Genomic DNA, 40,680 nt, shown 5'->3' with positions numbered 1-40,680 from the left:
GGACCAAGGCTATCCTCATCTGCAACCCCAACAACCCCACCGGAAGCCTCTATACTCCAGAGGAGATGGACCAGATAAGAGACATGGTGAAGAAGCATGACCTGCTCCTCTTCTCCGACGAGGTGTACCGCGAGTTCGTGTATACCGAGAACCCGTATATCAGCGCAGGCAGTCTGAAGGGAATAGAGCAGAACGTGGTGATTCTCGACTCCGTGAGCAAGCGCTACAGTGAGTGTGGAGTGCGTATCGGAGCCCTTGTCACCAGAAACAAGGAAATCAGAGACACGGCGATTAAATTCTGCCAGGCCCGCGTGTCGCCTCCTCTCGTAGGCCAGATCGTCGCCGAAGCTTCGGTGGACACTCCCGACGAGTATTTCCGTGAGGTGTACGACGAATACGTGGAGCGCCGCAACTGTCTAATCAGCGGACTAAACGACATCCCCGGAGTATTCTCTCCCACACCGATGGGCGCCTTCTATACCGTGGCGAAGCTGCCGGTTGACGATGCCGACAAGTTCTGCAGCTGGTGTCTCTCATCGTTCAGCTATGAGGGCCAGACAGTCATGATGGCACCTGCCAGCGGCTTCTACATCACCCCCGGTGCCGGCCGCAACCAGGTAAGAATCGCCTACGTATTGAAGAAGGAAGACCTCGAAAAGGCCCTCGTGGTATTGCGCAAGGCCCTCGAGGCTTATCCCGGCAGAGTGGAGGAATAAAACCATATCTATCCTTTCGGAACTATACTATATTAATATCCCCATAATTTCCTCACAGTTGTGGATAGGAGGTTATGGGGTATTTATATGGTCGAAGAAATCTAAAGAGGTCTTCATGTTATTATTTTCTTGTTTATATTCTCTTTAACCACAGATCCATGAATCTGTCGTAGATGTGGTAGCCGTCATTGGTTCTATATACCAATTCCTTGTCTTCTAAAATCTTAAGAGCAGCCTTTACGCTGCTGGCTCCGCTCAATTTATGACCTTTGATGAACTTGCCTGCTGTCGGTTGTGCAACGATGCCGTCCTTGGCAATGGCTTTGAGAAGAGCAAACTGATTTTCTGTAAAGAACTGCGTCATGCTCTCATACTGCGGTTCTCTTCCCTCAAGGATGGAAAGGAGAGCGGCATTGACTTGCGACATGTTTTCGACTTGGCTTTCTGATTCGTAAAGGCGGTTCATAATGCATTGGATATACCAAGTATGCCCATCGAACTGCTGATAGACATGCTCGAAAATCTCTTTTGATAAGTCACCACCTTTCTGCTTAAAGAAGCTTTGGCAGAAGTTATAGTAAATGTCGCATTTCAGTGGCTTTAAGCCCATCATCTCTGTGCTTTGGTAGAATGGATGTTTTGGCGAGCCGAATATTTCAGCCATCAAATGTTGTTTGCTGCCAGAAAAGATAAAGTGGACATGTTGGGCGAACTGAATGTAGGAGCGAAGCAAAGCCTCCGTTCCCTTCTCCGGATATTCAGCTATCTGCTGAAATTCATCGATGGCGATATATACCTCTTTGCCACTCTCGTTGAGATAATTGAAGATGCTACGAATAGTAATATCTTCTTGTGTTGGTTCCACCGTGATGGAGACACTCGGTTCGCCTGTCAATGGATCCATGCTAAGCACTGGGCGTAAGGCACTGAAGAAAGCAATGGTCTTCTCGAAGAATGAGGCGTTCTTGCGCACAATGTCGTTGATGACCATAACGCCAAGTTGCTCCACAAAATCATTCAAGTTCTTGGTGGCGAAAATGTCAAGGTATAGGCATATGGCATCATTCTCTTCTTCCTTGAGATGGTAGAAGGTGTTCTTAATAAGTCCTGTCTTGCCAATCCTTCGAGGAGAGATGAGGGTAATATTTCTTCCGTTCTTCAAGTGGGAAAGTAAAGTCTTTGTTTCTGCCTCTCTATCGCAAAAATACTCAGGGCTTTCATAACCTTGATAGACGAAAGGATTCGCTAATTTCTTGTAACTTAGTGCCATACGCCATTACATGTTTTGTGTTACAACTTTTTTGTAATGACAAAGGTACGACTATTTCTTGAATATTTAAAAGAAAAAGGGCAGAAAGTTGGCTCATCCGACATTTGGAGTGATTTGAAGCGCGCATCACATCTAATAGCTCTGGCCTCAGACGGCTTTCACAACGAATAGTTAATTTAGCCGAGCGACCGCATCTGAGCGTAAATACTCACGTGTGTTATTTTTCACTCCAAATGTCGGATGATCCTCATTTTCTCACCCTAACGAGAACAATCATGCCCACCACAATGAAAGAGGAACCCTTCTCATTCAAACAGATTTCCTGTAGCTCTTGAGTAAGTCACCCTACATTGGTTACAAATGTCGGTCAATGTGGCGCCGCTTCCACTCAACGAGTAGAACACACTTTCGCCTACCAATACATACTCCCAGGTGCGATTCATCCTATCCTCAGGCTTCAGGGCATTGATTTTCTTAATCCATTCCACAGTAGCCGTCTGCTTCTGGCGCACATTCACATCATCCACCTTGTCATCGCCCTTGGTCTCAATCAGATAAATCTTATCAGCTGTAGCCACAATGAAATCAGGATGATACGTTGCCATCAAGCCGTCCTTTCTCACATAGAAGATGATGGCAAACGAATGGCCATTCTCATTGATTTTCAGGAATCTTTCCACCTCGGCATCCCTATCCAGAAACTCGATGAATGCCTTTTCCAGTCCTCCGCCGTGTGAAGGATAGCCCAATCGGGGATAGATGCACTTCCGCACCTCCATCGAGTAAGCCTCTCTCATCTTGATGGCTCTGAGCGAAGAGAATTCCGTATGGCTCACCTCTGCACCTATCGTGGTCAGCCGACTCTGCATCTTATATATGGCCACGGCAAACTGCTCCACGATGTGTTTGGTCACAATGCCATCCTTCGCCAACAATATCTTCCAGTCGCTTCCATGGAACGGGTCAAAAGGCATGGCGAACAGCTTCTCCCGGATGTACCAGTCCATAACCTGCACCGTTTGTGCCCCATTAATCTGAATGGTAGGGAAACCCTGGCGGCGACAATTCTCAAAGCGCAGGGTTACTACCCTCAGCAACTTCTGCAGATACTCATTATATCCGTTGGCATTGAAGAGATTGGCCGTCACCTTATACTTTCCAAAAGTAGTCTTGGTCAGAGATTCCTGCGATACGAAGGTCTCGCCCTCTTTTGCCAGGAACTTGCGGAGCAAAGGCAGCGGATACATCGTAAATGGGTGCAAATCATCCAAATCTATTTCTGCATCTTCAAATTCTTCGATGGAATCATGCAGAATAACCGGCCATTGGAAATCATATTTCTCGTAGTCCTCACGAAGACCCACGGTAAGAATATCGCCAGTGGCTCCTTCTGTACCAACATCTCCATCGTCTGTAGCCACCAATCCCTGTTCCTGCAAATCATCGTAGAACTTAATGAAAGCTGGATGCTCCACGATTGATAACGTGTCGATATAGGTGCGTGGCGGTTGATGGTTTTTCAGCACCCTCAGCCGATCTTCGCGCTTGATGTCGATGTAGTCGGGCTCTCGCCACATCAGTCGCAAGCCTCTGCCCACCAATTGCTCAAGGAGGATTGGTGCCTGCGAAGAACGCAGCGGAACGAGCACACAGATATTGTTGACGTCGAAGCCCTCACGTAGCATCAGCACCGAGATAACCACCTTCGGACTCTTATACCTATCTATATCGAAGAGCTTCTTCTTGATTTCCTGCCACTCCTCATCCTTCACCTCGCCCTGCTTGTTGCTGTCGATGGTAACGATGTCGTCTTCTCCCAAGCCTTCCGATTTCAGGAACTCCTCAACGAAAGGAGATACCGTGGTGTCTTGGCAGACAATGAGCATCTTGGGATTCTTCGACGGGTCCACTTTCAAGAATTCGTCTTCGAGTTTATTCAGTTTTGTCAGTCCTGCGCGAAGCATCATGCGCTGGCCTTCGCTCAACCCCACCACTTTACCTTGCTCATCACGCTCGGCGTTGTAATCCAGATTCTCCAGGTCGGTGAGTTCCTGGCGACGGTCGAGCAGCAGCAGCTTCACCAGTCCCTGCTTCATCGCCATCGGCAAGTCGAAATCTACGATGATATGTGGGAAGAAGAGTTTCACCTGCTTCTCTCCCGTTCCCTTCGTATCAAAAGGAGTGGCGGAGAAGTCCACCTGTATGAAGCGGGTGCCCTTGGTGGCGCTGATGGCATTCAAGCCTCTTTGCCATTCCACCTCCTCGGTTTCACCATTACGCTTGATTTCATGGATATGATGCGCCTCATCGTTGATTACCATCAAATCCTTTAACCCCGCCAGATATTCCAGTTCGGTGCCGCCCAAGGCACGGCGGTCGAGCATGCCGAGGTCGTTGCCCGCCGACTTGCCCGGTCGGACAGGCAACAGGTCGCTGACGATTTCGGCGGGCGTCACCGTGCTGGAATCGTCCACATCCTCATCCTGCTCCGTCTCTTCCATCTGATTTTCAAACAGATGCCAGTTGGTCAGGGCAATCAGTCCCTCGCCGGTGGTCTTCCTGCCGATGCCATCCTCCTTGGTCACCACATTGTTCTGGATGAACGAAAACACCTCGTCACGATAACGCTCGGGGATGAACACCTCCTGGTTCATGTAGTAGTCGTTGGTCTGAGGGTCGCGATATTCCTCGTCGCGCTTCTTTCTGCCACAGAAGGCGTCCAGCAGACGGTCGTAAACAATCAGGCCCGGAGCCACAATCAGGAACTTCTGCGTGAATCGTCCGCTCTCCACATCCTCATGCCGGGCATTCAGCATCTGCCAGATGATCAGGGCGTGCATCACCCACGTCTTTCCCGTGCCCGTAGCCATCTTCACCGCATACTTAGGCATCTGATATTTAGGCTTGGCAAGCTGAGCCAAATCGGCCCTATCCATCAGCTCCGGAATGATGCCCTGATAGGCATCCATTACGCAGTTTTCGCCCATCACTTCGTGCAGATAGATGATGTTGAGGATAGCCTGACGCTGACCCTCGTGGAAGTTTCTCTCACGCTCATTGCAAAAGCCCTCTCCAAACCAATAGTTTAAGAGCGAAGCGGTGGTTGGGGTCACCTTCTCCAGCATCTCCCCACTCTTCCAGGCGGCATTGACCACATCGGTGAGCCGATGCGCCAATTCCAAAGATATGTTAGTTGAATTGATTGTCATAGTTGTCATCTCCTATTCGTTCTTAGCACTTCACATCCAGGATAACCTGACTCTCGAATCCAAACACGTCAACGGCCTTGACACACACCTTGCGCTCAGCCTTATGGGGCATGTGCAATCGGGTGGAATATACGCAGTGCAGCGGGTCGCTGTCGTTATCCACGTTCTCACGATAATCCTGCCAGGTGCTGCGGAAAGTATCGCCGTCATAATCAGGGTCGATGCTCCAATATTCTATCAGCGAGAGAGGGTCCTGCTCCATCACCTGCTGCAACTTCTCCTTGTCCTTATCATCCAGCGGGATATTATCGGGCGAGAGCAGCACATAGTTGCTGAGACTGATGCTGAGTTCATCCTCGCCATTGCCGTTCACGGTTACCTCCACTGGGTTCACCACCAGATATTGCAAAGAAGAGAAGCGCACGGTTTTGTCGGCGATGAGCTTCTTGAAACCCTTCTTGGATAGCTTGTCGAGTAGATCGGGCGGAATCACCAGCACCTCTACATTGCTGTTCTTGTATTTCTCGATGGCTTGCGAGATGTCGAAGGCGAAGTTCCAGCCGAGCACGATCACTTTATCCCAGTCGCCGCCAAGCAGAGAAGCCTTGGCTTCCACGGCACGGCGAACGGTGGCGGCCGTGGTCAGGCGGTTTGGGCTATCCACCATCACCAGGTTTCGTGTGCCCTTGACGTAACCGAAGTTTCTGTCGCTCACCTGCTCTGGAGAGAATGGTAAGGCACCGAAGAGGCCTAAGACTACCTGAGAGAGATCGCCCACTCGGCGGAGTTTCTTGTTGTTATGGAAAGCCTCTTTCTGATAGTCGCCGATGCTCTGATAGAGGAACGGATTTACTTCCTGGTCGATGAAACGCTTGCGCATGACGAGGGATGCCGGCTTGCCAATGTCGCAGGTAATCCAGCGACGGCCCAGCTTTTCGGCAACCGCTGCTGTGGTGCCGCTGCCACCGAAGAAATCACAGACGAGGTCGCCTTCGTTGGAAGAAGCTGCGATAATACGAGTTAACAATTTACTTGGCTTTTGTGTTGCATAGCCAACACGCTCAGCATCCTCACGATTTAATTGTTCTATATCTATCCAATAATCTTCAGGTACCTTTCCTTCATCTACATAATAACGATAAATTTTACCACTTTTTTTATCAGTTTTCTCTTGGTATTCTCTTCCTTCATCATCAATTTTCGTACGCATATGCGTATTTAATTTACGCTGAACAATGACATCTTTATCCTTTCCGTTAAAAGTATAATTTGGCGATTTAGAATAAAGTAATATTGTATCATGTTTTCTTCCTCAAAAACTACTTCCCTTACCACCAATCGTATAACACCACATTATTTCGTTCAGAAATCTATTTTTCCCAAAGATATCATCAAGAATAATCTTCATATAAGCACCAATATGCCAATCAATGTGAACATAGATACTTCCTTTTTCTGAAAGCAATTCTTTCATAAGAACCAATCTTGGATAAATCATCTTCAAATACGAAATCGTACCTTCTTCCCATGTATCCGCATAAGCAAACTGTTCTATAACTGTTGGCTTTTGAGAAAAACTTGTATTTGGTAAAGTTATCGGAGTTCTATAATCCGCCTTCGAATCAAACGGCGGGTCGATGTAGATCAAATCCACTTTGCCTCTTAAAGAAGGCAAGCCCGTCTGAGGGTCTCCGGCAAGCAGCGCCTGCATGGTCAGGAGATTATCACCATACACCAGACGGTTCATCCAAGTTCCGCCATCAAGGGCATTATTAAAAGCATTAGGGATATTGGGAACTTGTCCACGGAAGAATCCGGAGACATCCTTGCGAGGCAACACCAGCTCATTGGTTTGCAACCCAATGCGTGTGCCACTGCTCAATCGCTCGATGATGCGCTGAGCCTCTTGCCTACCTTCGCTTGCAATGCGAGGTAGCTCCTCAATCAGAGATTTTGCCATAGCATTAAAGCATTATACGTTTTAATGCGAAAGCTTGTTATTCTTCTAAACGAAGATTCCGCCAAATACCCAAACGCAAAACGTGGACAGTTCAACTCATCCACGTTCAGAGGTACTTGGCGGAAACCCATGCATACAGACAAGCTGAACGCCCACGCATATCGCAGGCGTCCACTTGTTTATTCTGTACACATTCTTTCCACCGCCAAGTTTCCTGAACGTTTTCGAATAAACAGCAAACGCTATTATTTTAACCCACAAAAAATGGAATTCGCCTTGCACTCGGCTTGGCATCCTTCCGCAACAAAGTTAATACATATTTCTCGAATGGCAAAGCACAAGAATATTTTTTTGTGTTTTGCTGTGCAAAACATTATCGCTCGGTCTCTGGGTAGCGCAATGTGGTTAGTTGAAATCCATCATTCGTTTAGTCTGCACTTCCAAACAGGCGTGTTGTGATTTTTGGTCAGAAAAACACCATTTTCATGCTCAAAATCTCCCCCTGCCGTGGGGAATGAAACCCCACATTAGGGGGAATCGTTCCCCACGCCGTGGGGGATTTTTTGGCATGTGTCATATACCAGACATGTGAACACCTTCAGGACTTACTCTTCATGAGCATAATTCGCAATAGCTCGCTATTACTCATTAAAAGTCAAACAAAAATCCACTCTTCTAAAAGAGCAAAATCCAAGCAAGCCCTAACGACCGATTGGGGTTAAAGTCGCATCTGAAACCTCTATTTTGCAAAAGTCGGTATTTTGATGACATAAAGGAAGAATTTGTCTATAATAATTTGCAAGATGGAATAATTTTACTATTTTTGACACGGTTTTGAAAATGTCGCCTGCTTTGTGGCAGCATTGTGGCAGGCTGATGCTTAGACACCGATTAGAGATTAACGACATATTTATTTGCAGTGCTGCCTTAAATAAAACAATTTATCTATGAAGAATATCCACATGATTATTTCGGCGACGTTGTGTTCTCTCATGCTTCTGCCGTCAGTATCCTACGCCCAGAAAACACCGATGGGCAAGTTTGCCCGAGCGGCAATGAAGGCAATGCCGAGAACATCAGAATGCCACAGTCTGCCCAACCGTGCAGACGACGAGATTCCCACCAAGACAGTTGTAGACCAGCATTTCGACAAATGGACAGCAGGTACCAACGCCGAACCCGACACCAAGATGCTCGGAGGAGGCAGCGTGAACTATGTGCTGCCGGCAGACCTCATGGGAACTAAGGGCTGGACCGGCAATGAGGTATACCAGGCAGGACAGGCATGTGCGCTACGCATGTATGAGTCTGAATACGGTGGTCTTGCAGGAGGATTCATAAGCACACCGGAGATGGAACTCAGCGGAGACGTAGTGCTGAAGTTCCGCGCCAGATGTCTGAAAGCCGGCGACGAGGGCGTCATCCGTGTGGCACTGTGCGACAACAACGAAGGTCCCGTTGATGACCGTGATTTTGACATTTCCGACCAGTGGCAGGAATTCACCTTCGCCACTGACCAGGCCACATTCAATCCCAACAATATATTTCAGTTTTCTGCCGAGGAGGTAGACCTCCTGCTCGACGATATCGTGGTGACGCGCAAGGCCAACAAGATACCGGCGCCACAGGTGCTGCAACCAGTAAACAACTCTTCCACCTCGTTTACAGCCCGCTGGAGCCCCACTACGACGGCGAGTTCGTATCTCCTCAACGTATACCGCAAGGAGATGCCGGAACACTGTGTGGAGCCAGGCTCTCTGTCGGAGAATTTCGACGGTATCAACATCAACGCCGACGGCAAGACCATAAACCAGGACAACCCCGGCTATCCGGAGGGATGGACTATCAATCTGTCGGCACAAGGCTCACAGGATGTATACACATCCGAGGGCAACTACAGTTCGGCCCCATTGTCGCTCTGTCTTGATGCCGTGGGCGACGAAATCATTTCGCCCGAGACACCGGCCCCGATAACATCACTCTCGTTCTGGGTGAAACCGAGTAATATGGAGAATGAAACCGACTATACCTACTCATTGGTGCAGGTAGCCGTATACAACGAGAAAGACGGATGGATACCTATCGCCAATATGCCAAACTACTATATGCAGGCCGAAGGCGGACAATACTCGTTCACATCAGAACAGATAGGAGAAGGAATGACAAGGGTGAAGTTCTTCTTCATACAGAAAAACTCCGTCGACTTCGCCATCGACGATGTGAAGATAGACTATGCCACACAGCGAGTGCCGGTGACCCAGCTCGACAAGGAACTGACCGACACCTGCTACACCATGGACATCGACCCCAACTATGAATATTTCTACAATGTGAGAGCCAAGAACGGAAGCGTGGTGTCGAAGCCATCGCCCGACATGTGGGTAGACGGCATTCTCGGAGTGAAGGTGGAGGCAAAGGAGGCAACGAATGTCACCGAAACCTCGTTCACGGCAAACTGGACGGAGCTGAACAATGCCGACAGATACAAGCTCAACATCATGAAGGTGCTGCAGCCCAAAGAGGATATGCAGAATGTGGTGGTTCTGAGCGAGGACTTCAACAAGATTGACCAGGGCACCATAGACAATCCTTATAACCCATACACATATGTGTTCAATCTGGCTGAAAACGGATACACAACGACGGAATGGCTCCTGCAGTTGCCTTATCTGGCTGATGGAATGGCAGGAGCACAGCAGACCAACGTGTGGATGGGTCTGGCAGGACTCGTTACATCGCCGCACCTCGACCTCACCTGCGACGGCGGAGCGTTTGATGTAGACGTGAAGGCATACAACACGTTTGCCAGCGACACTCTCTTCGTGATGCTCCTGAAAGACTACACCGACAATGTAGCCACCGACCATCGCATCATGCCGCTCACGCTGAATGGCACGGGAATGACATCTGCCACAATCCACTTCGACGCTACCGACAACAAGAACCTGCGTGAGAACGTCATCCTGGCATTCATGAGCATGTATGGCCAACCTTTCTTCATCGATGAGGTAACCATCCGCCAGAATGTGCGCAAGGGCGAGACTCTCATAGCTCCGTATTCGGTGATGTATCCGAAAGGAAGCGGTTTCAACGTGACGGATCTCGACCCGCAGTATACTTATGCCTATGATGTTACGGCGATGAGGACCAAGGATTACACTAACTATGTATCTGAAACTTCAGAACGGGTGTATGTGAATGGCATAGAAACCGCAGTAGGCAGTGTCTCAACCGGCAGCAACGCCCTTGATATCAGAGTGGCCCACGGTAGCATCTCATTGTCTACAGACTATGACTCAGCTGATGTATACGACATGCAGGGCAAGACAGTGGCAACTGTTCCGGCTGGTCGTCATGCCGTCAGCCTTGCTCCCGGCGTGTATATCGTGAAGGCCGGAGAGAAGACAGTCAAGGTGGTAGTGCCATAACCTCTGCTCGGCTGATAAGAAAACAAGGCAGGTAGCTATATCCTTTTGTGTTTACATAACCTGATACCTGCCTATAATAAAATCCCCCGATTCTGTCCATTCTGGGACAGGTCGGGGGATTTCTATAGTATCCTTCCGTCAGAAACATCCTCATGGCGTTCTATACTTCTGGCAGAAACATCCTTATGGCATTCTATCCTTCCGGCAGGAACATCCTCATGGCGTTTGCTGTGGTGTGGCGGTCTATTTCCTCGGGGGAGATGCCGTAGGCAAGGGCGAGGCGGTCTCTTACGTATGCCACATAGGCACTCTCGTTGCGCTTACCGCGCATCGGCACGGGAGCCATGTATGGAGCGTCGGTCTCGAGCACGATGCGGTCGAGGGGGATGTGGGGCACCACTTCAGGCAGATGGCTCTTCTTGAATGTCAGCACACCGCCGATGCCGATGTTGAAATTGCCGAACGACAGCAGCTGTTCTGCCTCCCGCTCGTTGCCCGTGAAGCAGTGGAACACTCCTCCGCGGCGCAGTTCCCGTTCGTAGCGGCGCAGTATTCCCACCATCTCGTTCTGTGCCTTGCGGCAGTGTATCATCAGCGGCAGGTCGGCCTCTATCGACCATCTCACCTGCTCCTCGAAAGCCTCCAGCTGCTCTTTCTCGAATTCGCGGCTCCAATAGAAGTCCAGTCCCACCTCGCCGATGGCGATGAACGGAGGGTTGTCTGCCGACGGTGCTTTCTGCCTCTGCTCGTCGAGAATCCGGCGCATCTGGCCTACTGCGTCTTTCCAGTCCTCTTTCACCTCCTCCGGGTGGAGACCTATCATGGGGTAGGCGTAGCCCGGAAACTGCCGGCATGTGTCCACCACGCTGCCGATGCTCTTGAGGTCGATTGCCGGCACGAAGATTTTCTCCACTCCGGCATCCTGTGCCCGCTGTATGGCCAGCGCGCGGTCTTCGGCGAATTCCTCGCCGTCGATATGAGTATGCGTGTCAATCATTGTTCATTCTCCTGTTTGTTTTCCTTTTCCTTCTCCTGCATCTTGCGTTTCTCCTTGCGGCGCATGTAGTAACGTATGCCGAAGCGCTCACAGTCGGCCACTCGGTCTATCACGAGTTTTCCCTCCTCGCTGAAGTGCGCCTCTATCTGGTCCCAGATGCGCAGTATCAGTTCGTCGATTTCGGGTCGTATCTCCTTGAGCCGTTGCTCCATTTCGCTTGTGCGTTTCTGCAGCGCCTTCTGCTTGTCGTAAGCCTCCTTGAAGATGTCGAAGTGGGTCTCCACCATTCCTATCGTGGGGTTGTAAATCGGTCTGCCACCCTTCTTCACGCGGTTTTTCTCTCCGCTGATGATTTTCGGTCCCCATTCCGTTATCGACCCTATGCTGTTGTCCACGGGAATCATGGTGGCGGTCTCCTCCAGTCCGTAGAGTTTCAGGTTAGAGCGCTTTATCTCCCCTCTTGTCACAGCCATGAGCAACACCTGCATGAAGTGGCTCTCATACATGTAAGCCTTTTTCTGCAGCTGGTCTATTTTCGTTCCGCTCCGCCATTGCGCCTTTTTGTCCACCTCGTATTGCGTCACTGCCGTGAGCAGCTTGTCGTAGCAGGTGCGCGCCTGGTTTATGTCTTTCCATTCCAGAAACCTGTCGCGGGCCATGTATATGTCGTTGTTGTCGAGCAGCGTCTTCAGTGCACTGAGTCTCGACTTGTCGGTATTGGGGAGTCTTCTGTATGGCATTTCCTCTCTTTTTGTGGGTGTTTCGTTATTTCTTTCTGTTCATCATTCTCTCGGTGTATTCGCGCAACACCGCCTTGCGGTCGTCGCTCACCGAGAGTTCGTCGAGATGCTGTCTGCTCTGTTCGAAGTATTCCTTTATCCTCTGTTCGGCGAGCTTGTCGATTCCGAGCCTGTTGTAAATCTCCGTCACGGCAGCAATCTTCTCTGCCGGATCGAATTCCGTCGCCGTGGTCCATCTCTCCAGTTCGCCACGCGTCCCGGCGTCGGCTCTGTTGAAGGCGTTGATGAGCATGAAGGTCTTCTTGTTTGATGTGATGTCGCCGCCGATAGCCTTTCCGAACACCTTCGGGTCGCCATACACGTCGAGCAGGTCGTCCTGCAGCTGGAACGCCAGTCCCACCTTCTCTCCGAAGGCATACAGAGCGTTGGCGTCGGCATCCGAAGCCCCAGCCACCACGGCACCCATCTTGAGTGCGCAAGCCAGCAATACGCTTGTCTTCAATCGTATCATCTCGATGTATTCCTCCTCAGCCACATCGTTGCGCGTTTCGAATTCCATGTCGAACTGCTGTCCTTCGCTCACCTCCAGTGCCGTTTCGGTGAAGAGGTCGAGAGCGGGCTTGAGATATTTGGTGTCGCATTTCGCCAGGTGTTCGTATGCCAATACGAGCATTGTGTCGCCGGAGAGGATCGCCGTGTTGTCGTCCCATTTCTTGTGTACGGTGGGTCTGCCACGCCTCATGTCCGCCTTGTCCATGAGGTCGTCGTGTAGCAGTGTGTAGTTGTGGTAGGTCTCCAGTGCCGTAGCCACGGGCAGTATTCTGTCCACGTCGTCGTGGAAGAGGTTGTATGCCATGAGCACGAACGACGGGCGTATGCGTTTTCCGCCGGCGGCGAGCACATATTCTATCGGGTCGTAGAGCGACTTTGGTTTTCTCTCGTAGGGAAGTGATGCGATGTATGCGTTCACTTTCTCCTGTATTTCGGTTGCTGTCAGCATAATTATGTTTTTTTGTTAGGTTTATCGTATTTATATATATGTTACTTATTCAAGTTTTGCAAATCTCTCATTTGTTGAATGGGGGAGTGCCCCAAGCACTCGCAAATCCTCTGAAATCCATATAGAAATCCAAAGATTTCAGGTCAAAAAATAATCCGTGAAAGATTAATCCGTGTTCCTCGGTGTTATCTGTGTTTTGTTTTTTTTGACCTGTGGCCATCGCCGAAGGCTGATGGACACTATATGCTTTCACACTGGAATCCTTTCCCTCCTTTGACATCGTGTCCACAGCCTTCGGCGTGGACAAATCAAAGAAAAAACACGGATATCACGGACTTTGCACGGATTGGTCTTCACGGATTTTTTTCTTTGATATTATTTTGCCAATGAGTCTTGGATTCGGTTGGGATTTTTCCGGATTTGGAGCACTATGGTGCTCGCTGCTTCCAGACGACATCAGCCAATGGTTTTGCCAATGAACATCAGCCCCCTCTCGTTCTCAAACCCATCCTAACCTTCCCCAAGGGAAGGGTCAAGTTACTCTGCTTTGTCAAAGACTTCAGATAATCACATCAGCCAATCACATCAGTCAATCACTTCAGCCCCCTCTCGTTCTCCCCCGTAGGGGAGATGCAGATTACCTTGCGCTGTTATTTCCCTTGTGGAGATGCAGGTTACCTTGCATTGTTATTTCCACTTTGGGACGATACAGGTTAGTCTTGCTTTATGACAAACCGATGACAGTCAGTCTGCCAATGGTATCAGTCCCTCCCCTACGGGGGAGGCTAGGTGGGGGCTGATGACATTTAGTCGGAGTAACCAGTTCCTTCCCTTGGGGAAGGTTAGGATGGGTTGTCCCTTTGGGAAGGTTAGGATGGGTTGTCCCTTTGGGAAGGTTAGGATGGGTCTGCGGTTATGATGGGTCTGCGGTCAGGTGTGGCTGACACCAGACCTATGCATCGTTCTGCATCCTTATTCTCCATTCCTGCGGAAAGAGGTTGTTGGTGCGGTTGCCCAGGTTTTTCACGAATCCCAGGTTCAGCCCCTGATACCCCACAGCCACGAATCCGCGCGGTGTGTCAGGCGGCAACTGTATCGGCTCGCGTCTGAGATAGGCAATCGCAGTGTCGCGGTCGAGTTCCGCCGTGGCGAAGGCTTCCGGGTTGAATGCCGTTGAGAGGGCGAGACCTTCGGCAGGTATGATGTCCTTGCCCTTCGGCTCTCCCAGTTCGATGCCGGCATGCATCACGCGCAGCTTCTCCATTGCGGTGTCATACACGTTGCGCCACTGTTTCCTCACCGCCACGAAGCGCTGTCCGAGCGTGGTGATGCTGAAGTCCTCGTTTCCCTTTATCCATCCGCTCATCTCCTTAGCCCCCTTCACGGACTGTTCTGCCGACGCCTTTCCGCATCGTTTCTGCTTCTTGTCCTTTTTCGTTGCCGAGGAGTCGAGCATACTGATTGTGGTCTGCTGAGAGGCATCGCTTCCCGTCTGTCGCAGAGCCGCCATATACAGACCTTCTGATCGGGTCTCGCCCGGAATGAAATGCCTCTCGGAGAGCTTTTCCATCTGCCATTCAGAGCAGATGAAGTCCACGTTCTCCTCATCCTCCTGCCTGTTGTATGTGCAGGTGGAGTATACTAGCAGTCCGCCGTTTCTCAGACACGGCATGATGTCGGTGATAATCTCCCGTTGCAGTGCGGCACATTTTTTCACGTTAGCCACCGACCATTCCCTTATCGCCCCCTCGTCTTTGCGGAACATCCCTTCGCCGGAGCAGGGCACGTCGGCGAGTATCACGTCAAACTGCAGTCTGCTGCGCTGGTAGTCGATGGCATAGTTGTTTGTCACTATCACGTCGGGGTGTCCGAACTTCTGTATGTTCTCCATCAGGATGTTTGCCCTGGGGCGCATCGGCTCGTTGGTCATCAGTAGACTTCCCTCGGGCAGCACACTGCGCATGGCGGTGGACTTCCCTCCCGGTGCGGCACACAGGTCGAGCACCATCAGCGGACGGTCGGCGGGTGCGTGGTCGCGTATCACCTGGGTGATATACATCGAGGCAGCCTCCTGCACGTAGTATGCTCCGGCGTGTAGCAGGGGGTCGAGAGTGAACATCGGCCTCTCCTTGAGATAGCGTCCCTCCCGACACCATTCCACGGGCTCGTCTTCCTCTGCCGGCAGTGCCATGCTGTCGGAGCGGAATTTCATCGGGTTCAGTCTCACGCTCACCGGCGGTTCCTCACCCATGGCTTCAGCAAAACGCGTCCACCGCTGCTCTCCCATGATTTCCCGGGTGTATGTGGAGAACTCCTCTGGTAGTGTTGTCTTCGGCGTGGTGGTCATCGTGTGGTGTTATGTTTTTTTTGTTATGATTCCTATTTGTTTATCCCAAATCGGGCGTTAGGGCTTGCTCGGATTTTGGTATTTTAGAAGTGTGGATTTTGTTTGGCTTTTAATGAGTAATAGCGAGCTATTGCGAATTAAAAACGGACAAAAGACGCCTTATAAAAAGCAAAAGACTGCAAGCAGTTATCAAATACTACCATTGAACGGCCTAATGACCGTTTTGGGGTTATATCCGTGTCCTGCTGCCGCTGGAGTCATGGGGAGACTTTGTTGGCATATTGCTGATGCCGTTGGCAAGGTTCCTCCTCGGCAGTGCTCCGATTATTCGCTTGGCGTCGGTTGTTGAGGCTTCGCAAAATGACAGCAGGGATTTCTAAGAATTTACAAATATAGTGTTTTTCTCCTTCATATCGCCCGTTCGGCGGAAAGAAAATGATGTTTGAATCCGTTTTTAACAAATATTCAAGCCCTGATGACCGATTTATAAGTATGGTGGCTACAAAGAAAAGGAAGTACAGCCCTCAAGAATGTGACACTAAGAATAAGTCGTTTCCTGTTACTTGCTTATTTATCTTTCTATCATACATATTATTATATAGCCCATAAGGCGTGATGAAGGTTGGAATGAGAGTTTTGGTTGTCTTCGTCACCTTCTTAAACACCTTTAACCTAAATCGCTAATTAGACCGTTCAATGTAGTAATCAATTTTTCATCTTTGTGCACCTGATATCGGGCTTCACAGTGTTTGTCTGTAAAAGGAAATATCCATTTGATGAAGATTCAGGGTTGACACGATGCCGAAGTCAGGGTGTATTTCTGTCAATACTGATAAATCATAAAAAATAATGGTGGTGGGGGAAGATGGTTTCCTTCATTTTGTCGTTTTTTCTTGGCGTGTTTATGCTAAAAATGTATGAAAGACATAATCAGGACCTCATATTGGGCTACAAGTCTTTTAGTAAATGAAGGAAATTTATTATCTTTGCATTACTTGGAAGAATCTACCATTCGTCCGTGGCTCATATAAATTCAAGAGATATGGAAATTGATAATCTGATCAGCGAATGCACTGCATACGACTACAAGGTAATGCTTGAAGAGAAGAAACCTAAGAGTTAGCTGAAAGGCGTAAGCGCTTTTGCCAATGGCTTGGGTGGTTCCCTTTTCTTTGGCATTGATAATGATGGTATCGTCAAAGGGACTCACACGCATCTGCAATGAGACCAAAGCCTTGGAAGGTTATAAGGACGAGCTAAAACCCATGTTCAAATCAACTCCAACCCAATTCCAGACCATCATCTTCGCCTCTTCCGACACTCCGAATGTCGGAGACCATGACGGAGACGTGTCGGAGATGAAACTCACTGAACGTCAACGGAGAATTCTCAATCTCATCAAAGAGTCTCCGACAATCACCGGCAAGAAAATGTCGGAGACTTTGTCGGTGAGCCAACGCACCATCGAACGTGACCTTTCAGCTTTGCAAAAGAAAGGCATTATAAAGCATGAAGGCAAGGATAATGATGGCATGTGGTTTCTTGTAAAATAATAATATTATGAATATCAAAGATGTACATTTGTCAGGAGGTTCGCATGTCGTAATATTAGGTGCAGGTGCAAGCATTGCGTCTGCACTCAGAAATCCAGAAAAGCATGGTTTAAGTTTGCCATCTATGAATGATTTACCGAAAGTCTGTGGATTGGATGGAGTTTTGAATAAATTTCCAGAGAATCTTATGTGTGATAACTTCGAAGCGACGTATAGTAATTTGGTAGGGTGTCCAGTTCCATGTTCCTGTTTTTAGTATCAAAAACAATGTAACAACCATCTAAATCATTGATAATCATTCGCTAAGTAAAATATAATCGTGAGTTAATTCACAGCTGATATTTTGATAGTTATATTTGTATTATATTTTATATCTTATTTACTGATTCTTAAGGAGTTAAGTTACAAGAACGCACTCAAAAACGAGAACATAGAATTGGACACCCTATATAATAACTTGGTATGATTTGAGTGAGAAAAAATATGAGGCTCAAATCATGCCAAGTTTTTTTTCACCGTCACCAAGCCACGGAGCGGTCATCAGTTCTGTGGCTTTTGCTATACGTTCCTTTACAAGCGTTTCATATAATACTTTTGTACCATTTTGGGGCACGGTGCTTGCCCACTTGGGGCAAGCACGTTACCCAACATGGGCAAGCACGTTACCCAACATGGGCAAGCACGTTACCCAACATGGGCAAGCACGTTACCCCACTTGGGCACGTTTGCTGCACGGATGTTGCCCATTTGTCCCCAATATGGCAGACTCCGTTTGGGCTTTTTAAAAAAGACTGAATTTCACTTGTCCTCTTGTTGTTTTAGACGAACCAAGAGTATCTGTCCATCCCCCGAAGGGGAGGGACAGATACTCTGCTACTGAATTCAGTCAATCACTTCAGCCCCCACCTAGCCTCCCCCGAAGGGGAGGGACAGTTACTCTGCTACTGAATTCAGTCAATCTCTTCAGCCCCCACCTAGCCTCCCCCGAAGGGGAGGGACAGATACTCTGCTTTGTCAAAGACTGTTGGATGCAGGTTACTCTAGTTAATGATAAGTCACCGATAATCAGATTACTGTGGGTAATAATCAAATTGCCATGGGTAATAATCAGATAGCCAATGGTATCAGTCCCTCCCCTTCGGGGGAGGTTAGGTGGGGGCTGGATGGCAGTATGCGGAGTAATAATAATTGTTTCCCCACGGCTCAGAATTACGAATAGGAAACGGCTTCCTGTGCAGCCGGTTTATCTTGGTTTATCGCTTGTATTCTTTTGCGAGGTGGTGACAAGGTCGCCACCGATTCCTGTCATACAGGTAGACTGTCGAGAGCTTGCTCTCGTAAGGGCGACCTGTGTGGCAGGAATCAAGCCGTAAGGCTCGCAAAAGGATACAGGGTTTTATCCCGTTTTTTGTCTGATAATGAATACAAGTCCTCTTAATAAAACGACGGGCAGACAAGCCGACGAAGGAATATCCTTGTCAGCTTGACTGCCCGTCTGATTGTCTACTTGTCTACTCGTATCTCGTCTACTAGTAACTCGTTTACTTATTTACTCGTATCTCGTCTATTAGTCTACTTGTCCCCGGTTTAGTATCCGAAGATTTCCTCTGTAGAGAGTTTCTTCACCGGTCCGATCTTCTCGAGCGACTTCATGTCGATGTCGCTCTCGTCGCCGAGGATGATGTAGCGGAAAGGCTTGTTGGCGATGTTCTCGTTGACGAACTTCACGAGGTCTTGCAGCGTGATCTTCGGGAGCACGTTATACACCTTCTGCTGCAGACTGTATTCGTAGCCCAGTTTCTTGGCGTTGAGATAGCTGTAGATGATGTTGAGCTTAGTGGTGCGGCTTGCCTCGATGCGCTTCATTTCTGCCTGCTTGGCGATTTCGAATGCCTTCTCCGACTGCGGCACGTTGTTCATGATGCTGTTGAAGGTGGCGATACAGTCCGTCATCTTGTCGTTCTGAGAGATGATGCTGGTGAGGAAGAATTCCGAGTCGGCCGGGCGGTATGGTGTCAGATAACTTGCCCATGCGCTGTATGCCAGTCCGCGGCTCTCGCGCAGCTCCTGGAACACCACGGTGTTCATGCCGCCGCCGAAGTATCCGTTGAACATGTTTATCATCGCCTCGTGTTCAGGTGTCCACTTCTTGCCCTCGTTGTGATACTGATACATGTAGATGTTCTTTGCCTTGTATGGCGCAATCACAACCTCGTTGGCAGGAGTCAGCTCCATCTTGTATGGTCGGCTCTCAGGGTCGGCTCTGAATTTCTTGGGCAGTGCGTGGTATTTGTCCACCACCTTTGCCATGTCCTTCACCTCCATCGGTCCGTAGTAGAGCACGGTGTGCTTGTAGTTCTTCAGGTCTTTGAGCATATCGATGAGCTTCTGCGGGTCGAGGTTCTTCAGCTGTTCGTTGCTTGGGATGTTGCGCTGAGTGTTGTATGGGCCATACATGGCATATTTGGCGAGAGCCCTGAAGTTCTGCTCCTGGTTCATCTTGGCATCCTGGCGCGCCTTGAGGTCGCTCTCCACCCAGCGGCCGAAGGCTTCCTTGTCCACCTTGGCGTTCTGGAGGAAGTTCTCGAAGAGAGTCATCGCCTGCGGCATGTTCTCGCTCAGACCGTTGAGGGTGATGCTCATATTCTCGGTATTCACGTTGATGCTGTAGTCGCATGCCAGCTTGTAGAACTCCTGCTTGAGCTGCTCGGCGGTCATCTTGTCAGTGCCGAGATATCTGAGATAGTCGGCAGCATAGGCGAGCATGTTGTTTGCCTCCTCGCCGAAGTCGTAGCGATAGCTGAGCACGAAGAGGTCGTTGGTCTTGTTCTTCACGTAGAGCACGGGGAGCTTCTTCTTTGTCTGCGCCTTGGTGAGGTCTTTGTCGTAGTCAACGAAGCGTGGTTTGATAGGCTCCACCTTAGAGTTGATGATCTCTGTAACGAACTGGCTCTGCAGGTCGCGGTTAGACGGGATGGCGGTGATCTGCGGTTTGTTTATCTTCTTCTGCGTGTTGTCCACACCCTCCTTCTTGTACACTGCCACGTAGTTGTCGGCGAAGTGTTTTCTGGCAAATGCCATGATGTCCTGCTTGGTCATCCGGGAGATGCGGTCGAGATATGTCACGTGGTCATTCCAGTCTTTTCCGTTCACGAAAGCCTGCACGAACTCGTTTGCTCTCCACTGGTTGCTCTCGAGCTGGTTGTTGTAGTTGAGCTTCATGTTGTTTACCACCGATGGCAGCAGGTCGTCGCTGAAGTCGCCTGTCTTGAGCTTAGCGAGCTCACCGAGGAGCAGGTCGCGCACGCTGTCGAGAGTCTGTCCCGGCATCGGCTGGCCGAAGAGGATGAACTCAGAGTATTCGTTCATTCCGTTGCAGAATGCTGCGGAATACTGGCATTTCATCTTCTGGTTCACGTTGAGGTCGAGGATTCCCGCCATGCCGTTTGAGAGCATTTCAGAAATCACGTCGAGGGTGTCAGACTGCAGCGATGCAGCCTTGTCGAACTTCCATCCCAGCATCATGCACGATGCCTCCTGTCCCACGATTGTGGTGTCGCGTGGCGATGTGATGGTAGCCACGGGGGCGTAGGTGGGGAACGAGAGGTTGTCGCTCTTCTTCCATGATCCGAAATACTTGTCTATCTGTGCTATCACCACATCGGGGTCGAAGTCGCCAGCCAGACAGATTGCCATGTTGTTTGGCACGTAGTAGCTGCGGAAGTAGTTCTTGATGTTTGTTATCGAAGGGTTCTGCAGATGCTGCTGGGTGCCGATAGTGGTCTGTGTGCCGTATGGGTGTGTGGGATAGAGCAGCTTGTGGAGCGAGTTCCAGAGCTTGTTGTTGTCCTTTGCCAGTCCTATGTTATACTCCTCATACACAGCCTCGAGCTCTGTGTGGAAACCGCGTATCACCATGTTCTGGAAGCGGTCGCTCTCCACCTTGAGCCAGTTTTCCACCTCGTTTGAGGGGATGTTCTCCACATAGCATGTCACGTCGTTGCTGGTGTAGGCGTTGGTGCCTTCGGCTCCGATTGACGACATGAGCTTGTCGTATTCGTTGGGGATGAAATACTTTGCGGCAATCTGCGAAACGCTGTCGATTTCGTGGTATGCCTGCCGGCGCTGTGCCGGGTCGGTGAGCTTGCGGTAGTGCTCGTAGCGGCGCTCGATGTCGTCGAGGTATGGCTTCTCCTTGGCGGCGTCTACGGTACCGAACTTTGATGTTCCCTTAAACATGAGGTGCTCCAGATAGTGTGCGAGTCCGGTGGTTTCGGCAGGGTCGTTCCTGCTGCCGGTGCGCACTGCGATGTAGGTCTGGATGCGCGGTGTTTCGCTGTTCACCGAGAGATACACCTTCAGTCCGTTGTCGAGGGTGTAGATGCGGGCGTGCATAGGGTCGCCGGGCACCGCCACATACTTGTAATCTTTTGCCTGTGTGCCGATGGAAAACACGGCGAGACAGGCTACAAACATTGACTTTAATTTCATAATATTTATTTTAGGATAATAATTTGTTCTTTCTTGTTTTTTTTGTTGTTACTTTGCAACTGAACTTCAGCCCCCTCTCGTTCTCAAACCCATCCTAACCTTCCCCAAGGGAAGGGACAAGTTACTTTGCCAATGAACTTCAGCCCCCTCTCGTTCTCAAACCCATCCTAACCTTCCCCAAGGGAAGGGACAGGTTACCCTGCCAATGAACTTCAGCCCCCTCTCGTTCTCAAACCCATCCTAACCTTCCCCAAGGGAAGGGACAAGTTACTTTGCCAATGAACTTCAGCCCCCTCTCGTTCTCCCCCGTAGGGGAGATGCAGGCTACTCCGCTTCGGCAGAGATTGGGAGATGCAGGTTACTCCGAATTGTCAAAGACAGGTTGATGCAGGTTACTCTGTTACTGTCATAGACTGGTGGATGCAGGTTAGTCTTGCTTTATGACAAACCGATGACAGTCAGCCAATGGTATCTGTCCCTCCCCTACGGGGGAGGTTAGGTGGGGGCTGATGTCATTGGCAGAGTAACCAGTTCCTTCCCTTTGGGAAGGTTAGGATGGGTTAGCGGTTAGGAGGGGGCTGGTGGCAATTAGTCTTTTCATATATCATGATAGACTTACCAAGTCCACCCAATCTGTCCCCTCTGATTCACTAAGCCGGCTCCTCCTCTTCGAGTTTCGCCAGGAATCCGTTCAGAGTGGCATCGTCCACGTCGCCCAGTTCGTATTCGCGCTCGGCGTCGCGGCGTACCATATCATACCATTCGCGGCGCGCCTCATGACAGCTGCCTATCAGGCGGCGGCGGTCGTCGGCATCCATACTGTTCCATCCGTAGATGGCATCAGCGATACGCAGTGCCAGTTTCCTGTCGATGTCGGTGTCGAGACTTCCGCCGTCGTAGTAGCGGCATATCTCTGCCATGAGGTCTTCTGTGGTGTCTATGTTTCCGCTGGTGATGGCGTCCACGATGCGCATCACGCTGGCGTTGCTTATCTGCATTCCGCCGAGGTCGGCAAAGAGCGACGCTCCCCTGCTGAGCGGTCTGCCGAAGGTCTGGCTCGCCGGTGTGTCGTCAAACGAGGTGTTGTAGTCCGCCTCCTCGTCGGCCGACTTCAGATGGCGGTTGAGATATAGCTTTATGGCGAGCGTGTATAGCGATATTCCCTTTTCGAGCGCCGACCGCTTTATCAGCGACCCGTCGGCGGTCTGATACACTTCTCTGGCCCCCTTCTGGTCGCGCAGGGCTTCGAGCGTCACCTTCGCCTCCACCACCTTGGTCATCGTTGAGGGGTTGAGCCACTCGGTGTCCACCATGCTCCGGCGGCTGCCCTGCGGGCGCATGTCGCGGCGTGGCCATTTTGCGGTGTCGCGGTAGGTGCCCACGGTGGCGATGTTGCGTGCCGGCACGATGTAGGTGTCGGTGCCGTCGCCGATGATGTATGAGAACGGCAGCGACGAGGTGTCGGGATGTGTGGCAATCTTGCCCATACACATCGTGAAGGCTCCGATATGTGCCGGCCATAGGATGTGGGCGCCGCTCGCCGTCTTGGCTCCGCGCTCCATGATGCCATAGTGGATGGGTCCCATCTTGTAGGCGTGGTTGCTGAAGTTGGTTCCCGAACCGGCGTTGTAGAAGGAGTACATTCCTCCGATGAGCAGCGTTGACTTGTGGTGGCTCACGCTGAACGGTCCGCAGAATGCGGCGCATGCCTCTCCGTTGGCCATGTATGAGTTGGCGAAGAAGAGGCTGTCGGTGGCTGAGAATCCGTCGGTCAGCGTGGAGTTCTCGCCGATGAAGCAGTTTTTGGCTATCGCATTGTTGCTCACCGACGAGCCGAGGGTGACGATGCATCCGTCGATTATCGCTCCGGCTCCCACAAACACGCTGTTGTCCCGTCGGCTCCACAGCGTGGTCTCGCTGATGCGCTGCGCTCCCCTCACCTCTGTCCATTGGGTTATCCAGGAGTTGGTGATTTCTATTGTGTCGGTGATGTGCACGTTGTCTTCTATCAGCGTGCGCTTCGGCATCCGGCTCATCACCTCCTCCATCACCATTCTCCTCACGGCGTCTTTAGCCTGGCGTCGGGCTTCTATGGTGGCGTCGGCGTCGTCATACTGTTCGCCCAAGCATGGCGGCAGCACTGTGAGGGCTGCTATCTGACTTGTGAGTCCGGAATAGAGCACCACGTTTCCCTCTCCCGCCTCGTTCATCACGCTGATGGTGTTTCCCTGTCCGAAGGTGGTGCCTTCGGTGGTCTGTATCACGCTCACGTTGTTGACGATGCAGTTGTCGCCGATGTCGGCGTTGCAGATGAATGCGCTCACGTTCTCCACGAGGGTGTTGTCTCCGATGGTGGAGTTTATGATGCGTGCGTGTCGTATTCCGGTGGGCAGTTCGTATCCCATGTCCGTGGTCACGGTGTCGCTGTTAGACCCTATGCTGCATTCTCCTATGAACTGCACGTCGTAGAGCCTGTCGGCAGAGAAGTTCTCTCCCACGGTGATTTTCTGCCAGTCTTCAGCGTGGCAGCGGTTCTCTTCGAGCCGCTTTATCTCTGATGGTGTGAGTGTGCGCATGATGTGTGTGTGGTGTATGGGGTTCTTTTTAATTTTGTTCTTCCTCGCTGTAGTCCTGATACAGGAAGTCGTTGTAAGGGTATTTCTGCACGTGCAGCTCTCTCACTCTCTTGTATATCACGTCTCTCATCTCCTGAATGTTTATCTTCTCGCGTGCCGAGATGAAGAGGCAGTCGTCTCCCATCTTCGCCATCCAGGTCTTCTTCAGGTCGTCGAGGGTCATGTTCTCCTTTGTGGCAGGCGTGAGGTCGTCGGCCTCTTTTTCCACCCATGTGTATGCGTCTATCTTGTTGAAGATTATCATCGACGGCTTGTCGGCGCATCCCAGGTCGGCGAGAGTCTTGTCCACCACCTTTATCTGCTCCTCGAAGTCGGGGTGGCTGATGTCCACCACATGCAGCAGCAGGTCGGCCTCGCGCACCTCGTCGAGGGTGCTCTTGAAGGAGTCAACGAGGTCTGTGGGCAGCTTGCGTATGAATCCCACGGTGTCGGCGAGCAGGAACGGCAGGTTCTCCACCACCACTTTTCTCACCGTGGTGTCGAGTGTGGCGAAGAGTTTGTTCTCTGCAAACACCTCGCTCTTCGACATGAGGTTCATGAGCGTAGACTTTCCCACGTTGGTATATCCCACGAGTGCCACGCGGATGAGGCGGCCGCGGTTTTTGCGCTGTGTGGTCTTCTGCTTGTCAATCTCGGCGAGTCGCTCCTTGAGCAGCGACATGCGCTGCAGGATGATTCGGCGGTCCATCTCGAGCTGCGTCTCACCCGGTCCGCGCAGTCCCACGCTTCCCTTTCCGCCTCCCGAACCAGATCCTCCTCCCTGTCGTTCGAGGTGGGTCCATAGTCGCTGCAGTCGTGGCAGCATGTAGCGGTATTGCGCCAGCTCCACCTGCGTCTTGGCGTTGGCGGTCTGTGCGCGCATGGCGAAGATGTCGAGGATGAGGGATGTGCGGTCGAGGATTTTCACCTTCAGCTCGTTTTCGATGTTGCGAATCTGCTTTGCCGAGAGCTCATCGTCGAATATCACCATACCGATTTCTCTCTCTGCGTCTTCCTCGTCGAGTATATATTGCTTTATCTCCTCGAGCTTTCCCTTGCCCACGTATGTAGTCTGGTTGGGACCGTTCACTCTCTGCGTGAATCTCTTCACGGTGACGGCGCCGGCGGTGTCGGCAAGGAATTCCAGTTCGTCGAGATACTCCTTGGTCTTGGCCTCGTCCTGTTCCTTCGTGATGAGTCCCACGAGTACGGCTGTTTCGGCCTTGACTTCTGATATTACGAATTCTTTCATCTATGTCGTTGTCTTATGATATGCTAATATGAAGAAATTATATGCAATAGTAAAATATATGCAAAGATAGTGCAAACCGAATGCAAAATATCAAACTTGTTTGAATAATTTGCTGAGGTGCAGCCTATCTTATGCAAAGATAATGCAAGGCGAGAGCAGAATGAAATAAATGTATTTATTTCTTATGCCGAGCCGAAGCTTATCTTATGCAAAGATAATGCAAGGCGAGAGCAGAATGAAATAAATGTATTTATTTCTTATGCCGAGCCGAAGCTTATCTTATGCAAAGATAAACTAAAAAGCTGATTCAACATATATATTATGGTGAAAAATCTCTTTTGCGACGGGCAATAGCGAATATACAACACAGATATTGTAATTGCGTGTTACTCACAGATATTGTAATTGCGTGTTACTCACAGATAAATTTATTCCGTGTTGCCGTTGTGTCCCCAGCCTGCGGCAGGGACACAAATAAAAAAAGAAACACGGATACCACGGACTTGACACGGATTGGTCTTTCACGGATCTTTTTTTGATTATATTTTAGTCAATGATTCTTGGATTTAGCTTAAGGATTTATTGGGATTTGCGAGTGCTGGGGCACTCCCTTTCCTGGCATCTTGTCCTCAGATTTTCAGACAAAAACTTAGAGGGATAAACCGGCTGCGCAGGAAAGTTGTTATCTATTCGTAATTCTGAACTGTGGGGGAACAATAATTATTACTCCGCATACTGCCATCCAGCCCCCACCTAACCTCCCCCGCAGGGGAGGGACAGATACCATTGTTAGTATTATTGTCGTTAGTAGTTATCTGATTATCATTGGCTTATCAATAGCAATAGTAACTGTCCCTCCCCTTCGGGGGAGGCTAGGTGGGGGCTGATGTGATTGGTTGAAATCAGAAGCAGAGTAATCCGCCTTGGGTTTATCAAGGTTTTTGTTCTTATATAAAAGTTGTTACTCAGCATATCGGCAACAGCCCCCACCTAACCTCCCCCGTAGGGGAGGGACAGATACCATTGTTAGTATTATTGTCGTTAGTAGTTATCTGATTATCATTGGCTTATCAATAGCAATAGTAACTGTCCCTCCCCTTCGGGGGAGGATAGGTGGGGGCTGAAGTGATTGGCTGAAATCAGAAGCAGAGTAACTTGTCCCTTCCCTTGGGGAAGGTTAGGATGGGTTTGAGGATAGGTGGGGGCTGATGTGATTGGTTGAAATCAGAAGCAGAGTAATCCGCCTTGGGTTTATCTTGGTTTTTGTCTTAAAATCATCAGCCGATGTATTGGCTAAGACAAAGGAGTGCAGACCCACTCCCTTTACTGGCGTTGTCGGTTTTTACGGTTCAAATTACAGATGTCTCCTCATCGCATCCCCCTCAAGACCAGGCAACACAAAAATAATCTACTCCTTGTCATTGCATTTCCAATCAAAAACTGTATCTTTGCACGTGGTGGATGCCTTGGCTTCCCCCGCAATACGACTGTAGCATGACGAGGCCATGCGCTCACGCCCCTATGGACAAGCTGGCGCAAGGCGGAAAAAAGAAAATCAAAGACACATAATATTATAAAAACAAAACATTATGGCAACAAAACCAGATTTCAAGTATGCTCCTATGTTCCAGATGGGCAAGGACAATACTGAATACTATCTGCTCACCAAAGAGGGTGTGTCGGTAGGAGAGTTCGAAGGAAAGAAGATCCTGAAGGTGACAAAAGAGGCGCTCACAGCCCTGGCACAGCAGTCTTTCCACGACGTGGAGTTCATGCTCCGCAGAGAGCACAACCTGCAGGTGGCCAAGATCCTCAGCGACCCGGAGGCTTCAGAAAACGACAAGTATGTGGCTCTGCAGTTTCTGCGCAACGCCGAAACGGCAGCTAAGGGAATTCTCCCGTTCTGCCAGGACACCGGTACTGCCATCATCCACGGAGAGAAGGGACAGCGCGTGTGGACAGACTTCGAGGATGAGGAGGCTCTCTCTCGCGGTGTCTACAACACCTTCACCGAGGACAACCTGCGCTACTCCCAGAACGCACCGCTCAACATGTATGACGAGGTGAACACACGCTGCAACCTGCCGGCACAGATTGACATCGAGGCTACAGAGGGCGACGAATACCGCTTCGTGTGCGTGGCAAAGGGTGGCGGTTCTGCCAACAAGACATACTTCTATCCGATGACAAAGGCCACGATACAGAACGAGGGCACACTGCTCCCATTCCTCGTGGAGAAAATGAAGAGTCTCGGAACGGCAGCTTGTCCGCCATACCACATCGCATTCGTAATCGGCGGAACATCGGCTGAGAAGAACCTGCTCACCGTGAAGCTCGCCTCTATAAAATACTACGACTCGCTGCCTACTACCGGCGACGAGACAGGACGCGCCTTCCGCGACATCGACCTGGAGAACAAACTCCTGGAGGAGGCACACAAGATCGGACTCGGAGCACAGTTCGGAGGCAAATACCTGGCTCACGACATCCGCGTGATCCGTCTGCCACGCCACGGCGCAAGCTGCCCAATCGGTATGGGAGTGAGCTGCTCGGCAGACCGCAACATCAAGGCGAAGATCAATGCCGACGGTATCTGGATCGAGAAGATGGACAGCAACCCGTCGGAGCTGATTCCTGAGGAATACCGCAAGCCGGGCGAGGGAGCAAAGGGTATCGAGATTGACCTCGACAAGGGTATCGACGCAGTGCGCGCCGAACTCACGAAATATCCTGTCAGCACCCGCGTCAACCTGAAGGGCACCATCATCGTGGCGCGCGACATTGCCCATGCCAAGCTCAAGGCGCGTCTCGACGCAGGAGAGGAGATGCCGGCATACTTCAAGGATCATCCTATCCTTTACGCCGGACCGGCAAAGACTCCGGAGGGATATCCTTGCGGATCTATGGGACCTACCACTGCCAACCGCATGGACCCATACGTAGACGAGTTCCAGTCACACGGAGCATCGCTCGTGATGATTGCCAAGGGCAACCGCGGACAGGTGGTCACCGACGCATGCCAGAAGCACGGCGGTTTCTATCTCGGCACCATCGGCGGTGTGGCTGCAGTGCTCTCACAGAGCTCTATCAAGAGCATCGAGTGTGTGGAATATCCGGAGCTGGGCATGGAGGCAATATGGAAGATCACCGTTGAGGACTTCCCTGCATTCATCCTCGTTGACGACAAGGGCAACGATTTCTTCAAGCAGCTCAAGCCTTGGTGTCCTAACTGCAAGTAAGTTTAAACCCAAAACGCCCTAATGACCGATTTGGGTTAAAACAAAGGCATTATAATAATCCGGCAGAAACGTTGACCAGCGTGTCGCGTTCCTGCCGGATTTTTTCGTCCGTTTCCTCACGAAATGTGAGAGAAACCTATTGCATTCCCTCATAAAATGTGTATATTTGCAGCGTTATTCCCTCACGAAATGTGTATGAAACGGCATTTGTTCCCTCACGAAATGTGTGAGTAATGGTGTTCGTTCCCTCACGAAATGTGTATGGAATGATGCTTGAATAGTTGCTAAGTACTTGAGACTTAGTATGTTCAGTATGTTTATTGTGAATTAAAAGTATAAGGTATGGAAAGGACGGCAATCAAAGCACTCCAGGAATGGAAGGCGAAGGCATATCGTAAACCTCTTATAGTGGAGGGGGCGCGACAGGTGGGAAAGACCTGGCTCGTGAAGGAATTTGCACGCCGAAACTACAGGCAGCTGGCTTATGTCAACTTTGAGGAGATGAAGATACTGCGCAATCTCTTTGAACAGGATTTCGATATTCCGAGGATTCTCACGGCTATAGGTGCCGTGACGGGTGTGACGTGCAGTGAGGGCGACACGCTGATTTTCCTCGATGAGATACAGGCTGCTCCGCATGCCGTCACTTCGCTGAAATATTTTGCAGAGAATGCTCCCGGATATCATGTTATCGCTGCCGGATCGCTGCTCGGGATAGAGCTGCATCGCGGAGAGTCGTTCCCCGTGGGAAAAGTTGATTTCCTCACCCTTCATCCGATGAGCTTCGTGGAGTTCGTGATGGCGATGGGAGAGGAGAACCTGTCGGAAGTGCTGATGGCCGGCGACTGGAATATGATGGCGATGCTCTCGCCCAAGTTTCAGGAGCTGCTCAGGTATTATTACTTTGTAGGCGGAATGCCCGAGGCGGTGTTGAGCTTCAGTCGCAACCGGGACTGGAAGGAGGTGAGGGCGCTGCAAACGGCGATACTCAGCAGTTATCAGAGGGATATGTCGAAGCATGCCCCTTCAGAAATTGTGCCGCGCATCGTGGACTTGTGGAAATCGCTTCCGGCACAGTTGAGCAAGGAGAACAGGAAGTTTGTGTATGGAGTAGTGCGAGAGGGAGCAAGGGCGCGTGAATATGAGATAGCCCTGCAGTGGCTTCAGGATGCCGGACTGATATACAAGGTGTGTAACGTGAAGGCTCCCCGGTTGCCGCTTGTGAGTTATGAAGACAGGGCGGCGTTCAAGATTTTCGTGCTCGATGTGGGGCTGCTTGGCGCCATGTCCAGTCTGAAGCCCACTACCATAGTGGCTGGTAACAGTATCTTCACCGAATTCAAGGGAGCGCTGACCGAACAGTATGTGTTCCAGCAGCTCATCCTCAGATACTCGCCATATTATTATTCAAAGGCAGCCAGCACACAGGAGATAGACTTCCTGCTTCAGGATGACGAAGATGCCATCGTGCCGCTGGAGGTAAAGGCAGAAACGAACGTCAGGGCGAAAAGCCTGCGCCAGTTCGTTGCCGACAATCAGTCGCCCAAGGCATTCCGCATCTCGATGAACGACTACAAGGAGGAGGAATGGGTCACCAATGTTCCTCTGTATGCCGTGGACGGATTCGTGTTTTAGTGACGGATTTGTCATGATATATATATGAACCGCCTTCCGACATCAGCCCCCACCTAACCTCCCCCGAAGGATAACCCATCATAGCCTTCCCCCAATGGGTAACCCATCCTAACCTTCCCAAAGGGAAGGAACAAATTACTCCGCATACCGACTTCTGCCCCCACCTATCCTCCCCCGTAGGGGAGGGACAGATACCCTAGACTGTCTTATTGTAGCTTGCAGCTACTTGACTGTCAATGGCTTTTCGTTAACAATGCTAACCAGCATCTCCCCTACGGGGGAGACCGAGAGGGGGCTGATGTTCATTGGCGGAGTAATTTGTCATGATATGGCAAGACCGCAGACTTCCAGCCCCCACCTATCCTCCCCCGAAGGGGAGGGACAGACACCATAGCAAGTAATATTATCGTTAGTAGTGGTCTGATTATCAATGGCTTATCAATGGCAATAGTAACTGTCCCTCCCCTTCGGGGGAGGCTAGGTGGGGGCTGATGTCATTGGCTGAAGATGTCTTTGACAAAGCAGGGTAACTTGTTCCTTCCCTTGGGGAAGGTTAGGATGGGTTTGCCCTTGGGGAAGGTTAGGATGGGTTGCCCTTGGGGAAGGTTAGGATGGGTTTGAGAACGAGAGGGGGCTGAAGTGATTGGCAGAAATCATAGGCAGAGGATGGAACAGGCGGTTATAGTCTTGATTGCCGATAGGGGAAATAGCCTGATGAACGACATTTATTTCCCGTTACAATATTTTCCGATACAATATTATCCGTTGCAATATTATCCGATGCAATAATTTCCCATTGCAATATTTTCCGATACAAAAAAAATAGAGACCACCTCTTGTTGATGGCCTCTATTTTTATTCAGTTATATGTTGTCCGGTCGGCGGTTGCTATGCCCGGACAGTCTGTTCTTTCATCATCCGATTCCACTTGAAGTAGCCGGCTACGGCGATTGCAACATATAGTCCGTAGAGTCCTGCCTTGAAGGGGATGCCCTTCACCACATAGAGATAGCAGCACACCACGTCTACCGCAATCCAGAACAGCCATTGCTCGATGTATTTCTTTGCCAGCGCCCACAGGCCGATGAAGCTCAGGGCATTGGTGAAGGAGTCGAGCAGCGGCACCGTACTGTTGGTGAACTTCACCAGAATCCAGTATGTTGCCGCCCATGCCGCCACAAACGCCACAGCCACCGGAGCATATCTCCTTGCTGGCATGTGGGTGATGGGCAATGCGTTCTTCGGTGCGTCGCCCATCCTCTTACCTCTCGCCAGCAGGCTCTTCAATGCCGTGCCGTATCGCCACATGGCATATCCGTAGATGCCGGCGAGGGTGTAGTATGCCGCCATTCCGGCGTCGCCGTATAGCCCGTGGCTCCAGTAGAGCCAGATGTCGAGAGCCGGCATTATGATGCTCACGAGCCAGAGGGCGATATGTGCGCGGTATTCCAGCCAGATATACAGTAGGCCCAGCAGCGTGGTGAAGATGTCGAGCCAGTGTTCGGTGATAAATTCAGTCATGATGTAGTCTTATGATTCCAGTGGGAAGTATTCCGTCATTTATAATCTCGATGGGATTTTCCCCGTCATCTTAGAATCTCAGCGTGATGTTACCCATCATCGTGAATCCCGCTGCCGGCACATATCCCAGATAAGACTTGCGGGTGTCGCCCTCATACCATCCCCAGTCGTAGCCCATCACGGCATAGTGGCGGTCGAAGATGTTGTTGAGGTCAAGACCGAGCTTCACGCTCTTCAGTCCGCAGCCCTTCAGGTTGATGGTGTAGCTCATGTTGATGTCGGTCTGAGAGAAGCTTGGCAGCTGGCGCTCGCTGCTCTCAGAGTTGTCCACATACTGCTTGCTCACGAAGTTGGTGTGCCATGTGGCGTTGAAACCCTGATAGTGGAAATCCAGGAATCCGTTGAGTATGGCGCTTGGCGAGTAGGCGAGGGTAGACTTGTCGTAGTGGTTCACGTGGTAGCCCAGATATTCGTCGAAGTCCTTTATCTTGTTCTGGCTCAGAGCGGCGTTTCCCTCCACGCTCATCCATGAGAGCGGTGCCCATCCGGCGGTCAGCTCCACACCCATGCGGTAGGAGTCCTTGATGTTTGTGGTCAGTGCCTCGCCGATGTCGCTCGTCTGTCCTGTCTGTGCAATCTGGTTGTCGTAGGCCATATAGTAGAAGTTTGCTCCGGCGTGCCAGTTGTTGCCAGTATACTGGTATCCCAGTTCATAGTCGGTCACCTGCTCCTTCTTCGGGTAAGGGTAGTTGCCGTTGTCGGTATAGTTGTTGCGCTCCGGCTCACGGTTTGCGAGCGATACCGATGCGTAAGCCTTGTGTCCGCCGTTGGTGTAGCTCACTCCGGCCTTCGGGTTGAAGAAGTTGAAGTCGTCGTCCACGTCGAGTCGCTGTGCGTAGTAGTTGCCGTCGCTTCCCGTCACGAACTTGTCGTTGATGCCGTCGGTCTTGTATCCCACGTGGCGGTACTGCAGGTCGGCGAATACGTTCCAGTTGTCGAGGAATGTGTATGCTGCCTTCACGAATGCGCTGTAGTCATCCTTGCGTGCGTCGGAGTCGTAGTATTTGTATTTGCCGTGGTTGTCGAAGTATTTCTGTTCCAGTGCCTCGTCCTTGATGTATGTGAGATATCCCCAGTGGCTGCCGCGGAACTGCTGCAGGTTCACTCCTCCGGTCACGTCCCACTCCTCGTCCTTGTAGTTCACGTTATACACCAGTCCGTAGGCGTTCTGTGTGAGTCCCTTCAGTCTCACGGCGTCGCTCTTGATGAACTTGCCTGCGTCGTTGCGTTCGTTGATGCCGAATTTCTCAGCCAGCGACTTCTTCACCTTCAGGTCCTTGTAGTATCCGCGTCCGTAGGTGTAGTGCAGGGCGGCATTGTGAGTCCAGTGTTCAGAGGGTTGCCATGTGGCAGAGAGGATGTTGTGGTTCTGGTAGAAATTGTCCGTCGTGCGGTCCCATGGAGTGCCGTCGCGGTAGGTGAATGGAGTAAGCTTGTAGTTGCCGTTCTCATCCTTGTCGTAGTTTCCGAGCAGTGTGTTGCTGCGTCCCAGTCCCATCTCGTATATCTGCTTGTAAGACTCAGTTCCTTCCGGTCCGGTGATATAGTTCCAGGCCTGTCCGGTCTTCTCGAAGTTTCCGATATTCTTGTATCTTATCTGGAAGTTGTCGCCCAGCCATGTCAGTCCGCCGTAGTATGAGCCCGAGCGTCCGCGGGTGCCGTCAACGAATCCGTCGGTTGCCGTCTCGTGGTATGCTCCGTCGAATATCAGGTGGTTGAAGAGCAGTCCGGTGGAGAAGCTTGCACCCGTGTTGTAGGTGTTGTAGGTGCCGTAGGAGCCGGTCAGCTCGGCGAACGGCTTCACCTGAGGCGCCTGTGTGGCGAGCGAAATCGAACCTCCGAACGCACCGTCACCGTTTGTCGACGCTCCCACACCTCTCTGTATCTGCACGCTGCCCAGCAGTGCGGCATAGCTGTTCATGTTAGCCCAGAACACCTGCTGGTCTTCAGGCGAGTTGAGTGCCACTCCGTCGAGAGTCACGTTGATGCGGCTTCCCGCAGCACCACGCATGCGGAGGTATGTCGTTCCCGTTCCGATACCGTTCTCGCTCCATGATATTATTCCCGGTGTGCGAGAGAAGAGGTATGGCAGTTCGCGGCCCGTAGTTGAGAAGTCTTTCAGTTCCGATTTCTCGATGTTTGCCACGGCGAATGGAGCGTTCTTCTGTGCTCTCACTGCCTTCACCACCACCTCGTTGAGCTGGCGCACCTTCACGGTGTCTACGTCTTTCTGTGCAAGGGCGTTCTGTGCGCATAGCGTACATACCACTGCCATTGCCACTTGGTTGATTCTTTTCATCTTAACCTGTTTTTTTTATTGTTGTTTTGTTACTTTTGGCTTCCCTTTTCTGTCGTGGGAATCAGTTGCGCTGCATCTGTTCCTGCATCTCTCAATCTCTGCCGAAGCGGAGTACCCTCCATCTCCCAATCATTGCCAAAGCGGAGTAGCCTGCATCTCCCAATCTCTGCCGGAGCGGAGTAGCCTGCATCTCCCAATCTCTGCCGGAGCGGAGTAGCCTGCATCTCCCAATCTCTGCCGGAGCGGAGTAGCCTGCATCTCCCAATCTCTGCCGAAGCGGAGTAACCTGCATCTCCCAATCTCTGCCGAAGCGGAGTAGCCTGCATCTCCCAATCTCTGCCGAAGCGGAGTAGCCTGCATCTCCCAATCTCTGCCGGAGCGGAGTAGCCTGCATCTCCCAATCTCTGCCGAAGCGGAGTAACCTGCATCTCCCCTACGGGGGAGACCGAGAGGGGGCTGAAGTTCATTGGCAGGGTAACCTGTTCCTTCCCTTCGGGAAGGTTAGGATGGGTTATCCTACGGGGGAGACCGAGAGGGGGCTGAAGTTCATTGGCAGAGTAACCTGTTCCTTCCCTTCGGGAAGGTTAGGATGGGTTATCCTATTCCCTGTTTCTCCACGATCAGTCATGAAGCCAATATCGCGGTGGGCATTATGGTTTCTGAGAGTTGCCATATTGCCCGTCGTTTTCGTTAATGAATCAAGGGGAGTGTAGTCATTGTAGTCGTTTTCGCCTACGCCGGCATTATCCGGATCAGGTCTGTAGGGTATGGTCTCAGCATCCGCAACGGCGGCAGCACCCCTTAGCCGGCAGTTTGCCGACCGGGTGCAAAGTTACGTCTTTATTATGTCACGGCAAAATATTTCTCCACCTTTCCGCCTTTCTCCGCTATTTCACGAGTCGACGAGTTGACGAGTTGACGAGGAGTTTTCCGTCACCTACTCGTATCTTCTCCGCTATTTCTCAAGTCGCGAAGTTGCTATATATATAATAAGGTGATATGGCGTGTAATTCATTCAAATATTTTCGACACGGCGTATAGGGGGATTATGTCGATGCGCTTGTTGGCGGGACTCATGAACGAACCGAAATTCTCGAGCGAACATCTGATGCCTCGGGATATGTGCTTCTGTTGGTTGTTCATAAGCGAATACATGCTGTTCATCGAACCTTTCACTCCCGATTTCACCTCTATCGGCACTATTTCGTTGCCTTTTGCTATCACGTAGTCCACTTCGGCGCAGGTGCCTTTGTTCATATTCTGCCAGTAGTATAGCTGGTGGCGCTTCTGGGGTGATGAATATTTTATCAGTTCCAGTCCGGCAATCATTTCAGACACGCTTCCCTTGTCCACGAGGTCTGTACTGCTTTCCAGCATCATCTCCTTCACTATTTCGTCAGTGTCGTCGTCGATGCCGAGTATGCCGAGCAGTATGCCGCTGTCGAGAATCAGGTATTTCACCACTCTCTCATTTATCTCCGCTCCGAGCGGCACTCCGTTGGCATCCGTGTGGTAGGCAGGGATTATCAGTCCGGCGTCGCACAGCATTCTGATGGCGTTTTTCACTTCTGCCGACCTGTAGTCTCCTTCCACCCTGTTGCATACGAATTTTCCTCCCGTCTGTCGGGCTATGCTTATCAGTGTACGTCTCAGGAGCGTGGGGTTTGCTTTGGCGCCATATTTCGCGAAGTCGTCTTGATAGCCCTGTATTATTTCATTCACCACATCGCTGCTGTATCTGTACGACCCTGTCTCTGCGTATGTTGCCACTGCTTCAGGCATTCCTCCCGTGAGCATGAAGCTGCGAAACCGTTCTGTTATCCTGTTGTAGAATGGGGTGGGGAGAGGGTTGTCCGGTCCGCATTCCCTTTTGGCCGCCAGCAGTCCGTCGTCGCCTGTTGCCATCAGGAATTCGTCGAACGACATGGGGTAAACGAACAGCGAGCTGACGCGTCCCACTCCGAACGACGAAAGGTCTTTGAGTGCGAATTCCAGGAGCGATCCTGCCGCAATGACGTGGAGTTCCGGATAGTCTTCTTTGAAGAACCACAGACTGTGTATCACATCCTCGCTTTTTTGTATCTCGTCGAGAAAGAGCAGTGTCTTGCCGGGTGTCACGGGCACGTTGAAATAGTCAGACAGTTTTCTTGTGATGTCCTTCACGTCGCGGTTTCCCTTGAACAGTTCTGCCAGTTCGGGAGTCTTTTCGAAATTTACTTCAATGAAGTGTTTGAAGCACTTTCCCAAATGGCGCACCGTGGATGATTTTCCCACCTGTCTGGCTCCCCTCACGAGCAGGGGCTTTCGGCGAGGACTGTCTTTCCATTCCAGCAAAGCCTTGTCGATGCTTCTTGTCAAATAATCAGCTGCCATATAAGTCCTTTATTTTCTCTACAGTTAGTGATTGCGTGTAGAGGTTGTTATTGTTTTCAGAATCTTGTGTGAGTTATGACTCTCGTTGCAAAGTTACTGATTATTTATCATATATCACTGTTTTTCAATGCTTTTTGCTAAAAGAAAGACCTATCAGACATTGTTTTCTGCTAAAAGATAGACCAATCATGCGGTGTTTTCTGCTAAAAGAAAGACCTATCGAGTGTTGTTTTTTGCTAAAAGAAAGACCTATCGAGCGTTGTTTTTTGCTAAAAGAAAGACCTATCGAGCATTGTTTTCTGCTAAAAGATAGACCTATCGGGCGTTGTTTTCTGCTAAAAGATAGACCTATCGGGCGTTATCTTCTGCTAAAAGATAGACCTGTCGAGTATTGTTTTCTGCTAAATCTTTGATTCGTTTCTTTTGAAAGTGAAAATATCTTGATCAGCGATGGAGAGGCATTCCGTCTTTCCGGCAGAGCAACGCTGCATTCTGCCGGCTGGCTACCGTCTTGTGTTAAATCTGAATTATAAGATAAATTTAAATACCGATTGTTTCTTATTTATGAAACATAATTCCTATCTTTGCAGCAAATAGAAAATATATGTCACAAAATATCTTCCGACTTGTCTTGACTGACGAGGCACAGAACTTCATTGAGAGTTTACCCGAAGCGGTATCCTACAAGATCTATTACAACATCAAGCGTGTTGCAGGTGGGGAACGCAACAAGGAACTTTTCAAGAAATTGGAAAACACGGAGATATGGGAATTTCGTACATTGTACAACAAAACCGCTTATCGTTTGTTTGCCTTTTGGGATAAGGACAAGGATACATTGGTGATTGCCACTCACGGAATTATCAAGAAAACCCAAAAGACGCCAGGCAAGGAGATAGCTAAAGCTGAAGCAATAAGAAAAGAATATTTCAAAAACAAATAATTATGGCACAGATGAATCTTACCCCATTGGACGATGTGCTTGACAAGCACTTTGGAAAAGTTGGTACTCCGAAACGTGACGCCTTTGAGAGTGATGTGGACGATGCATTGCATGCTTATCGTTTGGGAGAAGCCATCAAGAAGGCTCGTATAGAGCAGAACTTGACACAAGAACAACTTGGTGAGCGCATAGGTGTGAAAAGAGCGCAGATTTCCCGATTAGAGAGAGGTTATAGCATAACTATTCCAACTATGCGAAGAGTATTCAAGGCTCTTGGTGTGGTGACAGCTACCATAGATTTGGGTGTTGCCGGAAAAGTGGCCTTGTGGTAAAAGCTGCAAGGCGAAGTAATAAGCCGCACGACTGCAAGCTGTGATTAAACGCTGCATTCGGTCGGCTGGCGACCGCTTGTGTGGGATTATCTGAAGAGGTCGTCAAGTGTCAATACGGATACGAAAAGGTCGGAATATTCGTTCTTCGCCAGTTCCGTGCCGCCGATATATGTGAGGTGGAAGGTGTAGTCAGGATATTTCTCCTCCATCTTCTGCAGCCTGGTTGTCAGCGTCTGTGCATATTGTCTTGTCAGTGTGAATGGCGATTTGTAGAATTTCATCTCGCACAGGTTCACCACATCGTCAGCACGTTCTATAATCAGGTCTATCTGCATGCCGTCGTGTTCTCCCTCTCCACGCACCACATACGACGACTCCACCGATGATACTCCGCCGATATTCAGCGCCTGTTTTATCTGCGCTATATGCAGGAAGCAAATTTCCTCGAAGGCTATTCCCCGCCATGAGGCGATGTCGCTCTCTCTGAGATGCCGCTGCCAGTAGTCTTCCTGTTTTATTTCCTTGCTCTCTTTGAAGTGGAGCCAGAACCAGCAGAATGAGTCCACGAGCTTGTAGCGCTCATCCCTGCCGCCCGAACCGAACGGCACGTATCTTATCACGAAGTCGCTGCCTATCAGTGCCTTCAGCATCTTTGTGAGGTCCCCGTTGGCCTTCAGCCCAGTCTTTTCGGTTATCTCCTTTCTTGTGAATCCGGCATGTCGCGTGGCGAGTAGCCTTACGATGCGCATGCAGTCGTCGGCATTGTCGAAAACGGAGTTGAAGAGTCGTTCAAACTCGTCTCCCAGTTTTGCGTTGCGGGCAAAGAACAGCGTGTCGATGTTTTGTGCCAGACTATATGCCGGATTGAAGAAATTCATATAAAACGGTATTCCTCCCATCACCATATACGCCTGCGCCACGTTGTATCTCGACATCTTTATCCCTCGGCTCGCATAGAAATCTTCGCTTTCCTTCAGTGTGAATGGCGAGAGCTTGATCTCTCCCGTCAGTCGTCCATACAGTCCGCCTTTGTTGCTTATCAGATTGTCGAGCATCCATGATGTTGCCGATCCGCATACTATGAGGAGCAGATTGTGGCGCATGTTTCCCCATCCGTTCCAAAACGCCTCCAGGGCAGTCAGGAATCCCGACCGTGCGGTGTCCATCCATGGCAGTTCGTCGATGAATACCACCTGCCTGCTTCCGTTGTCGCAAGTGTCAAGGAATCTCTCCAGCAGGAAGAACGCCTCCATCCACGATTTCGGCTGGGCTATATTCTCCATCCCGTGGCGGATGAGCGAGAAATAGAAGTTCTGCAGTTGGGCTTTCAGCGTCACTTTGCGTTGCCTGTCGTATGGCGACAATCCTGTGTGGTGGAACACCATGTCGTCGTGGAACACCTCGTTTACGAGGAATGTCTTTCCAACACGCCTGCGGCCATATACTGCCACGAATTCAGCCCTGCCACTGTCGTAGTATCGTCTGAGCTCTGCTATTTCCTTTTTTCTTCCAATGATGTCACACATAGTCTTGCCTTTTTTTCTTTTTGCAAAGATAGCGATATTTTGCAAATTCCAGCAAAAAACAGCGTTTATTCCGCTACGAAGGGTGTGAAATGAGGGTTAGCGGCGGAATAAACGATGTTTTAACACGATTTTAACATAAGGGCACCATTGGGGTTTCCTTGGATTTAGGCATTTACCCGTCTCCAGATATGATATTCTGACAACAAATATCCGCCCCTGCGATTTCAGACAAAAACCGGGATAACCCCAAGGCGGATTACTCTGCTACTGAATTCAGTCAATCACTTTAGCCCCCTCTCGTTCTCAAACCCATCCTAGCCTTCCCCAAGGGAAGGAACAGGTTACCCTGCCAATGAACTTCAGCCCCCACCTAGCCTCCCCCGTAGGGGAGGGACAGATGCCATTGGCTTTTGATTATTGTCTGTAGCTACTAGATTGTCAGTGGTTTATCATTAACAATGGTAACTAGCTTCTCCCCTACGGGGGAGAACGAGAGGGGGCTAATGTGATTGACTGAAATCAGTCGCCAAAGTAACTTGTTCCTTCCCTTTGGGAAGGTTAGGATGGGTTTGAGGTTAGGTGGGGGCTGAAATCTGTATGCGAAGTAACTTGTTCCTTCCCTTTGGGAAGGTTAGGATGGGTTTGAGGTTAGGTGGGGGCTGATGTCGATATGCTGAGTAACAATTTTTATTTAAAGACAAAAACCAAGATAAACCACAAGAGCGCCCTACATGTTCCCCTCTATGATCTTCACTATGCGGTCGTCGGTAGACAGCATCCAGTTCAGGTCGGCAGGCTGTCGCAACCGTCCGTCGCGGGCATTTAGATATGGCGAGTTGGCGGCGCGGAACACGAAGCGGCTGATTTCCTCGTCGGTGTAGTTCTGGCGGAGCCTGACGAGCCTCTTGCGTCTCTCGCCGTTTACCACCCTGATGGGGCGCAGCCTGCTGTTCGTGGATGTCAAAACACTGTTCCAGTAGTTGCTGAAATATGCCAGAAAGCTCTCGATGCGCGCTTCTTTGCCGCCTGCTGCCGATGGTGTACTTCCTTTACTATGCGAACTGGTAGTATTGACACAACTGCCATCTTTGTTATCTGCCGATACCTCTGCATTTTCTTTAGTAGCCGCTTTCTTCGTTCCAGAGCCCTTGTCACAGTCTTTTTCGCCCTTATC

At 50.4% G+C, this 40,680-nt stretch carries 22 protein-coding genes and 2 pseudogenes; 8 read left to right on the top strand and 16 right to left on the bottom strand.

Translation table 11 applies throughout. The features are described 5' to 3' along the window. Positions 1–716: aminotransferase class I/II-fold pyridoxal phosphate-dependent enzyme (locus tag CCC32_RS08960; RefSeq protein ID WP_287073879.1), on the top strand; the 716-nt coding region annotated here is incomplete at its 5' end. Between the two features lie 133 nt (positions 717–849). On the opposite strand, the gene CCC32_RS08955 is transcribed toward CCC32_RS08960, so the two are convergent. The 3 genes and pseudogenes from CCC32_RS08955 to CCC32_RS08945 form a co-directional block, all read right to left on the bottom strand. Continuing rightward, positions 850–1,986 carry an AAA family ATPase gene (locus CCC32_RS08955; RefSeq protein ID WP_287073876.1) on the bottom strand — a complete coding sequence of 379 codons (1,137 nt, stop codon included), beginning with the start codon at positions 1,984–1,986 and terminating at the stop codon, positions 850–852. 305 nt (positions 1,987–2,291) lie between these two features. Continuing rightward, positions 2,292–5,195 (bottom strand): DEAD/DEAH box helicase family protein, encoded by a 2,904-nt coding sequence (locus CCC32_RS08950; protein WP_287073873.1) that lies wholly within the window; start codon positions 5,193–5,195, stop codon positions 2,292–2,294. 22 nt (positions 5,196–5,217) lie between these two features. Next, a pseudogene (locus CCC32_RS08945) lies at positions 5,218–6,906 on the bottom strand (DNA methyltransferase). A gap of 1,196 nt (positions 6,907–8,102) precedes the next feature. On the opposite strand from CCC32_RS08945, the gene CCC32_RS08940 reads away from it, so the two are divergent. Continuing rightward, positions 8,103–10,583: a T9SS C-terminal target domain-containing protein gene (locus CCC32_RS08940; RefSeq protein ID WP_287073869.1), complete on the top strand. Its 2,481-nt coding sequence runs from the start codon at positions 8,103–8,105 to the stop codon at positions 10,581–10,583. Positions 10,584–10,776: 193 nt separating this feature from the next. Here CCC32_RS08940 and CCC32_RS08935 read toward each other — a convergent pair whose 3' ends face one another. From CCC32_RS08935 to CCC32_RS08920, 4 genes are all read right to left on the bottom strand, one after another. After that, a complete protein-coding gene (locus tag CCC32_RS08935; protein WP_287073867.1) occupies positions 10,777–11,580 on the bottom strand; it encodes a TatD family hydrolase in 804 nt (267 codons plus the stop codon). Further along, positions 11,577–12,320, bottom strand: a complete 744-nt coding sequence (locus tag CCC32_RS08930) for a hypothetical protein (RefSeq protein WP_022316528.1) — start codon at positions 12,318–12,320, stop codon at positions 11,577–11,579. Before CCC32_RS08930 ends, CCC32_RS08935 begins: the two co-directional genes overlap by 4 nt. A gap of 25 nt (positions 12,321–12,345) precedes the next feature. Beyond that, a complete protein-coding gene (locus tag CCC32_RS08925; protein WP_287073864.1) occupies positions 12,346–13,320 on the bottom strand; it encodes a polyprenyl synthetase family protein in 975 nt (324 codons plus the stop codon). Between the two features lie 952 nt (positions 13,321–14,272). Further along, positions 14,273–15,667, bottom strand: a complete 1,395-nt coding sequence (locus CCC32_RS08920) for a methyltransferase RsmF C-terminal domain-like protein (RefSeq protein WP_287073861.1) — start codon at positions 15,665–15,667, stop codon at positions 14,273–14,275. A 1,042-nt stretch (positions 15,668–16,709) separates the two neighbouring features. Between CCC32_RS08920 and CCC32_RS08915 the strand changes: the two are divergent. Both CCC32_RS08915 and CCC32_RS12715 read left to right on the top strand, forming a co-directional pair. Then, positions 16,710–16,871: pseudogene (locus CCC32_RS08915) on the top strand (AlbA family DNA-binding domain-containing protein); the annotation flags it as partial. Then, positions 16,816–17,220 (top strand): HTH domain-containing protein, encoded by a 405-nt coding sequence (locus CCC32_RS12715; RefSeq protein WP_353756413.1) that lies wholly within the window; start codon positions 16,816–16,818, stop codon positions 17,218–17,220. The pseudogene CCC32_RS08915 and the gene CCC32_RS12715, both read left to right, overlap by 56 nt. Before the next feature lie 1,587 nt (positions 17,221–18,807). Here the strand turns inward: CCC32_RS12715 and CCC32_RS08905 are convergent. The 3 genes from CCC32_RS08905 to hflX all read right to left on the bottom strand — a co-directional run bounded on the left by CCC32_RS08905 (position 18,808) and on the right by hflX (position 25,578). Further along, positions 18,808–21,711: a M16 family metallopeptidase gene (locus CCC32_RS08905; protein ID WP_287073859.1), complete on the bottom strand. Its 2,904-nt coding sequence runs from the start codon at positions 21,709–21,711 to the stop codon at positions 18,808–18,810. A 650-nt stretch (positions 21,712–22,361) separates the two neighbouring features. Beyond that, on the bottom strand, positions 22,362–24,287 hold the full coding sequence (locus CCC32_RS08900) for a DUF4954 family protein (protein ID WP_287073857.1): 1,926 nt from the start codon (positions 24,285–24,287) through the stop codon (positions 22,362–22,364). A 28-nt stretch (positions 24,288–24,315) separates the two neighbouring features. Continuing rightward, the gene (gene hflX, locus CCC32_RS08895) at positions 24,316–25,578 is read right to left on the bottom strand and encodes a GTPase HflX (protein ID WP_022316317.1); all 1,263 of its coding nucleotides are present in this window, start codon (positions 25,576–25,578) and stop codon (positions 24,316–24,318) included. Positions 25,579–27,167: 1,589 nt separating this feature from the next. On the opposite strand from hflX, the gene CCC32_RS08890 reads away from it, so the two are divergent. Both CCC32_RS08890 and CCC32_RS08885 read left to right on the top strand, forming a co-directional pair. Next, the gene (locus CCC32_RS08890) at positions 27,168–28,817 is read left to right on the top strand and encodes a fumarate hydratase (RefSeq protein WP_044065595.1); all 1,650 of its coding nucleotides are present in this window, start codon (positions 27,168–27,170) and stop codon (positions 28,815–28,817) included. A gap of 342 nt (positions 28,818–29,159) precedes the next feature. After that, positions 29,160–30,452, top strand: coding sequence for an ATP-binding protein (locus CCC32_RS08885; protein ID WP_287073854.1), 1,293 nt, complete (start codon positions 29,160–29,162; stop codon positions 30,450–30,452). An 888-nt stretch (positions 30,453–31,340) separates the two neighbouring features. Here CCC32_RS08885 and pnuC read toward each other — a convergent pair. From pnuC to CCC32_RS08865, 4 genes are all read right to left on the bottom strand, one after another. Continuing rightward, a complete protein-coding gene (gene pnuC / locus CCC32_RS08880; protein WP_287073853.1) occupies positions 31,341–31,973 on the bottom strand; it encodes a nicotinamide riboside transporter PnuC in 633 nt (210 codons plus the stop codon). 70 nt (positions 31,974–32,043) lie between these two features. After that, positions 32,044–34,332, bottom strand: coding sequence for a TonB-dependent receptor (locus CCC32_RS08875; RefSeq protein WP_502705614.1), 2,289 nt, complete (start codon positions 34,330–34,332; stop codon positions 32,044–32,046). Between the two features lie 29 nt (positions 34,333–34,361). After that, positions 34,362–34,799 carry a hypothetical protein gene (locus CCC32_RS08870; RefSeq protein ID WP_287073851.1) on the bottom strand — a complete coding sequence of 146 codons (438 nt, stop codon included), beginning with the start codon at positions 34,797–34,799 and terminating at the stop codon, positions 34,362–34,364. A 544-nt stretch (positions 34,800–35,343) separates the two neighbouring features. Continuing rightward, positions 35,344–36,705 carry an ATP-binding protein gene (locus CCC32_RS08865; RefSeq protein WP_287073849.1) on the bottom strand — a complete coding sequence of 454 codons (1,362 nt, stop codon included), beginning with the start codon at positions 36,703–36,705 and terminating at the stop codon, positions 35,344–35,346. 604 nt (positions 36,706–37,309) lie between these two features. Here CCC32_RS08865 and CCC32_RS08860 point away from each other — a divergent pair. Together CCC32_RS08860 and CCC32_RS08855 are read left to right on the top strand one after the other, a co-directional pair. Continuing rightward, positions 37,310–37,648, top strand: coding sequence for a type II toxin-antitoxin system RelE/ParE family toxin (locus CCC32_RS08860; RefSeq protein ID WP_287073847.1), 339 nt, complete (start codon positions 37,310–37,312; stop codon positions 37,646–37,648). A gap of 2 nt (positions 37,649–37,650) precedes the next feature. Beyond that, positions 37,651–37,980 (top strand): helix-turn-helix transcriptional regulator, encoded by a 330-nt coding sequence (locus tag CCC32_RS08855; RefSeq protein ID WP_044074140.1) that lies wholly within the window; start codon positions 37,651–37,653, stop codon positions 37,978–37,980. A gap of 86 nt (positions 37,981–38,066) precedes the next feature. On the opposite strand, the gene CCC32_RS08850 is transcribed toward CCC32_RS08855, so the two are convergent. Beyond that, positions 38,067–39,506, bottom strand: coding sequence for an AAA family ATPase (locus CCC32_RS08850; RefSeq protein ID WP_287073842.1), 1,440 nt, complete (start codon positions 39,504–39,506; stop codon positions 38,067–38,069). 727 nt (positions 39,507–40,233) lie between these two features. Then, positions 40,234–40,680 (bottom strand): hypothetical protein (locus tag CCC32_RS08845; RefSeq protein WP_287073839.1); only part of this gene is annotated, 447 nt, incomplete at its 5' end.

The sequence above is a fragment of the Prevotella sp. LMAG:51 genome (assembly GCF_008680225.1).
Taxonomy (GTDB): Bacteria; Bacteroidota; Bacteroidia; order Bacteroidales; family Bacteroidaceae; genus Prevotella; species Prevotella pectinovora.
This window is presented reverse-complemented; position numbering and strand designations above follow the sequence as displayed.

Bases quoted from the DNA above. Each gene is read 5' to 3' on its own strand.
- pnuC (WP_287073853.1), bottom strand. From the start codon at position 31,973: ATGACTGAATTTATCACCGAACACTGGCTCGACATCTTCACCACGCTG.
- CCC32_RS08875 (WP_502705614.1), bottom strand. From the start codon at position 34,332: ATGAAAAGAATCAACCAAGTGGCAATGGCAGTGGTATGTACGCTATGC.
- CCC32_RS08885 (WP_287073854.1), top strand. From the start codon at position 29,160: ATGGAAAGGACGGCAATCAAAGCACTCCAGGAATGGAAGGCGAAGGCA.
- CCC32_RS08905 (WP_287073859.1), bottom strand. From the start codon at position 21,711: ATGAAATTAAAGTCAATGTTTGTAGCCTGTCTCGCCGTGTTTTCCATC.
- CCC32_RS08890 (WP_044065595.1), top strand. From the start codon at position 27,168: ATGGCAACAAAACCAGATTTCAAGTATGCTCCTATGTTCCAGATGGGC.
- CCC32_RS08935 (WP_287073867.1), bottom strand. From the start codon at position 11,580: ATGATTGACACGCATACTCATATCGACGGCGAGGAATTCGCCGAAGAC.
- CCC32_RS08930 (WP_022316528.1), bottom strand. From the start codon at position 12,320: ATGCCATACAGAAGACTCCCCAATACCGACAAGTCGAGACTCAGTGCA.
- CCC32_RS08955 (WP_287073876.1), bottom strand. From the start codon at position 1,986: ATGGCACTAAGTTACAAGAAATTAGCGAATCCTTTCGTCTATCAAGGT.
- CCC32_RS08870 (WP_287073851.1), bottom strand. From the start codon at position 34,799: ATGAACTTCAGCCCCCTCTCGGTCTCCCCCGTAGGGGAGATGCAGGTT.
- CCC32_RS08860 (WP_287073847.1), top strand. From the start codon at position 37,310: ATGTCACAAAATATCTTCCGACTTGTCTTGACTGACGAGGCACAGAAC.
- CCC32_RS08850 (WP_287073842.1), bottom strand. From the start codon at position 39,506: ATGTGTGACATCATTGGAAGAAAAAAGGAAATAGCAGAGCTCAGACGA.
- CCC32_RS08950 (WP_287073873.1), bottom strand. From the start codon at position 5,195: ATGACAATCAATTCAACTAACATATCTTTGGAATTGGCGCATCGGCTC.
- CCC32_RS08920 (WP_287073861.1), bottom strand. From the start codon at position 15,667: ATGACCACCACGCCGAAGACAACACTACCAGAGGAGTTCTCCACATAC.
- CCC32_RS08925 (WP_287073864.1), bottom strand. From the start codon at position 13,320: ATGCTGACAGCAACCGAAATACAGGAGAAAGTGAACGCATACATCGCA.
- CCC32_RS08865 (WP_287073849.1), bottom strand. From the start codon at position 36,705: ATGGCAGCTGATTATTTGACAAGAAGCATCGACAAGGCTTTGCTGGAA.
- CCC32_RS12715 (WP_353756413.1), top strand. From the start codon at position 16,816: ATGGCTTGGGTGGTTCCCTTTTCTTTGGCATTGATAATGATGGTATCG.
- CCC32_RS08900 (WP_287073857.1), bottom strand. From the start codon at position 24,287: ATGCGCACACTCACACCATCAGAGATAAAGCGGCTCGAAGAGAACCGC.
- hflX (WP_022316317.1), bottom strand. From the start codon at position 25,578: ATGAAAGAATTCGTAATATCAGAAGTCAAGGCCGAAACAGCCGTACTC.
- CCC32_RS08855 (WP_044074140.1), top strand. From the start codon at position 37,651: ATGGCACAGATGAATCTTACCCCATTGGACGATGTGCTTGACAAGCAC.
- CCC32_RS08940 (WP_287073869.1), top strand. From the start codon at position 8,103: ATGAAGAATATCCACATGATTATTTCGGCGACGTTGTGTTCTCTCATG.